This is a genomic window from Cohnella sp. GbtcB17, assembly GCF_019091135.1.
Lineage (GTDB): Bacteria > Bacillota > Bacilli > Paenibacillales > Paenibacillaceae > Cohnella.
On record NZ_JAGXJW010000003.1, the window covers coordinates 100564 to 158234 of the forward strand.

Annotated in this window: 43 protein-coding genes (1 of these 43 running past the window's edge); 12 read left to right on the plus strand and 31 right to left on the minus strand. The window is 57.7% G+C overall.

The window, feature by feature from the left end; translation table 11 throughout:
- From KVT38_RS34620 to KVT38_RS02155, 8 genes are all read left to right on the plus strand, one after another.
- A partial coding sequence (locus KVT38_RS34620; RefSeq protein WP_254638913.1) for an ATP-binding cassette domain-containing protein occupies positions 1–596 on the plus strand: 596 nt, incomplete at its 5' end.
- Positions 589–2370 (plus strand): ABC transporter ATP-binding protein, encoded by a 1782-nt coding sequence (locus KVT38_RS02125; protein WP_217592039.1) that lies wholly within the window; start codon positions 589–591, stop codon positions 2368–2370. The genes KVT38_RS34620 and KVT38_RS02125, both read left to right, overlap by 8 nt.
- Before the next feature lie 211 nt (positions 2371–2581).
- A complete protein-coding gene (locus KVT38_RS02130; protein WP_217592040.1) occupies positions 2582–2797 on the plus strand; it encodes a hypothetical protein in 216 nt (71 codons plus the stop codon).
- Positions 2798–2824: 27 nt separating this feature from the next.
- Entirely contained in the window at positions 2825–3613 is a 789-nt protein-coding gene (locus KVT38_RS02135; RefSeq protein WP_217592041.1) for a hypothetical protein, read from the plus strand.
- Positions 3610–4812, plus strand: coding sequence for a glutathionylspermidine synthase family protein (locus tag KVT38_RS02140; protein ID WP_217592042.1), 1203 nt, complete (start codon positions 3610–3612; stop codon positions 4810–4812). The genes KVT38_RS02135 and KVT38_RS02140 overlap by 4 nt, the downstream gene beginning before the upstream one ends.
- Entirely contained in the window at positions 4809–5483 is a 675-nt protein-coding gene (locus KVT38_RS02145; protein ID WP_217592043.1) for a hypothetical protein, read from the plus strand. Before KVT38_RS02140 ends, KVT38_RS02145 begins: the two co-directional genes overlap by 4 nt.
- Complete coding sequence (locus KVT38_RS02150) at positions 5483–5875, plus strand: DUF350 domain-containing protein (protein WP_217592044.1); 393 nt, start codon at positions 5483–5485, stop codon at positions 5873–5875. Before KVT38_RS02145 ends, KVT38_RS02150 begins: the two co-directional genes overlap by 1 nt.
- Positions 5876–5933: 58 nt before the next feature.
- Positions 5934–6959 (plus strand): potassium channel family protein, encoded by a 1026-nt coding sequence (locus KVT38_RS02155; protein ID WP_217592045.1) that lies wholly within the window; start codon positions 5934–5936, stop codon positions 6957–6959.
- A 74-nt stretch (positions 6960–7033) separates the two neighbouring features.
- Here KVT38_RS02155 and KVT38_RS02160 read toward each other — a convergent pair whose 3' ends face one another.
- The gene (locus KVT38_RS02160; protein WP_217592046.1) at positions 7034–9094 is read right to left on the minus strand and encodes a beta-galactosidase; all 2061 of its coding nucleotides are present in this window, start codon (positions 9092–9094) and stop codon (positions 7034–7036) included.
- Positions 9095–9271: 177 nt separating this feature from the next.
- Here KVT38_RS02160 and KVT38_RS02165 point away from each other — a divergent pair, with 177 nt between their 5' ends.
- Entirely contained in the window at positions 9272–10120 is an 849-nt protein-coding gene (locus KVT38_RS02165) for a helix-turn-helix transcriptional regulator (RefSeq protein ID WP_217592047.1), read from the plus strand.
- A gap of 124 nt (positions 10121–10244) precedes the next feature.
- On the opposite strand, the gene KVT38_RS02170 is transcribed toward KVT38_RS02165, so the two are convergent.
- The 3 genes from KVT38_RS02170 to KVT38_RS02180 form a co-directional block, all read right to left on the minus strand.
- The gene (locus KVT38_RS02170) at positions 10245–11276 is read right to left on the minus strand and encodes a methyl-accepting chemotaxis protein (protein WP_217592048.1); all 1032 of its coding nucleotides are present in this window, start codon (positions 11274–11276) and stop codon (positions 10245–10247) included.
- A 29-nt stretch (positions 11277–11305) separates the two neighbouring features.
- Positions 11306–11791, minus strand: a complete 486-nt coding sequence (locus tag KVT38_RS02175) for a hypothetical protein (RefSeq protein ID WP_217592049.1) — start codon at positions 11789–11791, stop codon at positions 11306–11308.
- A gap of 100 nt (positions 11792–11891) precedes the next feature.
- Positions 11892–12845: a nucleoside hydrolase gene (locus KVT38_RS02180; protein WP_217592050.1), complete on the minus strand. Its 954-nt coding sequence runs from the start codon at positions 12843–12845 to the stop codon at positions 11892–11894.
- Positions 12846–12931: 86 nt separating this feature from the next.
- Here KVT38_RS02180 and KVT38_RS02185 point away from each other — a divergent pair, with 86 nt between their 5' ends.
- The gene (locus KVT38_RS02185; RefSeq protein ID WP_368859042.1) at positions 12932–13579 is read left to right on the plus strand and encodes a Crp/Fnr family transcriptional regulator; all 648 of its coding nucleotides are present in this window, start codon (positions 12932–12934) and stop codon (positions 13577–13579) included.
- 178 nt (positions 13580–13757) lie between these two features.
- On the opposite strand, the gene KVT38_RS02190 is transcribed toward KVT38_RS02185, so the two are convergent.
- The 17 genes from KVT38_RS02190 to KVT38_RS02270 form a co-directional block, all read right to left on the minus strand.
- Complete coding sequence (locus KVT38_RS02190) at positions 13758–14618, minus strand: MBL fold metallo-hydrolase (RefSeq protein WP_217592052.1); 861 nt, start codon at positions 14616–14618, stop codon at positions 13758–13760.
- A 32-nt stretch (positions 14619–14650) separates the two neighbouring features.
- A complete protein-coding gene (locus KVT38_RS02195) occupies positions 14651–22411 on the minus strand; it encodes an S-layer homology domain-containing protein (protein WP_217592053.1) in 7761 nt (2586 codons plus the stop codon).
- A gap of 120 nt (positions 22412–22531) precedes the next feature.
- Entirely contained in the window at positions 22532–23914 is a 1383-nt protein-coding gene (locus KVT38_RS02200; RefSeq protein ID WP_254638914.1) for a copper amine oxidase N-terminal domain-containing protein, read from the minus strand.
- 105 nt (positions 23915–24019) lie between these two features.
- A complete protein-coding gene (locus tag KVT38_RS02205; protein WP_217592054.1) occupies positions 24020–25417 on the minus strand; it encodes an MATE family efflux transporter in 1398 nt (465 codons plus the stop codon).
- Positions 25418–25526: 109 nt separating this feature from the next.
- Positions 25527–26414 (minus strand): LysR family transcriptional regulator, encoded by an 888-nt coding sequence (locus KVT38_RS02210; protein WP_217592055.1) that lies wholly within the window; start codon positions 26412–26414, stop codon positions 25527–25529.
- 85 nt (positions 26415–26499) lie between these two features.
- Positions 26500–27849 carry a cytochrome P450 gene (locus KVT38_RS02215; protein ID WP_217592056.1) on the minus strand — a complete coding sequence of 450 codons (1350 nt, stop codon included), beginning with the start codon at positions 27847–27849 and terminating at the stop codon, positions 26500–26502.
- A gap of 41 nt (positions 27850–27890) precedes the next feature.
- Positions 27891–28562 carry a helix-turn-helix domain-containing protein gene (locus tag KVT38_RS02220; RefSeq protein WP_217592057.1) on the minus strand — a complete coding sequence of 224 codons (672 nt, stop codon included), beginning with the start codon at positions 28560–28562 and terminating at the stop codon, positions 27891–27893.
- Between the two features lie 172 nt (positions 28563–28734).
- Positions 28735–34644 (minus strand): InlB B-repeat-containing protein, encoded by a 5910-nt coding sequence (locus tag KVT38_RS02225; RefSeq protein WP_254638926.1) that lies wholly within the window; start codon positions 34642–34644, stop codon positions 28735–28737.
- Positions 34645–34722: 78 nt separating this feature from the next.
- Positions 34723–37293 carry a family 78 glycoside hydrolase catalytic domain gene (locus KVT38_RS02230; RefSeq protein WP_217592059.1) on the minus strand — a complete coding sequence of 857 codons (2571 nt, stop codon included), beginning with the start codon at positions 37291–37293 and terminating at the stop codon, positions 34723–34725.
- A gap of 41 nt (positions 37294–37334) precedes the next feature.
- On the minus strand, positions 37335–38564 hold the full coding sequence (locus KVT38_RS02235) for an amylo-alpha-1,6-glucosidase (protein ID WP_217592060.1): 1230 nt from the start codon (positions 38562–38564) through the stop codon (positions 37335–37337).
- Positions 38565–38611: 47 nt separating this feature from the next.
- Positions 38612–39271, minus strand: coding sequence for a histidine phosphatase family protein (locus tag KVT38_RS02240; RefSeq protein WP_217592061.1), 660 nt, complete (start codon positions 39269–39271; stop codon positions 38612–38614).
- A gap of 85 nt (positions 39272–39356) precedes the next feature.
- On the minus strand, positions 39357–41060 hold the full coding sequence (locus tag KVT38_RS02245; protein ID WP_217592062.1) for an extracellular solute-binding protein: 1704 nt from the start codon (positions 41058–41060) through the stop codon (positions 39357–39359).
- A gap of 66 nt (positions 41061–41126) precedes the next feature.
- Positions 41127–42014: a carbohydrate ABC transporter permease gene (locus tag KVT38_RS02250; protein ID WP_217592063.1), complete on the minus strand. Its 888-nt coding sequence runs from the start codon at positions 42012–42014 to the stop codon at positions 41127–41129.
- Between the two features lie 30 nt (positions 42015–42044).
- Complete coding sequence (locus tag KVT38_RS02255) at positions 42045–42935, minus strand: ABC transporter permease (protein WP_217592064.1); 891 nt, start codon at positions 42933–42935, stop codon at positions 42045–42047.
- 315 nt (positions 42936–43250) lie between these two features.
- Complete coding sequence (locus KVT38_RS02260; protein WP_217592065.1) at positions 43251–44987, minus strand: sensor histidine kinase; 1737 nt, start codon at positions 44985–44987, stop codon at positions 43251–43253.
- 35 nt (positions 44988–45022) lie between these two features.
- The gene (locus KVT38_RS02265) at positions 45023–46633 is read right to left on the minus strand and encodes a response regulator (protein WP_217592066.1); all 1611 of its coding nucleotides are present in this window, start codon (positions 46631–46633) and stop codon (positions 45023–45025) included.
- Between the two features lie 117 nt (positions 46634–46750).
- The gene (locus tag KVT38_RS02270) at positions 46751–48436 is read right to left on the minus strand and encodes a CehA/McbA family metallohydrolase (RefSeq protein ID WP_217592067.1); all 1686 of its coding nucleotides are present in this window, start codon (positions 48434–48436) and stop codon (positions 46751–46753) included.
- A 249-nt stretch (positions 48437–48685) separates the two neighbouring features.
- Here KVT38_RS02270 and KVT38_RS02275 point away from each other — a divergent pair, with 249 nt between their 5' ends.
- Both KVT38_RS02275 and nudK read left to right on the plus strand, forming a co-directional pair.
- A complete protein-coding gene (locus KVT38_RS02275) occupies positions 48686–49873 on the plus strand; it encodes a MerR family transcriptional regulator (RefSeq protein WP_217592068.1) in 1188 nt (395 codons plus the stop codon).
- Positions 49870–50835: a GDP-mannose pyrophosphatase NudK gene (gene nudK, locus KVT38_RS02280; protein WP_217592069.1), complete on the plus strand. Its 966-nt coding sequence runs from the start codon at positions 49870–49872 to the stop codon at positions 50833–50835. The genes KVT38_RS02275 and nudK overlap by 4 nt, the downstream gene beginning before the upstream one ends.
- On the opposite strand, the gene KVT38_RS02285 is transcribed toward nudK, so the two are convergent.
- The 10 genes from KVT38_RS02285 to nagA all read right to left on the minus strand — a co-directional run.
- Entirely contained in the window at positions 50830–51189 is a 360-nt protein-coding gene (locus KVT38_RS02285) for a hypothetical protein (protein WP_217592070.1), read from the minus strand. The two genes, nudK and KVT38_RS02285, sit on opposite strands and share 6 nt — an antisense overlap.
- A gap of 224 nt (positions 51190–51413) precedes the next feature.
- Positions 51414–51626: a hypothetical protein gene (locus KVT38_RS02290; protein WP_217592071.1), complete on the minus strand. Its 213-nt coding sequence runs from the start codon at positions 51624–51626 to the stop codon at positions 51414–51416.
- 3 nt (positions 51627–51629) lie between these two features.
- Positions 51630–52109, minus strand: coding sequence for an SRPBCC family protein (locus KVT38_RS35495; RefSeq protein ID WP_254638915.1), 480 nt, complete (start codon positions 52107–52109; stop codon positions 51630–51632).
- An 82-nt stretch (positions 52110–52191) separates the two neighbouring features.
- Entirely contained in the window at positions 52192–52950 is a 759-nt protein-coding gene (locus KVT38_RS02295) for a GNAT family N-acetyltransferase (protein WP_217592072.1), read from the minus strand.
- 64 nt (positions 52951–53014) lie between these two features.
- Entirely contained in the window at positions 53015–53686 is a 672-nt protein-coding gene (locus KVT38_RS02300) for a helix-turn-helix domain-containing protein (protein WP_217592073.1), read from the minus strand.
- A 13-nt stretch (positions 53687–53699) separates the two neighbouring features.
- Positions 53700–55466, minus strand: a complete 1767-nt coding sequence (ptsP, locus tag KVT38_RS02305; protein ID WP_217592074.1) for a phosphoenolpyruvate--protein phosphotransferase — start codon at positions 55464–55466, stop codon at positions 53700–53702.
- On the minus strand, positions 55463–55747 hold the full coding sequence (locus KVT38_RS02310) for an HPr family phosphocarrier protein (protein ID WP_217592075.1): 285 nt from the start codon (positions 55745–55747) through the stop codon (positions 55463–55465). Before KVT38_RS02310 ends, ptsP begins: the two co-directional genes overlap by 4 nt.
- Before the next feature lie 34 nt (positions 55748–55781).
- Entirely contained in the window at positions 55782–56282 is a 501-nt protein-coding gene (locus tag KVT38_RS02315; RefSeq protein WP_217592076.1) for a PTS sugar transporter subunit IIA, read from the minus strand.
- Positions 56283–56303: 21 nt separating this feature from the next.
- A complete protein-coding gene (locus KVT38_RS02320) occupies positions 56304–57167 on the minus strand; it encodes a PRD domain-containing protein (protein WP_217592077.1) in 864 nt (287 codons plus the stop codon).
- 20 nt (positions 57168–57187) lie between these two features.
- Positions 57188–57671, minus strand: partial view of an N-acetylglucosamine-6-phosphate deacetylase gene (nagA, locus tag KVT38_RS02325; protein ID WP_217592078.1) — the 3' portion only. It continues 674 nt past the right edge of the window; only the last 484 of its 1158 coding nucleotides appear in the window; its start codon lies beyond the right edge, outside the window; its stop codon occupies positions 57188–57190.

Below are 57671 nucleotides of genomic sequence, written 5' to 3' on the forward strand. Positions count from 1 at the left end.
CCGACGTCTCCGAAGCACGCGTGCTGAGCGACGGCGTGGGCGTGCGCGAGCTGGATCCCGGCGAGCTGCGCGCCAATGTCGGCATCGCGACGCAGGACGTGCTGCTCTTCTCCGACACGATCGACGGCAACGTCGCGTTCGGCGATCCCGAGCTGCCCGAGGACGACACGATGAAATACGCCAAGCTGGCTGCGGCGCACGATTTTATCCGCAAAATGCCGGAGGGCTACGACACGATCATCGGGGAACGGGGCGTCGGGCTGTCTGGCGGACAGAAGCAGCGTCTTGCGCTCGCGCGCGCCATGGCGGTCGCACGGCCAATCCTCATCCTCGACGACACGACGTCCGCCGTCGACCTCGAGACCGAGGCGCATATCCAGAGCAGCCTGAACCGGCTGGAAGCGCCTTGCACGAAGATCATCATCGCCCAGCGCATCTCCACGACCGCCAAGGCCGACCGCATCCTCATCCTGGATGCCGGCCGCGTGATCGAGGAAGGCACGCATGCCGAGCTGCTGGCCAGGCGCGGATATTACTACGAAGTGTTCATGCTGCAGAACGAGGGCATCGAGAGGCAGGTGGCGGCCAATGGCTAGAAATAAATTCGACATCGACGAAAATCTGGAGTCCCCGTTCGACATCCGCCATTTCAAACGCGCGCTCGTCTATATCAAGCGGCAGAAGCGGCCGATGATCGTCGCGCTCGCGCTCAGCGTTCTGTCCGCCGGCATCGGGCTCACGGCGCCGCTCATCATGCAGCACATCGTCGACGTGACGATCCCGGCCAAGACGGTCGGAGCGCTCGTCGGCTGGTCCGCGCTCATGCTGGCCACGATCGTGATCAGCGTCGCGCTGGCCGCCGTCCGGGGACGGATCATGACAAGCGTCGGGCAGGACATCATTTTCGAGATCCGATCTGACCTGTTCAAGCATTTGCAGGCTTTGTCCTTCAAGTACTACGACGACCGCCCGCAGGGGAAGATTCTGATCCGCGTCGTCAACTACGTCAACTCGATCTCCGACGTGCTCTCGAACGGCATCATCAACTTCATCCTGGAAATTTTGAATCTGGTCTTCATCGCCGTCTTCATGTTCGCCGTCGACGTCAAGCTGTCGCTCGTGACGCTGGCGGGACTGCCGGTGTTCGCCCTGTTCCTGCTGCTCATCAAGAACAAGCAGCGGCGCTCCTGGCAGGCGGTGTCCAACAAGAACTCCAACCTGAACGCCTACACGCAGGAGAGCATCAGCGGCGTCGGCGTAACGCAGATCTTCACGCGGGAGAACCGCAACGAAGCGATCTTCACCCGGCTCGCGTCGAACTATCGCCAGGAATGGATGCGCGCGATCCACTTCAACGCAATGATCCCGTTCACGGTCGACAATCTGGCGACGCTCGTCACGACGCTGATCTATATGGTCGGTCTGCTGGCGCTCAGCCCGCAGGACGTGACGTTCGGCGTCATCCTCGCGATGAGCAGCTACGCGGCGCGCTTCTGGCAGCCGATCCTGAACCTGTCGAACCTGTACAACGGATTCGTCAACGCTGTCGCGTACCTGGAGCGGATCTTCGAGACGCTCGACGAGCCGGTCACGGTCAAGGACGCCCCCGGCGCGAAGCCGCTGCCGCCGCTTCAGGGCCGCGTGACCTTCGACAACGTGACGTTCGGCTACGACACGGGCTCGAACGTATTGGAGAACCTGTCGTTCGACGTCCGGCCCGGCGAGAGCATCGCGCTGGTCGGCCCTACGGGCGCGGGCAAGACGACGGTCGTCAACCTGATCTCCCGCTTCTACGATGTGACTGGCGGCCGCATCCTCGTCGACGGGCACGATATTGCGCAGTCCACGCTCCAGTCGCTGCGCAGCCAGATGGGCATCATGCTGCAGGACAGCTTCATTTTCTCGGGCACGATTCTGGACAACATCCGCTACGGCCGCCTCGACGCGACCGAAGAAGAAGTCATTGCCGCGGCCAAGACCGTGCGCGCCGACGCGTTCATTCGCGAGTTCGAGAACGGCTATATGACGGAAGTGAACGAGCGCGGCTCGAAGCTCTCGCAAGGCCAGCGGCAGCTCATCTCGTTCGCGCGGACGCTGCTCGCCGATCCGCGCATCCTGATCCTCGACGAGGCGACCTCGTCGATCGACGCCAAGACGGAGCGACTGCTCCAGCAAGGCCTGAACGAGCTGCTCAAGGGGCGCACGTCCTTCATCATCGCCCACCGGCTGTCGACGGTTCGCAACTGCGACAGAATCATGTACATCGCAGACAAAGGCATCGCGGAGGTCGGCTCGCACGACGAGCTGATCGCGAAGCGCGGGCTGTATTACAAGCTGTATACCGCGCAGAAAATGGAAATGGTCGTGTAGCGAGCACGGCTCGGGAAAAGCGTCCGTTCACCGGCGCTTTTTTACGTTTTTCGCGCAGCGCGATCTGGCCCTTGCGGCGCGGCGGGCCGGATTGGTTTCTCGGCGGGCCATCGCTGCGTTTCTCCTATTTTTCAACAAGTATTGACAATTCTTCTAACCCTCGCTTACTGTAATTGTTGGAAGACAATTCAAACTGAGAGTGGTGCGACCTTTGGATAACGGGATAGCCGTCATATTATATAAGAAGGACTTGGACGACAATCTGGTCATCGTCGACGAACGCACATGGACGCTGAATATGATCGCTTCGCTCGAGCACGTCAACTACATCACCTTCTCCGGGCAGGAGTACGAGACCGTGGAAGGGCGACTGAATCTCGACAGCGGCAAGCTGGAGATCTTGGTGACGCCGACGGAGAATGCTTGATCGATATAGCGATAGGAGGAAAAGCGGTTGAACCCCGAGCATCGACCGGAGGAACCGGTCAAGCATAAGTTATTTTCCAAGGACAGCAAGCCGCTGCGCACTCTGTCCACTTCGCTAGGCATCGCGCTGCTGGCCAATGCGGCCATCGGGCCCGTCGCGTATTCGGCGGCAGCGTCGCCGAGCGCCTCTGCGGGCGAGCCGCCGAAGCTGGTGTCCTGGTCGTCCGAAGAAGTCAAAGCCTACTTCGATCCGGCGGTGGATTGGAACATCCCTCTCCCATCCGACGAAGACGATTGCGTCAAGGACAACGCCGACAACAAAAACGCACAGAGCACGGCCGTGCCTTGCGATGCCTCGCCGACAACCGGCACAGGCAACACCGCACAGAGCGGGAACGGCACCGTCGTCGTGAATAACCATTACGGTTCCGGCCTCGGCTGGGACGATCTGATTCTTTATCATCTTCTGTTCAATAACGGCTCGTCTTACTCCACGTCGTCCTGGTACAACTCGCATACGACCTATTACGCGGGGACCAGCAAGCCGTACAAAGCGAAGAAATATACGGCCGACAGCTTCCAGAGCAAAGCCGTGGTCGGCTCCTCCGTACGGCCGAAGTCCGTAGACAAGAGCGGATCGGTCACGCGCCGCTCCTCCTCTTCCCAACCCGGCGGGATCGGGAGCAAATCGAGCGGCTTCAGCAGCTCGTCGTCCGGCAGCTCGAAGAAATCCGTGTTCGGTTCTTCCAAATCGAGCAAGTCCGGCTCTTCGTCAGGTTCCAGGAGCTCCCGCTCCTCGGGCGGCTTCGGCGGATGAGTTCGGTATTCGAGGTTCGGGGGATTCCTCATCCCGACCGTGCCGCGCGCGTCGCGCAGCTGGAGGCGCTCGGATTCACGTGGGCGGATCTGGAGGAAGAGGAATATTGGCTCGACCAGATCGTCGTCATGCCGCCCGCGCTCTACGCCGAGCTGGTACAAGCTTCGGCGGCGCTGTGGCGCATCCTGGACAAGACGGTGCGCTTCGTTGCGGGCAAGCATGAATTTTACGAGCTGCTCGGCATCCCCGACATTTTGTGGGATACGCTCGACCTGCTGCCGCTGCCGCCCGAGGGGCGGATCAGCCGGTATGCCCGCTTCGACTTCGCGATCGGCGAAGACGGTGCGATCAAACTGCTGGAGCTGAACGCCGACACGCCTACCGGCTACGTCGAAGCCGCCGTAGCGACGCCTTGGCTCTGCCAGGAAGCGGGGATCGCCTCTCCTAACGGAGCGATGGCCGCCCGGGTCGCCGCCGCATGGGCGGTCGAACGCCCGGAAGCGGCAGCCTGCATGGCCTACGGCGAGCATCTGGAAGATTCGGGCACCATCGAGGCGCTGGTGCGCCACAGCGGTCTGGACGCCCGCTGCGTCGATTGTCTGGAGCTATGGGTGGAGGACGGCGTGCTCAAGGATGGCGAAGGCTTGCCGATCCGGCGCATGTTCGCCCTGTACCCCAAGGAGTGGCTGGCCTTCGACGACGGCGGAGAAGCGCTGCTCTATGCGATCGACAGCGGCAATCTGGCGCTGTTCAACGGGCCGCACAGCATCATTTTGCAATCCAAAGGACTTCAGGCCGCAGCTTGGGGACTGTTCGAGCTGGGGCTGCTGTTCGACGAAGAAGAACGGGAAGCCATCGAACGGTACATGCTTCCTACTTATAACTCTCCCGTGCTGGAGGACAGCTTCGTCTCCAAATCCATGTTCGGGCGCGAAGGCGGCTCCGTGCGCTTGTACGACGAGCGGGGCGAGCTGGAGCTTGCGGACGAAGACGGCTTCGATACGAGCGCGATGTTTCCGCTTGTTTACCAGAAAAGAGCCGAGCTGGCGCGCATTCGAACCGCTGCCGGCGAGTTCCGTCTGCTGACGGGTATGTTCATGCTCGACGGAGAGCCCAGCGGCTTGCTGGGGCGGGCAGGCGGACTGATTACAGGCAATACGAGTCATTTTATCCCCATAGGAGTGAAGGAGTCTTTATGACCGATCGACATTCAGACCGGCCTGCGCCGAGCCGCAAGCCGACTCGCGCCCGACGCAAATTCCCCGTCCTGGCGGGGCTCGCGCTGCTCGTGCCGCTACTTGTCGGCGGGTGCGCAAGCGACCAGCCATCCGTCTTCAAAAACTCGGCGACCGCCGCCGTATCTGGCGATGCAGCCCGGATTCCTTGGGACTACAAGCTTGTGGAGGGAACGGTAGGCGACTTGATCGGCAGCGACATGACGATCTTGCCGGACAACGCGCTGCTGCCCAACGACGGCAACTACGCGACGGGCGACAAGATCTGGACGCTGCAGTATATGAGCGCCGACATGACGACCAACGACAGCGGCCGCAGCGAGGTCAAGCTGTCCGCCTGGACGCCGATCAAATCCTACGCCAAAGAGAGTTCGGCGAAGGCCGACATCGCGGAGCTGAAAGTCTCTCTGAAGACGACGGTGCCGCTGGTCGGCGTATACAAGACCTCGTATCAAGGAAAAACGCGAAACTTCGCCGTGCTCACGCTGCCCTCCGGGAACCAGATTAAGCAGCCGATCGACGACGAGCGCTATAATCAGCTCAAAAGCTTGAAAAAGGTGCCCATCTTGGTCGAAGAGGTTCACGACTTTGCCGATTACGATTCGGCATACGCAAAATTCAGGGGGTGGGCGTAATGGTTGTCGTCACCAATATTATCGCAAGCGTTGTCGTCATTATCGTGCTGCAACTGCTCGGCATGCTGATCTTCAGCTGGATGACGCCGTTCAAGGATATGGAAGAGCTGCGCAGGGGCAACGCGGCCGTCGGATTGGCCTTCGGCGGCAAGTTCCTGGGCACTGCAATTATCCTCGGCGTGTCCGCATACACGAATTCGACCATCTGGGATTTGATGCTGTGGTTTGCGGTCGGCTACGTCTGCCTGGTCGCCTCTTATTGGATCTTCGAGCTGGCGACGCCGAAGTTGAAAATCTCGGAGCATCTGCAGCAGGGCAACCTGGCGATCGGCATTTTACTTTGCTGCGTCTTTTTGGGGACCAGCTTCGCGGTCAGTAGCCTTATCGTTTAGTCTCCTGCGCTTAACCTTGCGCATGAATCGATCCTGCCCTTAAGAATGAGGAATCCGCATGCATTTTTTTCTACGATTGCTGGTCAGGACGATGCGCTTCAAAAATACGTCCATCGCCTTAACGGCGACCGTGTTCATATTGTTCAGCGCTTCGGTCGCCTTTTTGCTGGAGCCGGGCACGTTTCGCAACTGGTTTAACGCGCTGTATTGGGTGCTCACGACGATGTCGACGGTGGGATACGGCGATTACTACGCGAAGACGGCGCTTGGCAAGCTACTGACGATTTTCCTGTATATTTTCGGCATCGGCTTGCTGAGCGTGCTGATCGGCAAGGTGCTCGATTCGATCGCGTTCATTCAACGGCAGAGGGAGGCCGGCCTGTTGAGCTTTCAAGGCAAAGATCACTTTATCGTCATTAATTGGGGCAAAAAGGCGCAGTATGCCGTCGAAGAGATATTGACCAGGCTGCCCGAAGCGCAAATCGTCATCATCGACGAGATCGAACGGCATCCGATGCAGCGGCACAGCAACGTGCACTTCATCTGCGGCGACGCCTCCGCCGAGGAGACGCTTGAAGAGGCCGGCCTTCAGTCCGCGCGCGCCGCGATCGTCTTCGCGGACGCCCGGATCGAGGAGCCGGCGCTGGCTGACGGCAAGACGCTCCTGATCGCCTCGAGCCTGGAGCGCATCGCGCCCGACATCCATACGACCGTGGAGATCATCCAGGAGAAAAACGTGCAGAACTTCCGCTACATCAATGTCAACGAGTTCGTCCTCTCCTACGACGCGATCTCGCGGCTGGCCGCGCGGGCGGCCATGAAGGAGGGCAACGCCGATATCTTCAACCAACTGCTCAGCCGCCGGCGCGGAGACGACATCTACGAAGTCCCGGTCCGACCCGAATGGCGAACGTACGGGGACGCCTTTGGCGACCTGCTCGAACGCGGCGCGACCTTGATCGCCGACAGGGCCGATCTCGGCATCAACCGTAAGCGCCACGAACCGATACCGGCCGACGCCAAGCTGTATATCGTCGCCGATGAAGCGACCTATCTCGCCATCGCGGGCAAGACGGGCGTTTGACAAATAAACCTGCGGCACCTCCGGACTGACAAACAAAGTCCCGACGTGCCGCGGGTTTATTATTTTCTATAAACTTAAGCTTCAAGCTCCAATATCATCACGCCATAAGCCGGCAGCTCCCGCTCGCCTGCCATTTGCTCTCCCGTCAACAGCTCGCGCGCCGCTTGCTTGAAGCGAATCGCCGCGGGCCGGTCGGCGTAGTTCAGCAGGAACAAGTAGCGCCTGTCCCCGGCGGACCGGATGCCAAGCTCAACCTCGGCCGGCGCTTCCAGCAGCTCGGAAACCGGAGACGCAAGCTCAAGCGAGTCGATCAGCGCATCGACGACCGGCTCGCTGTAAGCCGCTCCGTAGTACCAGACCCGCCCCTTCCCCGCGGCGCGCTTCGTGAGGGCCGGCGCTCCCGCGTAGTATTCGCTCGCGTATTCGGCCACGACCTCGACGCTCGGATCTTCGACGCGCAGCACTTCGTTGAAGCCCTCCGCCTTCGTGCCTGCAGGCAGGCGGCCGTCCTTCCATTGCAGTTGCGCAGCCGGTACCGTGCCCTTGATTAACGAGAAGTCTTCGACGTTGATTCCGCACAGCTCGGCCACCGGACCGGGGAAAGGACGCATATAGCAGTGGCCGTCCACATTTTTGTACCCGGTGCGCGCACCGAAAAAGAGCTGCCCGCCCTGTTCGACGTACTGCGCGAGCAGCGCCGCCGTATCGTCGCTCATGATCGCCGGATGCGGGTACACGATGATCTTGTACTTGGCCAGATCCGCAAGCGCGGTCGCACGGCGCAGCGTGATCACGTCCGCCGGGATGTGACGGTACTGCAGCTGCTTGTACCACGCGCCCATGCTCCGCCAGCGCAGCGGACCGTGCCACTCGTCCAGCTCGCCATCCCATGTATTGTCGTAATCCTGCAAAACCGCGACTTCCGCTTGGTACACGGTTCCCGCGATCGCTGCACCGATTTTCCGGAATTCTTCGCCGACCTGCGCAACCTCGCGCACTCTGCGGTTCGGCTGGTTATGGTAGTCGTTAATGCCATGCCAGTAGATCTCGGTGCCGAACGTGGCCGTCCGCCAGCGGAAGTAGACGAGCAGGTCGGTGCCGTGCAGGACGGATTGATACGACCACAGCCGGATCTGCCCCGGCCGGGGCGTCCCCATGCCGATCCGGTCCACCCAGCCGCCCGGCCCGGATTGCTGCTCCATGACGCAGAAGTTGGGCGAGATCGATCGGACGTTGGACAGGCTCATGCTCCAGCCGCGGTCCCGCAGCGGCTGCTCGTCATTTCCCGGGAAAATCGTCGAGAACTGCGGATACGAGTCGTAAGAGAAAAAATCGAGCAGCCGATCCGTGAGCTCATGGCTGTCCAGATGGCCGAACGTGCCGTTCGTCGTCACCCAGTGCTGCGGCGCGAGCTCGCGGATGATATCGGCTTGCAGCTTCGCGAACGAGATCGTATTATCCGAGATGAATCGCTTTTCGTCCAGCGCCAGATGCGGATTCGGCGAGGCATTGACCATCGGCCGCGTCAGATGAACCTGCTCCCAATCGGTGTACGTTTGGCTCCAGAAGACGGTTCCCCACGCTTTGTTCAAGGCGTCCAGCGAGCCATAGCGGCCCTTCAGCCACTCGCGGAAGGCGGCGTGATCGGCTTCCGCGTAAAATACGTTCGTCTCGCAATTCAGCTCGTTGTCGATCTGCCAGCCAATGACCGCCGGATGATCCTTGTACGCCTCTACCATATTGCGAACGATGCGCGCGCACAATTGCCGGTACAGGCGGCTGCTGTAGTTGTAGTGCCGCCGCATGCCGTGCCGGTACAGCACGCCCTCGACGTTCGCGTTCAGCACCTCGGGATATTTGTGCGTCAGCCAGGCGGGCGGCGTCGCGGTGGGTGTGCCCAGAATAACCTGGATGCCGTTCGCGTGCGCCAAGTCCAACACCCGGTCGAAGAAGGAGAAGTCGAAGCGTCCTTCCTCCGGCTCCAGCATCGCCCATGCGAACTCTGCCAGCCGCACCACCGTAATGTTCATCTCCCGCATGCGGCGGAAGTCGTCCTCCCACAATTCCTCCGGCCAATGCTCCGGGTAATAGCAGACGCCCAGCCGCAGCTCGTCCATTCGAATCGATTTTGCCATCGTATCCTCGGCTCCCCTCGCGTGTCGATACCTTCATTTTAGAGGAGTCCCGGCTGCGCTTAAATGACAAATACATGCGGTTTCTATTAAAATATTGCGATTCGGATAACGACAATCGACCGTTGCTGTGGTAATGTTATCGTCAAACTATAAAATTCCGTGGATAGAGGTCGTCCCATGCGCGAGCATATTTTCCTGCCGAAGCCGTTGTTCCCCAGACATGTTTGCTTTCCGGATTTTATCGGAGGCTACAGCGATTTTCCCGAGCATGCCGTGAGCCGCGAATACCGGACGAAGGAAAGCCGCATGGATCGGCTCTATAATTTGCATATCGTGCTCCACGGCAAAGGGTATCTGGAAGCGGATGGCCAGCGCTACGAGCTGACGCGGGGACAAGGCTTCCTGTACGGCCCCGGCCTCAGGCAAGTATACCGCTCCGATGCCGGCGAGCCGTGGCATATCCGGTGGGTGCACTTCTTCGGCGAGCGCCTCGAGGAGCTGCTTGACGGCAAGGGGCTCGACGGCCCGTGGCTGTTCGCCCTGACGGACCTGCCTCCTGTCGAAGCGCTGCTCGATCGCTTGCTTGGGCTGGGGCGATCGTATCAGATCGACGACGAGTACAGCGTGGCGGGGACGCTGTACGAGCTGCTGGCCAGACTGCAGGAGACGTCGTCGCGCTTGAACGTGCCCGCCAGCTCCGCCGCCGATCGGATTCGTACGGCGGCCAATTACGTGCGTGCCCGCAGCCGCGAGCCGTTTACGATCGAGCAGGCCGCGGCGCTGGCCGGCTACAGCGCCCACCATTTCAGCCGCAGGTTCAGCGCCACGTTCGGACAATCGTTCCCCGACTTCCTGCTCGAATCCAGGCTGATCCACGCGAAGCGCCTGCTCGCTTCCACGCAGCTGTCCGTCAAGCAGATTGCGCTCGAGACCGGGTTCTCGCAGGCTAGTTATTTCAGCTCCTGCTTCCGGCGCGAGGAAGGGATGACGCCGCTCCAATTTCGCAACCGGCATCTGTACTTATAATGTAGTGCTCCCTGTTTTTGCACGCAAAAAAGCCACGTAAAATGAAAAACACACTTGTCGTATGTCTATCATTGCTGCGTGGGCGTTACGAATCTTATTCAATTCAGGAGGACGGGTTCTATTTTTACGCCAGCACCTTGGACATCCGCTCTCCCAAGTCCTGATTAAGCAGGTTCAATTGCTCGCCCAGTGCGGCGATCTCTTCAATCGAGCCCAGCTGCTCCTCAGTCGCGTTAAGTACAGCTTTGACATTAGAAGCGGTCGCTTGCGAAATATGGTTCATTTCCGCCACGGAGGCGGCAATCTCCTCGGAACTGGCGGACAGCTGCTCGGCGACGGCGGAGACGTCGTGGATTTGCTCAGCGACCTGTCTGGCTCCCGATACGATTCGATGGAACGTATGGCTCGTCTCCTCGACCTTCTGCACGCCCGATCTCACTTCCACTCGAACGGCCGACATCGCTTGAACGGACTGCTCGTTCTTGATTCGAATGTCTTCGAGAATTTGCGTGATTTGTATCGCCGCCTTCGACGACTGTTCGGCAAGCTTCTTGACTTCTGCGGCCACGACCGCAAAGCCTCTGCCATGTTCGCCCGCGCGCGCGGCTCCGATCGCGGCGTTCAAGGAGAGCAGGTTCGTTTGCGCTGCGATCTCGGAGATGAATCCGATAATTTTTCGTACGCTGTCGGAGCTTTCGCCGAGCGATTGAATAAGCGCATCGGACTGGTCGATGGATTCGTTAATGGCGTTCATCTGCCTCATGACGCCGTCCAGGGAAAGGCTGCCGCTTTCGGCTTCTGCAGCGGATTGGACGGATGCTTCGTGAACGATAGCGGATGCCTCGGCGATTCTCGTGATTCCCCCGGCCATTTCCTCCATCGAGCGGGCGCATTCGTCGCTAAACGTAGCGATTTGCTCGCTCCCTAAGGCGATTTGCTCGGTGCTCCGTTGAATCGCGGTCATCCCTCGCGTACTCTCGGAAGCCGTTGCCGCGAGCTCGTCGGAATAGGAGGCGATCTGTTCGGTCGAATCGAACAGCTCCATGATGGCTAAACGGCGCGCGCGATCGGAATGTTCGTCCCCTTCGGCCGCTCCCGTTTGCTCAGAACGAATCGCATTTTTTGACTGCCATACTGCCTTTATTTTTTCGATCATCGCGATCCGTCCCTTGTACTCATGATAGACTACAGCTTCAAGACAAACTCGCCGCCGCCGTCCATGCTCGCTTCCCTGATCGTCACCAAAGATTGGAACCGGCGCGCGAATCCGCGCAGGATGCCCAAGTTCACCATGGCGGGATATGGAACGTTGCAGATGACGCGTATCGTGTGAGGATCTTCTTGGATGCATTTGTATTCGCCATAGTTTCCGTTGCGGTGATTCATTTTGTAGGCGACATCGAGCAGCACGACCGCCTTCTCGAAGCTGTCCACCTCGGGAGGGAAAACCGAGTTCTTCGGTATATACTTGCCGATCTCCAGCAGCAGGTTGTTGCCGACGGAAGCGGCAAGCTTCGTAATGACCGCGATGACGTCGTCCAGCGAGTACCAGGCGTTCACGTCCAGCTCTTCGATCCCTTTTTCGGCAAGAAGCGTCTTTACTCTTTTCTGAAATACGCCGCAGCCCTCAATGACGCTTTTAACCGCCGATCCATGCACTTCAACGGACACGGTGATCCTCCTCTTCATGTAGCAAAAACAGATATTTGTCGAATGGTGTCATTGCTTCATGATATAAAAAAAGCGAGTTCGGGTCGACGGACTATAAGTATCATTGCAGAAGCACATTCATCAATTTTTGTTTGAATAACGGATTGTCGATCGCTTTGCAGACTTTGGCATTCGGGGTATGGCCCGCGAAGCCGTCCGAGATGGCGAGTTTGCTCCCGTCGTTCACGATCACTTGCCCATAGGTGGCTTCTTCCGACGTACAGACGTAGCAGTAACACCATATGGCCTCCACCAAGATATCGCGCCACAGGACCACGCCCATGGCCACCGCATCCGGCAGGTCGACGATATGCTCCTGACTTCTCTGCAGATTATAGTCCAGCAAGGCGCGGTTGCAGTTCACCGCGAATTCGGCTTCCGGTTTGCCGCTTGCAAGCAGCAGCTCCATGTCCGACTTGTTCCAGGCGGCCTCCCCCAGACAAAGATCGAATCCGATAATCGTCAGCGGAATTCCCGAATCTACCATAACCCGATAGGCTTCCGCATCCACGTACACGTTGAATTCGGCGACAGGCGTCGTGTTGCCGGGTCCGAAGCCCGACGTGCCCATGGAGTAGATATGTTTGACCTTTTGCATCGTTTCGGGCGCCTTCATCAGCGCGAGCGCAATGTTGGTCACGGGACCGATCGTGACGATTTCGATTTCGCCCGGGTTGTTCTCGACGATTCGCAGGATCGCATCCACGGCATGCTCGGATTCCGGCTCAAGCGAGGGATGAATCAAATTGCAATCGCCCATCCCGTCCTCGCCATGAACATTCACGGCGGTGACCAAATCCCGCATCAGCGGTTTGGAAGCCCCGACGAACAGCGGCGGCTTTTGGCCATTTGCGATTTCAATGGTCATGAGCGCGTTTCTCGTCGCCAAATCCAGCGGGACATTGCCGCAAACGGTGGTGATCGCTTCCACGCTAACCTCCGTCGACTTTAACGCCATGATGAGGGCGACTGCATCGTCGCTTCCGGTATCCGTATCGATAATGAGTTTTCGCATGTAAGAGTCCTCCAGAATTGAATTGTTGCGATGCCAGGCATTCACGTATAATCAAAACAGGTCATTTGACCACAAAAAGCCGGAAGGTGACGCGATTGAATCTGAAGGAGCTTGTCGAGCAGGCGCCCGAACCCATTAAGAGGCAGTTCCTCCATCGGAAGCATCGAAACGGCAGCCTGATTCTGCATCCGAACGAATCCAACGATTATCTCCATATTCTTACCAAGGGCACGGCGGAGGTGTACAGCCAGAGTTACTCGGGCGCGATGCTCTCGCTTTATATCAACAAAGCGTACAGCTGTTTCGGGGAAATCGAGATCTTCGACGAGAGCTTGAAATCGTTCGGCGTCGTTGCGAAGCAAAATTGCGAAACGATCGCGGTTCATAAAACCAGCGTGTATGAATGGATGAAAGCCGATTTCAACTTTACCTTCTTCCTGATCAAGCAGCTTGCCTCCAAGGTCACGTTCAGCTCGGAAACGACGTCGCAGTTGTCGCTGCTTAAACTAAAGGAACGGATCTTGATCAGCATCCACAATCACTATAAAATCGGCGATCTGCATGCCCTCACGAAGCAAGTCCTGGCTAGCGAGGTTTGCGCGCCTCTTCGAAGCTTGAACCGCTCCCTCGCGGAATGCAAGACAGAAGGACTCATCCAATACGAGAGCAAGAAATTTTCCATCCCTTCCGTCCCCGAGCTGGAGACCTACCTGGAGCATTATTTGCTACGATAATGCGGCGCTCAGGCTTGATCGCTTCCCTGGCGTCCTGAAACGCTAGTGGGCGTCCTCTGTAGTCTTATTATATAAGCCCGCTTTTGAAGGAAATAGGTCATATGACCAAAATCAAATAAAAGCAGGTATGCTGAAAAAAAACGAGGCGCTCTCCGTAAGGAGGCGCCTCGCGCTATCATTAAAATAAGTAACCCATCGCGAACTCGTCGATCACTTGCATCTCGTCTTCCGTTAGCTCCCGCTCAACCGATTGGATGTAGGCCTCCGTCACATCGTGTACGTTGCCCTGCAACCTGGCCGTCAAGACAGCGATCGTTCTAAGCATGCTCGCTTCTTGATCGAATTGTTCCTTCGAGATCGGCAGGCCATGAGACAGCACGTACGTTTCTGCGTCAAAAGCTTCTAACCGATCGAGCAGCTGAAGCGTTTCGTCGATTTTGTAATTTCTGTTTTTGGCATATATATCTGCGTAAATGCAGTCGCCCAAAAACAGAATCTTCTCTTCTTTCACGTACACGACGACGGAATCGGAGGCGTGGCTGCCCCCGACCCGTTCCAGCATGCAAGAGACGCCGCCAAGATCGATTTCCAGTCGATTTTCAAACCCCATATTCGGCAATGTGATCCTGATGTCCCGATCGATTTGGCCTGCGAATTCCTTTTGAATGGCCTCCACGCAAAAGCGGATTTCCGTTCCGTCCTTTACGCGTTCTTCCAAAGCCTCATCCGACCAAGAAAGAGGCAGCAGCTTCTCTATTTTCTTTCTCGTCGCCTGGGAAGCGACAGACACGGCGTACGTCAAAGTCGACAGGCCGAAAATGTGATCCCAGTGCGAATGCGTAAGCGCCACGAAGTCGGGACTGGGCACCTCTCTTTTGCGCAGCTCGCTCAGGAAGCGTCGGACATGCTTCTCCGAGTTGCCCGCATCGATCATTAAGGTCTTATTCCGGCCAACGACCATTCCCAGCACGGGACGGTCGGTCTCGGATACGGGCGTCATATACCAAAAATGCTTGCCGATTTGCTCGATCGTATGCATGAAGGCTCTGTCCTTTCGTGCCGCTTGTGATTCTACCTGGAAGTCACGAGACGCTTGACCAGCGTCGCTGCTTGCGCGCGCGTAGCGATGCCGGACGGGTCGAATCGGTTAGCGCTCGCGCCTTGCATCAGACCGGATTGAACTGCTGAAGCAACCTCGGCTCTCGCCCACGGGCTAATCTTGTCTTGGTCCCCGAACGGCTGCAACAGCGCGTCGATCTCCGCGTCCTTCGCCGTCGCCGCTTCAGGTACGAGCTTGACGTAAGCTCTCCATGCCATCAGGGACATTTGATCGCGGGTTATCCGTTCGTTGGGCCGGAACTTGCCGGAGCCGTCGCCGTTAATCAACCCCAGAGCGGCTGCTTGCCGCACCGGTTCGTAGTACCAGTCGTCCGGCTTCACGTCGCTAAACGATAGGCTATCGGCATCCGATGCCCCATCGCCGGCGACGCGCGCGAGCAGCGCCGCGAATTCGGCGCGGGTCACGCTCCGGTTCGGCTGATAGGCATCTGCGGACACGCCCTTCACGTACAATCGGGCGGCGAGCCAGTCGATGTCCGCCTTCGCCCAGTGTTTGCCGATATCCGCAAACGGACTCGCGTATAACGCAACGCCATAGTAAGGCGAGACGTCCTTATCGCCGACAGGGGCTAGCGCCGCGGCTCCCTGCGCTTCGGCGACGAAGCGCCAGCTTGGGTGAGCCGAATCGTAGCGGTATAGCCCGGCCGCGCCGCCGTTCGCGATGCCGGACCATTGAACGGAGAGGGCATCCGGCTGCAGGGCGGCCAGCGGGACCGGAGTCGAATCAGACTCCGCGGTCAGAGCGAACCTGTACAGTCCGGTCTTCGATTCGATCCCGTTCGAGCTCGCTTGCAGCTGCTCCAGCCATGCCCGTTCATCGCTCGTCGCTGCCCGTTCGACGATCAGATGGACAAGCTTCGTCTTCTCGCCGACGGCTTGCCAGCCGTCCGTGCGAACGGCGACGGAGAGCGCATCGGATTTGAACAGCATTTTCGCTTTTGCCAAGGCGAGCGCGCGGTACGCTTCCGCCGGAATGACGATGTCGTAAGATTCGTATCCGACAGGCGCCTTCAGGTACAGCTCCGATCCGTCCTTCCCTGCCTTCAGCGCAGCCAGCACAGTGGCGGACTTCAGCGAGACGACCGCCTGCTTGCGACCTCCGGTCTCCTTGCCCGTCACCTCGGCATCGCGGCCGATGTCGGCAGGATCGCCGGCGTTCGTCCCGCCGTTGCCGCTGCCCGAACCGGGTTCAGGTCCAGGGCCGGGTCCGGGGCCTGGTCCAGGACTTGGATCAGGTCCAGGGTCAGGACCAGGGTCTGGTCCCGGGTCCGAGACGCGCACGACCTTCAGCGTGTAAACCTGATGAACGTCAGGATAGCTCGCGGCCTCGACCGTGATCGGGATCCGTCCGTCGCTTGGAATGCCGATCGTGCGGAAGGTGCCGTCCGCGAGCGGAACGTCCCGCACGGTCAGCTTGCCGCCCGCTTGCGCGAGCGTCGCCTTGACCTCGATCGACGCGATGTCCTCGCCGACCTGAACCGTATAATCGGTTATGTCGGGGGAGAACGCTTCGGTCAGCTTGCCGCCCCCGATCTCCAGCCCGCTCAGCTTGGCGTTCGGGCCGGACAATCGAAGCGTCGCTTCGGCGCTCGGATTGCCCAGCGCATCGGCTGCCGCGCCGGCCTCGAGATGAACCTCGACCCCGTTCGTCTCGGCGATCGGTCCGCTGAGCGTCAGAATGGCCGCCTGCGGCTGTCCGTCCCCGGCAGGCAACTCTACGACGGCGGATTGAACCGTACGGTTCGTGCCGCTCAGTTTGAACGCCTCTGGCGCGAGGAGCGCGCCCTTCGCCAAACCTTCATCGAACACGACTCGGATCGCGGCATTGCCGCCCGCCGCAAGGGCCGATGTCGGGACCGGCCCCTTCGCGTCGCGAAGGACGGCCTTGACCGTCTGCGAAGTCCCGACCGGCATCTTCGCGCCTGCGTAGCTGACGAACGGCGCAGGCTGGATATCGACGGCGTATTCGACGCCCTCGGTCAAAGCGCCTTCGCCCGGCGCAAATCGAACTTTGCGCGACAGCTTTGCGCCGTCCGCTTCCTGCGTCTCCGCATAGTCAACGGTTCCCGCTATCGCTCCTTCCGGCCCCGTCACGACGACCGTGCCGTCCGCGATCGCCGCGTCCGCCTTCAGATACTTGCTGAATGTCACGTCGATATAGCCTTTCGCTTCGCCGCTGCCCGCGATTGCCTCGATCGCGACGACGGTCGGCGGCGCCTTCGAGACGAGCCCCGCATTGACGTCGAAGTGCGGAGGCGGCACCTTCAGCTCCTCGCTGTACGTCGTCTCATAACCCGGCTTTTCCCAGGCGACCTTCCAGACGCCCTCCGGGACGTCCCAGCCGTATCGGCCTTGGGCATCGGTGAATTGCGGATTGATCTGCCCGTATTCCGGCGCGTCGCTCCACACCTTCCACATGCCCGAGCCCGATTCCTTGAAGAGCACGGTCGCCTTCACCTGCTCCAGACGGTTTGCGGGCACCGCTTCGTACACGTAGCCGCTCGGATCGTAGATCCATTTGATGCGCGCCTTCTTCTTCAACTTCTTCTTGTAAATGTTTTCTTCTTCCAGATCTTCGAGCTCTTCGTCATCGTCGCGACAGCTCGATGGGTCCGTTGGTCCCGCCGATCCGACAAGCTTGATTTGCTCGTCGACATAGTTATTGATCTTCTTGGTCACATATTTGCTCGCGTAGCCGGCCAGGGCGCCGGCCGGCCCTTCGAGCATCATGGCGCCCGTCCAGGCGCCGAGCGCGGTCTTGGCGACCTCGCCGCCGACCGTGGCCAGCAGCGCCTTGCCCGCCTGTTCGCCGGCAGCTTCCATGTTTTCCGGACAGACCGTCGAGTTTTCGATGTTCTCCATTATTTTCATGATCTTGCCGGAATAGCCCTTGTAGGTCGAATATTGCCCCTTGACCTTCAGGAGCGGACTCGCGGCATCCTTGGAGATCATCGCATAATTGGTGGATACCGTGATCATGCCCTGTTGATAAGGCGTCGTTTCGATACCCATCTGACTCAGAATCTCGATCGGGTCCGCCTCCGCACCGAATGCGGCCTTCGTACGGACGCCCGATCGCTTGTCGTCCGCCGGGAACAAGTATCCTTTCGGCATATAAGCTTTCATCTTGACCACGATGCCGTTGTCCGTCTCCTCCGTGTCGAAGGTAACGTTGTATAGCGGGATGCCCTCCTCCTCCGCCTGAACGACTTCTTCCACGGTCGGAAAATAGGACGTCGGCGTCAGGTCGATGCTCTCGCTCGCTTCGAGCCGGATATCTTCCGCCTCGGGGAATTCAAAGACGGCTTTGCCGGCATAAACGTCGTCTTTGAGCGTGAACGGCGTCTTTTCGACGATCTTGAAATTCCGGAACACGGGAGGCAGCAGCGCGTTCGTCTCTGCCTCGGTCGGGATATCCCGTGTGATCACGGCCTTCGGCCTCACGGTGTCGTAGGAAACGTACAGTCCGCCGAGCGAATTCGGCGAAGACGGCACCGTCGCCCAGAATTCTCCGTCGGCATTTTTCTCCGCCGTTATCGGCCGCCCGATCTGGCCGGCCAGGTACACCTTCACGTTTTTCACGCGATCCGGCTTGTCGAACTTCAGCACGAAGGCGAACGGATTGCCCGGCACGACCGTGTACGGCAGCTGCACCATCCCTTTGGCGACTTCCAGACGCACCCACTTGCCGTCCGGATACTGAACCATGTCGATCGTTTGGAGCGTCGGCTCCGCCTCGTCGTAGCTCACCAGCGTTTGCTTCGTACGAAGCGTTCGATCGCCCGTCACCGCCTCGGCCCATAGCAGGTGCGTGTCCGAGCTTCCCGAAGGGCTGATCCGAACGTCGCTTTGCCAGGTGCCTGCCGAGGTCGCGTTCACGGTGGCGAGCAGCATTTGCTCGTCGTAAACGTTAACCCGGCTCGACGCCGGCGCAAGCCCGCCGACCTTCACGTCGGTGGAAGAGACCGTCTCCGGCGCCTCGATGGTGACCGACGGCACTTCCAGCACGGCGGTGCCGAGCGCTTCGTCCAGCGCTTTTCCTTCGGACGTGCCGGCGATTCGAGCCGTCAGCTTCGCGCGGTCTTGGCTATAATCCGAGGCCAGCTTCGCCTGGAAAAGGACCGTCCCTTTCGCGTAAGGGGCGATGTCGCCAAGCTGGACTTCCAGCGCGCCGCCTTTCACGGCGGCTTTCTCCGTCTCGCCGTTCACGCGAACGAAAACCTGCCCGCTTTCCGAAACGGGCGCGACGCCGCTCGGCAGCTCTACGCGAAGCACGGCGCCGCCGATCGCGGTTTTTGCGCCGTTCTGATAGTACGCCCGCAAGTTCGCGACGGCGCCCGGCGACACCTCGCTCGGCTCCGCCATGAAGCCGTTGTACCTGGAGCTGGTGAAGTAGTTCGCCGACACGAGCGTCAGCTTGCCGACGTTCACCGTCTCCCGCTCCCGAACGTTCACCTGAACGGTCGCCGAAGACAGTGCGTTCGTATCCGGGTCCCTGCGCGTAACCTCCAGCTTGTAGGTTCCCGGCGTCGGCGCGTGCACGAGGAAGCTGCCTCCGCGGTAGCTTTGGGAATCGACATAAGACTTGCTGCCCCCGCTGACATCGTACAGCGCGACATTCGTCCATACGTCAGCATTGGCATCGAAGCTGCCGCTGACGAACCCGCCTTTCTCTTCGACCCGCAATTCCGCCGTCGCATTGGCGTTGTCGTCGAGCACGACATGCGTGCATGCCGTGAACGGCCGCGTCATGGCGCCGTTGACGCATACCTCGACGTTGTCGCCGGGCAGGCCCTGAAGCATGACGATGTTGTGGAAAAAGCTGACGCGTTTGCTCGTTCGTCCCATCAGCGTGGCGCTGAACCGCAGCGCCTCCATATCGATCGGGCCTTGCCAGTCGCCGCCGATCGGCTTCAGGTGGACATTTAACGTCACCTGTCCCGTCGCGAAGGTCGTCAGCGGAATATCGAGCGACTTCGTCTGGCCTTTGACGATGTCGGCCTTGAGCCCTTCTTCGGAGAAGTAGTTAAACGAAGATTTGCTTGCCTGGATCGCGGCTTCTCCGGCGTACAGCGTCAATTCATAGGCGCCCGAAGGCCCTGTATACGCGTTGCGAACGACCGGCTTGCCCTTGTGCATCTGCGTGGCGGATACTTGCGCATTCGCGATCGGTTGGCCTTTGGGATCGAGCACCCGGCCCTTCAGCTTGCCTTCGGGCGTACGCTTGACGGCCAGCTTGACCGTCTGATCGCCGCCGGCGACTTCGAACGTCAGCGGTGCCAGCTCGTCGTACGCCGGATCGGCCAGGTTCGCCTTCACCGTATACTTGGGCGCGGCGTCCTCAAGCTCGATCAGGTCCGTGCGGCCGTCTTCGCCCGACACGGCCGACGTCAGATAGTTCTCCTGCGCCTCGTCCCACAGCTCCGCGTAAATGCCGGGCACCGGTTTGCCGTCCTGGTCGCGAATCTCGAACGTCAGCCGGACCGGCTGCTTGACGGCAAAGGTCAACGCGGAGGTCCATCCCGCGGACACTTCGACGTCCGCTTGCTGCCCGAGCGACTTGCCGTCCTCGGACACGAGCGAGACCGTATATTCCGGGGAAGCCGCCAGCCCCTCCAGCTTAACGGGCTCGCCGCCGCCAAGTCGGATCGACGCGCCGTCCCCGTTCGAATTCGTTGCCGTCAGATAAGCGCCGTCCAGGTTGACCTGGCCGGGATTGTCGAACGCGACCTGCAAATTGCCCGGAACGACGAGCGGCAAGCCTTGGGCCGTCTTCTCCACGGGCCCGCCCGCCGCTCCCTGCATGACGGCGGTCACCGACAGAATGCGGGAAATGCCTTCCTTCACCGGGAACGTCGCCGCGTATTCGCCCGAGCCCGCTTGCGTCTCGGCGAGCTCGACCGAAGACGACGTCGTACGCGGCGCCGGCAGACGGTCATCCGAGGCGTCCAGCCACGTCTCGTACGCGATCTCGGCCGAGATGGAGCGGCCGGTCATCGCCATAGCTTTGATCTTCATCGTACTGCCCAGCTTCGGCAGACGATCCGGCGTCAGCTTGTCGAACGACAGGCTCAGCTCGAGCGTCCGGTCGTCGGCCGGCGTGTCGACGCGAACGACGGGACCGCCGATCGACACGACGTCACGCGCACTGACGGCCTCTACGCGGAAAATATATTTGGTTGCCGGCTTCAGTCCCTCGGCCGTATACGTCAATTGGCCGCCGTCAACGTCGGCTAGCTGTTCGTCGTTCGCGAATACGCGATACGACTTGATGCCGTCCGCAGCCGTCGCAGGCGTCCAGGTCAGCGTCGCCCGGTCCGAGCGGACGTCGCTCGCCTCCAGCTTGCTGTCCTGCGGCCACTGCGGAGCGCCGTCGTCGGGCTTCGTCTTCGAGGCGACGAACAACGCCACCTTCGGCGGCTCGTCGTCCGAATCGGTCCCCCCATCGCCGTAGCCTGCGCTGAATACGGCGACCTCGGCGCCGTCGCTGATCGCCAGGTCCGTCACCGGCAGCTTCAGCTTGGGCTCGGCAACGTCGACGGTCACTTCCTTCGTGATGCCCAGTTCAAGCATGGCGATCAATGTTTGCGAGATATCGGACGAATCGATCGTCGTATCGAAAGTAACATATTTTCCGTCCGCAGTAATTCGAGGCTCTTCGCTCATGTAGTCCAGCTCCGAGCCGTCCGGCGCGACCGATATGCGCTCGACGGCATTGCCGGACGCACGATAGACGTAGATGTCCTTAAGCTCGTTCTCGTCGTCCGACGTCAAAGCGCTGTCCGACTCGAACGCGACGATGCTGCCGTCGGCGCTGATCTTCGGGTTCCCGCTCTCTTCTCCGTTCGGCTCGCCCGAGGCCGCCGCCCCGCCGCTGATCAGTCGGTTCGTCCCCGTCTCGCGGTCATGGATGAAGACGTCTTTGTTAGAGTCGTCGTCTCCTTCGGCCAGGGATTGGGAATCCGACTCGAAGGCGACGTAGCGCCCATCCGCGCTGATCGACGGCCGTTCGCTATAGTCCCCGTCGAGATCGGCAGCCGCACTGATCATGGTGTTTGTACCGGTATCCCGGTCGTATACGAATACGTCGCGGTTGTCCGTATCGCCAGGCACGAGATCCGGCGCGCTGGAGTCATAAGCCACATAACGGCCGTCGGCGCTGATCGACGGATTGCTGCTCAGCCCGTTCGCAGGCGCGGTGCCGCCCGTTTGCTTGGTGACCAAGGCCGCTTCCTTGGCCGTTCGGTCGAACAGATACAATTGCGCCCGGGAGAAGGTACTTTCCCGGCCTACCACGGCAAACCAACGGGCATCCGGCGTCATCTCGAACTGCGTGGCCTCGAAGGCCGATTCGTCCTGCAGGACCGATTCCTGCGTGCCGGTCTTGCGATCGAACAGTTGGAGCCGCGAATGCTGTCCAAAGTCCAGGTATTGGATATACGCCACATAACGGCCATCCGGCGTGACCTTCACGTTATCGAGTCCTACAAAATCCGAATACTCGAATATTTTAGTAAGCTGATTCCAAGCTGGCTCCGCAGCCGCGGCCTGCCATCCGGACTTGAAGACGTCTGACACCACGTCCGTTATGCCTTCTTCTTCTTGTGCCTGCGCCCGCGACAAACCCGCTAACACGCTGCCGCTCAGCATCGAGACGATCATTAAATACACGATCCACCTCATGCCGAAGCGTTTTGCTTTCAACGAACCCACGCCAATCTCTCCCCTTTCATGATTGTGGTGCCCTCGTGCCTCATCTCGATTCGCGCTCCCGTTAGAAAAGGCCACCCGAATCGGATGGCCTACGCGAACCGTCGATTAAGTTGTTCTCGCTTATTGCTGGATCGCGTCGGTCACGAACAGCTCGCCTTCTTCGAAGAATACCTTCATCTTCAGCGACTCGCTGACGAAGCGGACCGGCACCAGGGTCACGTCGTTTTTGACGATCGCGGGCGAATCGAGCAGGACGGCCTCGCCGTTCGCCACCGCTTCCTTTTTATCGATTACGAGCTCGATCTTGTTGGCGCCTTTCTCGATCGTGACCTTGCGCGCCTTCTGATTCCAGCCGACCTTCGCGCCGAACGCTTCGCTGATGAAGCGGAGCGGTACCATCGTGCGTCCGTTCAGCGTGAACGGCGCGACTTCAAGCTTGAAGCTCTTGTCGTCCACGAACGCGTCCTTGGCGTTCAGCTTGAACGAGATCGTCTTGAACGGGAACACCGTATTGTCCGTGAAGACGGAGTTTTTATTGCCGAACTCGATCGGCTTGGAAGTCACCGTACCGAACTGCGTCTCGACTTCGATGACGTAAAGCTGACCGTTCTTGATCGAACCGTTATTCGTCGCGTACAAGTCGAAGGAGACGTTGCCGCGGAACGATCCGACCGGCTTCGTCACGTCCTTGTTGAATTCCGGATTGACGACCTTGCCGCCCTGCATGATGCCGAGCAGCCAGCCGGTGCCCGCCCGGTTCGTACGCCAGATGCCGCCGGACGCAGGCTTGCCGTCCTCGTCGGTCGGACGAAGAATGACGGAGAGCAGCTTCGTCTTCTGCGCGAACGCCAGGTTGAGCTTGAAGTGTCCGTCCATGCTGCCGTCTTCGCCCGCTGCAGCGCTGCCGAACTTATCCTGCGTCAGATCCACGGATGCGAACTGGCGAATAATGACGGGCGCGTACGACGTATCGGCGTCCACAAAAGGCGTAATGTCGGATTTGACGACGCCTGCGCTCGTCGTGATCTCGAGATAGTAGTACTCGCCTTCCTTCATGCTGTTGTTGTCGGAGGCGTACAGCTCGAACTGGTTGACGCCCTTGAACTGGCCGAGCGTTTCCTTGAACGTGTTGTTGAGCGTCTTCCCGTCCTGTTCGACGGCGAGCAGGTACTTGCCGACGTCGTTCGGTTCCTTCCAGGTCACCCAGATGCCGTGTCCCGTGTCGGCGCCCGTGCTGTCCGCCGTCTTCATCGCGATCGACTTGATCTCCGTTCCTTCGCCCGCGTCGATGAGCAGGCTGAGGTGTCCGTCCCGCGTGCCGTCCGGGGTGCCGGTCTTATCCAGCGAGATGCGGTCCAATTCCTTATCCATGTAGCGGAACTCCTTGACCAGTTGGGTCGTCGGCGCCACGTCTGCGCCGAAGGCGGCGCCTCCTACGAACAAACTTTGAAAGGCCAATGTCCCGATTGCCGCGGTTTGCAGCGTTTTGCGCAAAGCTTTCATTTTGAAAATACGCTCCCTTATCCCATAGATTCGGCTTGAACGATGTCACCGATATGCTCATAGACGATAGTCTCCAGTAAGTGCATTCCTAAGCCGCTTTTCCATTTAATCGCAGATAATAGAAGGAGTCGACGGACTATGAGTATCATTTGCGATAGATAGCGCTTCCTTTCTAAACCATGATCGCGATCTCCATCTCTTCAGCAAAACAAGTCCTCTTAACCACTCGTCTACGGCGAATGCGATCCAGATCCCCGCCAAACCCATCTCCAGGGATACCGAAAGGACGTAGGAAAGGACCACGCTGATTCCCCACATCGAAGCCATCCCGAGATAGACGGCGAACTTGATATCGCCCAAGGCGCGCAAAGCGCCGAGAATGACCAGATTGATCGAGCGACCGGGCTCCAACGCGACCGTCAAAAGCAGAAGCATGCTTCCCGTGCTTATGACGTCTTGATCGCGCGTGAAGAGGCCGAGGAGCGGATGGGCGCAGGCATAGATCAAGATGCCCGTCGCGAGCGAAACGGCAAACGAAATGCGCGTGCTCTGCATGCAGCGTTCGTAAATCTCTTGGAACCGCCTGGCGCCTGCGAGACGGCCGATGACGATCTGGGTGCCTTGGCCGAGGGCCATACCGAACAAGTAGATAAACATCATCAGGTTTTCCGTATACACCTTGGTGGTCAGGGCCTGGGTTCCCAGGATAGCTGCGATAGAAGTTACGGCCAGCTGGGAGGAATGGTACGACAGAAGCTCCAGCGCGGAAGGAACCCCGATTTTAAGCAGTCCTCGAAAATGCGCCAAAGGCAAGCTGAAGATCCGCTTGAACGGCAAGCGGTATTTTACCCGCTTCGTCAGGATCGCGAAAAGAACGGCAAGTCCGATTCCTTTGCTGATCGTCGTGGTGACCGCAACGCCGAATACGCCTAGTACGGGAATGCCGAAGGGGCCGAAAATAAACAAATAGTTGCCGACGATATCGAAGAGGTACATGCCGAACGTGACGAACATGACTTCCTTCGTAAAGCCGTGGCTTCTGAGAATCGCGCTTACCGTCAGCATGACCGCCGGAATAAACGAGAATCCTCCGACAAAAACCATGTAGATCATCGCTTCGCTTATCAGCTCGCGGGGCAGTCCCGTCGCCCGGAGCAGGGGCTCTCCCGTCAAGTACGCGAGTCCGCTTAATCCAAGTCCGAGCAGCAAATTTCCATAGATGGACACGACCGCAACTTCTGATGCCTCCCGATCCTGCCGGGCGCCCAGATGACGGGATACCAACACGGACGTTCCCGTGGCGAGCACGCCATAAAGAAGGATGACGATATAAAGGATTCGATTGGCTACGCCCACCGCAGCCACGGAATGATCCGAATACTGGCTCAGCATCAGCGTGTCCGCATTGCCCATCAGCATCTGGAGCAGCAGCTCGATGAAAATCGGCCATGTTAAGCCCAGTATGCTTAAACTCTTCGCATTCGTTGCCTTCTTTTCGCTCATTCCGAATCCCCGCTTTGCCTAATCTATCTAACCTGCAGTTATGATAGGCCATAATCGGGTCGCAAAAAATAGGCCGTTATCGAACGGATCGTTCAGTTCAAATGAACGCTTAGGCATGCGGATTCAGTTCCTCGTAAAGAGCGCGATAGAGGGTTGATATCGCATTGCCCATTCGTTTTTCTCTTCTGATCAAGCCCATCGTTAAGCGTAGATCGATATCCTGAATTTTTCCGAGTACGGCAGACGCCGGCGGGGGTTGAACGGCCGAGGCGGGCAGCAGCGCAATCCCGACGCCTCCCTGCACGAATTGAATAATCGCGGCGCTGTCGCCGATCTCGATGACCGGTTTAATGGGCACGCCCAGCTCGGCGATACGCTGCTCTAATGCCGCGCGATATGCGTTTAACGGCTCGGAGAGGATGAGGTTCTCGTTTCCCAGGTTCGCCAGGGTAAGGGATTTTGTCGCGGCAAGGGGATGTCGCTCGGGCAGGAGAACGACGACCTCCTCCACGAATAGCGGCACCTTGTGCAATCCGCGCGTCTCGTTCGGCAGGACGGGTCCGATCCCGATATCCAGTTGTTCATGCAAAACGCGTTCGCATAACGTATTCGTGTTAATGTATTCGATGGATATCGTCAAATGGGGATGCTTTTTCAGCAAAGGAATGAGGATGGACGGCAGCTTTTTCCCCGCCGACTCGATCGTACCGATCCGGACGTGGCCTTGTACCGTTTTTGAAAGCTCGGATCGGGTATGATCCTTTAACTGGTCGAATTGTTCCAGCACATGCCTTGCGTTTTCCCAGAAAACTTGCCCCTCTGCCGTTAGCGCCATACGGCGGCCCCTTTTTTCGAACAAACGGATGCCCAGATACGCCTCCAGCTGCTGAATATGCAAGGATATCGTAGACGGCGCATAACCGAGCGATTCAGCCGCTTTTAAAAAGCTGCCTTTCGTCAATATCGTTTGGATGGTCGTCAATTGTTTGATCTCCATGACCGAATCCCTCCGCTCAAGCGAACCTATCGAAATAACGGCCATCCGACGTCGGATGGCCGCATTCTACTTTTTTTCACCGTCGTTAGCGGCTCCCTACCAGCACTTCAATGCCGTCTTTAGGCCGCAAGGTCATGAGCGGCTCCATCTCGATCGGCGGATGTCCGGCCTTTAACTGCAGCCGGTGGCGTTGGCCGATCATGCACAGGGCGATGACCATCTCCAGCATGGCGAAGTGGTTGCCGATGCAGCCTCTCGGTCCGCCGCCGAACGGGATATAGGAAAACTGCGGAATGCGCTTCACGTAGTCGTCCTCGAACCGCTCCGGGATAAACGACTCGGGATTCGGAAAATAGGCCGGGTTGTGGTGAATCGCATAGGGGCTGAACAGCACGGATTGTCCCTTTTTGATCTTGATCGGACCGAGCTCTACGTCGTTGATCGCGGAACGACCGGTGAAGAAGCTGGGGGAGCGAAGCCGCATAGCTTCCCATAGCACGTTTTGCGTATAGGTGAGCTTCATATAATCGGCATCCGTCGGCGCCTCGCCTTGCAGGACCCGATCCCATTCCTCGTACAGCTTCCGCTCGACCTCCGGCTGCTTCAAAATGTACGAGAATGCCCAAGACAGCGCATTGGCGGACGTCTCGTGCCCGGCGATGAACATGATCATCAGCTCGTCGCGCAGCTCCTGGTCGGTCATGCCGTTCCCTTGATCGTCCTTGGACGAGAGCAGCACGGAGAGCAGGTCGCCTTCGCCGATCGCGGGGTTCAGTCTACGCTGCTTGATGATATCGTAGACGGCGCGATCCAGCGCTTCGAGCGCGGACTTGTAAGCTTTATTTTTAGCGGTCCCGACGAACAGGGGCACCGAGACGAGCGAGCGCATCCGCTCGGCGCACATCCGGTTGATGAGCTCGTACGGCTCTCGTATCGACCGCGAATGTTCATGGCCGTCCAGGCTGAACAGCGTCTTGGCGATAATCGCGAAGGTGATATTCGATATATCTTCGGTGAGCATGCGGTGTTCGCCCGGTTTCCACGTACGCAGCTCCCGGTCCACGATGTCCGCCATTTGCTCGGCATAAAGCTGCACATGCGCCCGGGTGAAGTGCGGTTGGATCAGCTTCCTGACCCGCTTGTGCTTTTCTCCCGTGCTGGTCGCCACGCCGTCCCCGACGAACAGCCTCGCTTCTTGAAAGGCCTTGAGCTTGATAAATTGATCTTGCTTGGTAATCAACATTTCCTTCAGCAGCATCGGATCGTAGATGACGTACATTTTTTGCGGACCGAACCGTATTTTGACGACGCCGCCGTATTTGGTTTGCAACTCCGTCAAAAATCCGAGCGGATCCTTCCGGTATTCCATCAGATTGCCGGCGATCCAACTGCCTTTCGGCCCTTTAGGTTCGATTAAAGCTTGTGAAGCGCTCATGATTTCTCTCCTTTTTCTGTAGTACAGCTTGTGCGTGCCGGTTAACGATCTTTGAACAGCGAGCAGGGGTCGACGTCTTCGTTCAGCCAGTCTTCTCCTTCGGCGAACAGGCTTTTTTGAACTTGAATGATCCCGCTCCGCTTGGCCAGCCGGTTCATCTGGTTCTGCATCAGCTTGGAGTTGCACAGGACGACGACCTGCTCGCAATGGGGCAAAAACCACCGCTGCAGCTCCTCCCACTTCTCCTTGACCTCATGCTGGAACACGATGGGCTGCCCGTGAATCATCATTTGCCGGTTGTCGATCAGCAGTTTGACTTTGCCGGAGACGAGCCGCAGGCAGGCGCTTTTGAGATCGGCGACGATTTGCTTGATCTCGTCCTGGCCGATCCCGCCGGTGACTTGCCAGGCGATGACATTGTGATCGGGGTCGACGCGGTAGTTGAAGCGATCCCGGAGCGGGCGCTCCAGCTCCTTTTTCAAGGACGCCGAATGCAGGGAAAATCGCTCGTGAAGGAAAAAATAGCTGATGTCGACGTCCAGCGTATTGCACAGCAGCTCGATATTTTTAAGCGATATATTGCGAACGCCGCGTTCCACGCCGCCGATATAGGTGCGATCGAGTCCCGAACGGGCGGCGAGCATGTCCTGCGACATGTTCGACCGCAGCCGCAGCTCCCTTAGGCGCAAGCCGAAATCTTCTAATATACTCATTGGGCAACATCCTTCAGTGCGAAATCCCATGCTATACCTCCATGTTAATCCGTTCCTCGCGACCGAGTCGACGGACTATAAGTCTCATTAATGGTTTACAGGAAAATGAACGAACAAGCTGGCGCCGGCACGGGGCCGGAGCCAGCTTGTCGCAAACGGTTTTGCTTCAGGCTTACGGCCAAATTACCGTGTCGAAGGTGACTTCGGCCAGCTTGCCTTCCGTGCCCGAGGAGACGGCCAGGCCAGCCGTAAATTCCCCTGTGATCGTCATCGTGCGCGAGCTTTTCAGCGTCCACTCGACGCCGTCAACCGACGAGTAGGTCTTCACGATGTTGCCGGTTTTTTCGACCTTCAGCCAGATCGGCCACGTGTTAGCCGTTGTACTGTCGGTATTTTTGGCTGCCCAGGCGTTCGTCTGATCGCGGTAGATGCTGCTGACCTCGGTACCGCCGACGGTGAAGATGCCTTGGAAGGCGCTGTTCGCGTCCTTGCTCTGGCGGATCATCAGCCCCACCTTCGTATCCGAATTGACTTTCCCGCCGGGGACGCTCACGCTCGCAACCTTGGCGACGATCGTAGCGTCGCCGTTCTGAATGTTCACATACGCGTAGCGGAACCTGTCGGTCTGTCCCCAAATGCCGGTGCCGGCCGCCGTCATCGTCACGGACGCGCCCGATTGGGAGGTCGAACCGTCAATCTTGGTATCGTTGTCCTTGCTCTGCGGCGTTTTGATCTCGACGAACTTCGCGGTGACGATTTTGTTTTCGTCCATGATGACGGTGGCCGGATTCGCGTTGCCGCTCAGGCCGCCCCCGCTCCAGCCGATGAACGCATAGTCCGGGGCCGGCGTCGCCGTCAACGTGACCGAAGCGCCGGCCGCATAGCCTTCCTGGTCGGGTCCGCGCTGGATCGTGCCGTTCACCGCTTCGGTCGTCAGCGTGTAGACGTCGGATGCATTTCTAAAGTTCGCCGTAATGTTCTTGTTCCCGGTCATCGTCACGGTCGCCGGGTTGGCGTTGCCGCGCAGGTCGCCGCTCCAGCCGGTGAAGACGTAGCCGTCCGCGGCCGTTGCCTTCAAGGTCACCGCATAGCCGGCCGGATAGGCGGGAACCGAAGGTGTCGCCGATACGATTCCGTTCACGGCTTCGGTATGCAGCGTATACGAAGGGATGGCAGGCCATTTGACTTCCCCGAACCGCGCCGTGACGAATTTGCTGTCCTGGCCAGCCGTCACCGCCAGTCCTGCGGTGTACGCCCCGCTGAAGGAAGCGATCGTCCGCGAGCCGCGCTGCGTCCAGTTGGTGCCGTCGGTCGAGCTGTAGGTCTTCAAGCTCGTTCCCGTCTTTTCAACCTTCAGCCATACGGGGCCGCTGACGGCTTCGTCGGCGAGATATTCCCGGATGACGTACGATCCGTCCCGGTACTGGCTGTATACTTTGCGATCCTTGGATATGAAAATGCCTTGGTAGTTGCTGTTCGCGGCCGTGCTCTGCCGCATCATGACGCCCGCGCGGGCATCGCCGGCCGTAGCCGCGAAGTCGTTCACCTTGGCCACGATCGCACCGTCACCGCTCAGGTTGTCCTCGTAGGTATACCTGAAGCTGTCGCTGCTTCCCCAGACGGTCGAGCCGGATGCCTTGATCGTGACGCCGTCCGTATCGTCGGTCGTGCTGCCCGCGTACGTCGTCCCGATGTCCGCGTCCTTGTAAGCCGCGAACTTGGCCGATATCGTCTTGTGGCCGTCCATGATCAGCTCGACGGTATTGGACGTCGTCCCGACCAGGTCCCCTTCCCAATGCACGAAGCGGTAGCCGAGGGCCGGCGTCGCTTTAATGTTGACTTTGGCATACGGCTCGTAACCGCCGTCGGCCGAGGGGTTCTCGATCTCGATCGTGCCCCCAGTCGTCTGCACCACGGTCAGCTTGCAAACTTTCGGCATGTCATCGAAGGTGGCCGTGACCGTCTTGTCGCTATCCATCTTCAGATATGCAGGATTGACTTTGCCTTCAAGCGCGCCAGACCATCCGGTGAACGTGTAATTCAGCTCGGGCAGCGCGGTCAGCTTCACCTTGGAGTCGGCCACGTATAGGCCGGACGCGGCCGATACCGAACCATTTCCGTCCGCGTTCACGGTCAGCGTGCGCATATCCGGCCAGCTCACGTGGCTGAACTGCGCGGTCGCCGTGCCGCCTTCCGGGCCCGCGGAGGCGAACAAGCCGATCGTGAGCTCCATGTCGGCCTTGTCCCAATCCCAGATCGTCAATTTAACCGGGTCCTTCCATGTGACGCCGTCCGTTGACCAGGACATCGTGAGGTCGCGGTTGATGGTCCGCTCGATCCGCAGCCATACGGGCGCAGAAACTGCTTCGATCGTCTTGTCCGCGCTATACCAGTCGCCGCCCTTTCTCGACTGCACGATCAGCTTGCCGTCCTTCGCCAGGATGGCGGCATATTGGGCGCCGCTCGCGAGCGACGAGCGAATCTGGATGCCGGCGACGGCATCCGCAGCCTTGCCGCTCGCAGTCAACGAATCGAGCTTTGCCGTAAATACGGCGTTGCCCTTGAGTCCCGGCCGCAGCAAGTAGCGGAAGCTATCGGGCGCTTGTGCGAATTGCTTGCCGGTCGTCGTCAGCGTATAGACGTCCCCGCTGACCGAAGTCGTACCCGGCGTTCCCGGCGGCGAGATATCCACGCTCATCAAGGCGTTGGCCGGCTTGAAGTTGGCCGTGATCGCCTTGCTGCCGTCCATCGTGACCTCGAGCGGGTTGGCGCTGCTCGTGACGGCGCCGGTCCAGCCCGTGAACAGATAGCCGGGCTGGGCTGTCGCGGTCAGCGTCGCCTTCGTGCCTTCCTCGTAGAGCTTGCCGGACACGTTAGCGGCATTGTCGGCGGTTGCCTTGACCGTGCCGCCTTCCAGCGTCTCGACGTCAAGCGTGTATTCCGGCACCTTGATGAAGTTGGCCGTTACCAGCTTCGGCGCGTCGACGATCACGGTCGCAGGGTTGCCGTCATACGTCTTCTCAACCTCTGTATCGGTGTTCTCTTCGGTCCAGCCGTCGAAGCGATAACCGAACCTGTCGACGGCCGTCAGGATGACCTCATCGCCATGGACATAGTTCGGCTTGGAGGGGTTGACCTTGACCGAGCCTTTATTCGAGTCTGCCGCGGTGTTCAGCGCGTGGCGCGGCAGTACCTCGAACACGGCATGGACGCTGAGATCATCCGTCATCTCAATCTGCGCGGACGGATTGACGCCTGTCACATCCCCTTCCCAGCGGACGAACTTGTAGCCGTACGTCGGCACGGCGGTCAGGCTGGCGACGTCGCGGTCGCTGTATCTGCCGTCCGCATGGTCCAGCTTCACCGTGCCGCCCGCCGTGGCGGTGGCCGAGAGCGTGCGCACCGCGACCGGTTCGTAATTCGCGACGATCTCGCGGTTCGTATCCATCGTGACCGGGATCGAGCTGGCGGTGCTGTCGGCGCTGCCGATATCGCCGCTCCAATGCGTGAACTTGTAGCCGACGTGTCCTTTGGCCGTCAGGTTCAGCTGCATGCCCTTCGTGTACGTTCCGCCTGCCGGCAGGACGTCTCCATAGACCGATTCGACGCTAAGCGTACGCGTCTCCACAGGGATGAGCGGCAGCATGCTCGCGGCGTTGGCCGACAGGATGTTGACCGAGAATTCGTTTTGCGTGTTCCACGAATCCGTATACCGATACATGACCGCATGGTCTTCGTATTTCGGGAACGCCTTCGTTTTCGCCTCGGTATTCCACGTATCGCTGAACCAGGACGGATACTTGGCGCTCTGAATGTCCGAGTTCGGCAATCCCGGCGGCGGCTCGATCCAGCCGTTGCCCGGGCTCGTCTTCTCCTGAACCCACTGGTACTGGTTGATCTCGTGCACAAACCACCGCGGCTCGCGCTGCGGATCGCCCAGTCCCGTGATGAACGAGCGGCTGACGGCATTGCTGCCCAGCGTGTAGTCCCAGGTCTGTTGAATGCGATCCAGATACTTTTGGTCGCCGGTCAGACCGTAGCCGACGATGATCGGCATCAGCGTCGAAGACGTGAATCGCCAGCCGATCTTGTCGGGGAATCCTTCGTCCTGCGTCGACGCGCCGAACGGGGTTTGGTGCTTCATCTCCCTGTCGACGAAGTCGATAATGCAGTTATAAGCCCACTGTCTTTGTTCCGCCGTTACGCGCGGGTTTTCGTACATGGAGACGAATACGCCCAGCCAAGCGCGGTCGAGTACCCAGGTGTAGCGCTTGAACGTGTCGTACTGGGTCGGCCTTTTGGGCATAACCTCCTGGATCTGGTGCAGCAGCTCCTCTGCGGTGATCCGGCTGCCCGGAACGTCGGGATCCTCCACGTAATTGTTGTCTCCCATGGCAACGAGCAGCGCGCTCGCCGTCAGCAGCATCTCGTTGGCCCACGGATAAGGGACCCCATCCTGGCTGACATCGTAATAGGTATTCGTTTTGAGCGCGTCAATGTCCGTTTTATATTCCGGATCCTCCAGGTCATAGTAGTAGTGCTTTTTGAAGCCGTTGTATGCCCGGATCGCCGCCTTTAGATAGCCGTTCGATTTGCCGGAGAGGTACTCCTGCATCAGCGGCGTATTGTAGGCCTGGGCCAGCACGCCGGCCGCGAACAGCGTCTCCGCGACGTTCGGTCCCTGCGTCCGGTTGTAGAAGAACCTATTCGTGGCGCCCGTGAGCGGCGCTCCGGTTTCATACGTCCCTTCGTTCGGCTTGCCGGGCGTCTGCGGTCGCAGATAGTTCGCCAGGGTCCCGTCGGTGGTCGTATTGTTGATCGCTTTGGTCAACCAGTCGAGCTCGTACGCCAGTTCGTCCAGATAGTCGGGCACGCCGTTGCCCGATTCCGGGATCTGCAGCGATTCCCCCAATGCCTTGATCTGTTCGGGGAAATACTTGGCGCCGAGCAGCATGTCGATGCCGACATAGGCGGAGTTGTACGGATATTTCCCCCGGTCGCCGGCATCCATGTGACCGCCGGTAAGGTCGACGCGCGCTTTTTCCAGGTCTCCTCCGTTGTCAATGAATTCGGCCTGGTCGATCGCGTCATCCATATGCGATGGCGGACGATGCCAGTGCGTATACTCCGAGGCCGTGTGATTGTCATAGTCGATTCCGTAGTCCCCGTCGCGCTGCAAGTACAAGGCGCGGGTGATCGTATACGCGATCTCGTCCTTGTAGATCAGGCTGTCGATCTTGAACGGATAGGATACGCCGATCCCCGGGATGTAGAGGCGATAGGTGCCTTCCGCCTTCAGCGTGCTGAAGTCCATCTCGTAGATGACGCTTTTGGTCCACCTGTCCGTGACGATCTGGCCGGTTTTATCGTCTCGTTGCGGGAGGATATCGCCGCTGTAGACGCTTTTGCCGACGCTGGTCGCATCGCCCCCCGCCACGATATAGAACTTCGGGTAGCCGCTGAAATCGAGGCTTCCCTGCCCGGTCCATTGGTTCAGGTAAGCGACCTTTTTCCCTTCCGCCGGGTAACCGACCTGGTTCGTATGAATCATCAGGTTCGGCTCGCTCAGGCTGAACGTAAAATTCAACTCGTCGACAGTCGCGACCGCGGGATCGATCGTCAGCGTATAAGTCTTGCCTTCCTGGAACTTGACGGAAGAAGGCAGCTTGAGGTAAGCGCGGTAGAACACCTGAATCTTCCCGATATTGCCCGACATGGTCGGGTTGTAAGGAGCCTGCTCGGGGAAATACCGGTAGTTCACCAGCACCGGCTTGACGCCGTCGCCGGAAAAGTTCGGGTCGTTCGAGCTGGTAATCGTGTAGTAGTCCGTGTTGGTTACGTTGGCGTCGACGTAGGGGTTGTCGACCAGCACATATTCCATCCACTGCGAATTGAGCACGTTCGCATGGGAGACTTGGGGAATGTACGCGACCGGCGCGCGCTCCTTGAGCGCGGTCGCCTGGCCGCCGGATGCGGGCGGCGCTTCTGTGCCGAATGCGGATGAAAAGGGCAGTACCATGGATAATGCCGTTAACCAGACAATCATTGCGCGGCGTGCGCGGCGAAGCCTATTCTTTACCATCACTTGAGTGCCTCCTCATTAATGGTTCGATGACTGTTCCCTGACGACGAATAGGAACTTCTCAATGTAGGATGAAGGTCAATCACCTCCTTGCGCGACAATCATGGATGTAAACCGATGACGGCCCGAACCGACGGCGTAGATCGTGTAATCCTGACCCCGCTCGTCTGAAGGCACATGCACGTTCGCCGTCGCGTTCGGGGGAATCTCGACTTCCAGTTCGAGCGCCCCGTCCTTCTTTCGCCAGCCCGACTTCACGAGACCTCTGACCGTCCGGACCTGGCCGCTCGCATGTGCGAGGCCCCCAGGAACGAAGGGCTTGATCGCGATCTCCCCGTAGCCCGGCTTCACCGGCGATATGCCGGCCAGGTGCTTGTAGAACCAGGCATCGAGCCCCCCGACCAGGAAGGCGTGATTGTTGGACGATCGGTCGTCCGCAAAGCTCTCGAAGGCTGTTGTGGCCCCATACTTTTCGACCCAGTAGCCCCAGCCGCCTTGGCGGGTATTCGTCGCGAGCTCGTAGGCGACGTCGTTCCTGCCGTTGTCCGCCAGCGCCGCGAGAATCGCCTCCGCACCCAGGCATCCGACCGTCATCGTCCCTCTGGACCTGATATCCGCGACCAGGCTGCCCAGCACGTTCGCCTTGTGCGCCTCCGGCACGAACCCGAAGTGCAGCGCGAGCGCGTTCGCCGTCTGCGAACCGTTGTCGTAGGACTCCCCATTCTTCAAATAAGCGGCGTTGATGCCGTCTCTGACGCGGCTCGCCCGTTCCGCGTACGCGGCCGAATCGGCGCGATAGCCAAGCACGTTCGCGATTTTCGAGAATAACGTCAAGCAACGGTAGTAGTACGCCGACGCCAGGTAAGGCTTGGAAATGTCCTTGGATTGGCCGAACCAGTCGCCGAACAGGACGCTGCCCTGCAGCACGCCGTCGCGGTCCAGCCGGAGTTTGAAAACGTCGAGGCATCGTTTCATCATGGAATAGTGCTTGGATAAGAACGCTTTGTCTCCGTAAGCCATGTAATATTCCCAGGGAATAAAAACGACGGCGGAAACCCAGGGGATATCGAGGGCGTACTCATGGCCTTCGCTTGGGCAGATGAGGGGAATGATGCCGTTGTCCAACTGACAGTCGGCGATATCGTCGAACCACTTCTCGTAAAAAGCGGCCATATCGAAATTCAAAAGGTCCGCCTCGGAATGACAATGGGCGTCGCCGAGCCAGCCTTGCCGCTCCCTCGTCGGGCAGTCCATCGGGACGGAGACGAGATTGGAGCGGAACGACCATACTGCGCCATGGTGTAGCCGATTGAGCAGCTCGCTGCCGCATGCGAACGCCGAGTCGTTGAGCAGATCGTTGTGCACGACCTTGGCGACGATGCGGTCCGCGGTCAACGCTCCCGGATAACCGGCGACTTCGACGTACCTGAAGCCGTGACAGGAAAATCTCGGCTGATACGTCTCCTCCGCCTCGCCGCGCAAAAGATATTCGTCGTAATGCGGCTGCGCCTCCGCCAGCCAGCCGGCCTCGATGCTTCCCGAATCGATCCCGCCATCCGGCCCGAGACGCTCGGCATACCGGAGGGTGATGCGCGTACCCGCCGGTCCCTCGACCGCCAGGCTCAGGGTTCCGAACAGATTCTGGCCGAAGTCGACGACAAACTTGCCGGACGCGAAGCCGGCAACGGCGACCGGCCGGATCTCAGCCATGCAAAGGATCGGCTCCGGCTGCGCGGTCAGCAGCAGCGGGCCGCTGTCGGGGATCGTCCCGCCCCACGCGGCGTCGTCGTACCCGGGCAGATCCCAGCCGACGGGCTCCAGCCTTGCGTCGTACGTCTCGCCCTTCCCTTCCGAGATGCTGCCCCCGGCATAGCGCAAGGCCGTATAGGGGCCTTTTTTCAACCGCTTCCACGTATGATCGGCGACGATCGTATCGACCGAGCCGTCGTCGTAACGGACGTCGAGCCGGAAAATGACCTTTCTCGTATGCATGATGCCGACGGCATTCACGCCAGCGACGAGCAGGTCCGTCACGTCATGCGTGCGGTACAGCCCCCGCCTGAAGTGCGTCTGCCCGGGGCTCAGCAGATCTTCGCCGACCTTTGCGCCGTTGATGCGCAGCTCGTAGGCGTTCGCCTTGCTGCCCGTCGCGCCGATATACGCTCTGGCCGACGCGACGCGCGCATCCTGCTTCAATTCGAAGGTCGTCCGCTCGTAATACACGGCCGTCGGACTGTTCGGATATTCGGCGTTTAACCAGCCGCAGCCCCAGTCCTCGATCGTGAACAGGCCGGTCTCGAAGGAGGCCGCCTCGCTCCAGTCGAGCTCCCGGCCCCGTTCGTTCCACACTTTGACCTTCCACCAATAGCGGGTCGCCGGCTTTAATGCCGCGCCCCCGTAAAGAATGGCGTTTTGCTCGTTCAATTCGACTTTGCCGCTGTCCCACAGATCGCCGAAGTCCTCGTCGATGTAGGAGAGACTGGAGGCGACGACGATCCGGTAGGCTTGCTGCCTGAAGTCCGGTTCGTCCCCCGCCGTCTCCCAACCAAGCTTCGGCCTCGGCTTGTCGATGCCGAGCGGCGCCGTCCGGTATTCGCACCGGAGGTTCGTCGGAACGTCCGATGCGGTCGCTGAATTCGTCTGCTGCATGATGATAACCCCGCTTCTTGGAATGTTGCGCCGCGAGCGGCCTACAGGACTTCGAGGAACGCTTCTTCGTCAAGGACGGCACGATAGGCGAAAATATACATGCCTGCGGACCAGGCCTGGTACGCCATGCCGGACGGCATGTCGCTCCTCCCGTTCAGCCATTCGTTGAATTCCCATTCGAACCGTTTGCCGATGCTGTTCGCCTTCGCCAGATTTTCCAGCTCCGCCTTGGCGAAGTCCTTCCGCCCCGCCTTCATGAGCGCCGCGACGTAAAAGCCGCCGATAAACGGCCAAATGCCCCCGTTGTGGTACTGGTACTGCAAGTTCAGGTGCGCGTTCCTGTAGTACTCGCGCCAGTCCTTGTCGCCCGGCATGATCGGCGGATAGTTGGCCATGATCGGATAGGGCTTGTTCATGCCGGTCTGAACGAAGTGATTGACGATGGCGTCCGCCTTGGTCTCGTCCGCGATGCCGAACAGAATGGCCAGACTGTTGCCGAGCGCGTCGCAGTGGTGGCCGAAGTCCCGGAAGGCAGCGTAGGGCAAATAAAACTTGCCGAACCAGTACAGCTCGGTGCTCATCCGGATGATCCGCAGCCACTCCTGGCTGTAGCCCCTCTCGTTCACGATTCTCGTTTTTTCCTCGACGTCGCCCGGCCAGAGCAGCAGGTTCAGCTTGAATTTCACCTCTTCCGCGCGAAGGCGATATTCCACGCCGCTTTCCCCGCAAAGCTCCAGGATCTTGGCGTATTCGACCAACGATTTGTAATAGAGGACGTTGTCGTACAGAATGTTCCCTCTGTTCGCGTACAGGTCTCCCCAGTCGGCCGCCTCCTGAACCTCTAGCAGCCCGCAGTTGTTGCTGTCCTGGTATTCGAGCCAGAGCATCGCTTTTTTGATGCCTGCCAAGTGGCTTTTCAGAAACGGCAAGTCCTTGTAGCGCGAATAATAGACACTTTGGCCGATGATATACCACGGATTGCTGTCGACCGCGCCTTGGTTCGCCTCGATCGCCGGACGGTCGACGTCGACGGACAAGGGGATCATGCCCAGCTTCGATTGATACTTGGAGAGCGTTTCGAGCGTTATTTTAAAGGCATCTTGGAATGCCCTGTTTTCGACGAATGACGCGCCCAGAAACGTAATGATGCTGTCTCTGGCGTAAACCTGGTTGTATCCTTCGGATAAGGCGGACGCCTTGGCGCCGATCGCGTGCATGCACCGTTCTACGACCAGAACGGACTGTTGGTAAGCTTCGTCGAGCAGGTTCATAAGATCGATCCCTTTCTTCTCTATAGTGGTGTATAGCCGGTTCGGCCTTATTTGCCGATCCGATGCAGCGCAGGCAGGACCAGCTGCGGGTAATAGATGCCGCGCCGTTCCGCAAAATCGATGGTCGCGATTCCCGTGTGCTCGAACGCGAAGCTGCTGACCGGAAAGGCCCGGACGCCAAGCAGGAAGCCGAGCAGCACGCCGAGCGAGCCGCCGTGGGCGAACACGACCGCCGAGCGCGACTTGGCGTCCTCATCCGGCACGAAGCCGCCCATCCGGCTGTGCCAGCCGATCTCGCCTAACGCCTTCAGGAAAGGGGGGACGATCCTCGCGCACATGTCGTAATAGCCTTCGCCCATCTCGGTTTTCCACATTTCCTCCGCATAGCCGCCTCCCGCTTCGCGCTGCATCGCCTCGAAGGCGGTGCTCGGCAGCTTTTCCAGCTCGCGGTTGGGCATCCATTCGTGCATGAACGGCAGAATCCGGATATCCAGTTCTCTGCCGGCCAGGACGATCTCGGCGGTTTGCAGCGCCCGGCCATAGGGCGAAGAGAATGCATAATCGTAAATCTCGTCCTTTAAAGCCGCCGCCGTCTCCTCCGCCTGCAGCACGCCGCAGTCGTCCGACAGGCAGCCGGACACCGGGCGCTCGGGGCAGACGAACGGATCCCCCGCCATATGGCCGTGCCTGATCAATGTGAGTCGCATCGCTCTTCTCCTTCGCTCACGAATAAAGGCAATGAATGAAGGTTGTTGTCTCCACCCATTGCCTTCTCGCGCATAAGCCGGTTTGTTAGTTGCCTGCCAGCTGCTGCTCGTACTGCTTGTGCATCTTGGTCATGTATTCCTCGACCTGAACGGCGCCAGCGGCGTCAAGATCCTTCACGTACTTGTCGTACTCGGCCGCGGACTCGGCTTCGGTCTTGGCCAGGATGACGGAGTAGGCGTTCTCGTACAGCCGCTTGTCCACAGCTTGCTGCTTGGCGATCGTATCCGTATCCGCGCCGGCCATCAGATCTCCGAGCGTGGTGGCGTCGTACCAGTATGGCCCGAGCTCCTGGTCTCTTTGCTGCGCTCTCGTATTGTTCGTGGCGACCGGGTCGTCCTTCAGAATCCAATACGTGCCCCAGCTCGTCTTGCCCAGGTCGGAGCCGACCAATCTTGCGTAGTGGCCCATGCCCGTTTCCTTCTCGATGTTCACTTGCTTCTCGCCTGCCAGCCAGCGGTCCAGGTAGGACTTGACCAGCTGCGGCTTGCCGTCGACCATGTCCCACTGAATGCCTTGCGGACCGTTCATCGCCAGGAAGTTGCCTTCCTCCGTGGTGAGGTAGTTGAGCAGCTTCATCGCCGCTTCCGGATGTCTGGCTTTGTCGGTGATGACCAGCGCGCCGATGCCCTTCTTGCTGACCGAGAAGACGGCCGGCTTGTCGCCGCTCGGGAATTTGAACACGAAGTTTTGGAAGTACATTTTTTCGGCGTTCGGGAGCTTCGCGTCGGTGTACGTCTTCAATACGTCGTACGTTTGGTTCCAGCCGCCGATATGGGCCGCCACTCTTGCCGGGTAGAGCTTCGATTTTTGCCAGGTCGCATAGTCCTGCGTGAAGGCTTCCGGATCGATCAGGCCTTCGCGGTACAGCTTGTTGTAAAATTGGAGAACGTCCTTGCCCCAAGGCGCCTTCGGCCAGAACTTGATCGAATCGTCCTGTCCGACATACACTTTGGAATCTGCGGGAGAGCCGGCCATCGCGATCATGGCGTAGTAAGGCGATCCCCAGTTGCGGTTGAAGCCGCTAAGCGGGTACATCGTTTGGCCGTCGGCCGTTTTCGGATACTTCTCCTTGACCTGCTTCAGATAGTTGTATACGTCGTCCGACGTCTCCAGCTTGGGAGAACCGAGCGCTTCGTAAATATCCGTTCTGACCTGCAGGCTGTAGCCGTAGCCGGGAGGCGTGGCGCCTTCGGGCAGGTAGCTGTTGGTCAGGTGGTAGATGTTGCCGTCGCTTTGCTTCAGCATATTGAGGGCGGAGCCGTACTTCTTTTTGAGGTCGGGGCCGTATTGCTCAATCAGGTCGTTAAGCGGAATGGCGATCTTGTCCGCGATGACGCGGGTCGGATCCGACAGCATGATCATGTCCGGATAGTCGCCGCTGGCGAGCATCACGTTCAGCTTGTCTTGGCCGACGCCGGAGAATACGTCCCACTTCAGCTTGATGTTCAGCTTCTCTTCGATCTGCTTGGCGACGGGGTTGTTCTCCCAGAAGGGATCGCCGGTCGGGAAGCTCGGCGTGCCGCCGCCCGAGTTGACGATCGTCAGCGTGATCGGCGCTTCTTTCGTAGGCGCTGCCGAACTGCTGGCGGGCGGGCTTGCGCTGCTCGGACTGCTCGAGCCGCTCGGCTCGCTTGCGTTTTTTCCCCCGTTGTTGGCGCATGCCCCGAGCATCGCGACGCAGATCGCCGCGACGGCCATGGATTTGGCCGACTTCAAGTACCTTTTCATGTTTTTGCCTCTCCCTCTCAACTTGTTTTTATGAATAGTAGGCTATCGGTGGTTCCGATAAGCCTATCATCCTTTCACGGCACCTACGGTGAGTCCGCCTACGAAGTATTTCTGCAAGAAGGGATAGATCATGACGATCGGCACGGTCGTGATGGTGATCGTCGCCATCTTGATGACTTCCGGCGTGAGGATGGCGCCGGATTGCTCCAGCCTGGCCGCCTGGGTGGGGTCGGTCGACTGGATTTGCGTTTCCATCAATATTTTGACGAGCACGCCCTGCAGCGTCGAGAGCTCCTGGGAACCTGAAGTATACATGTACGTATCGAACCAGGTCGTCCACTGGGCGACGCCGATCATGAGCGCGATCGTGGCCAGTACGGGCGTCGACATCGGCAGGATGATGCTGCGCAGCGTCCTTAGTTCGGAAGCCCCGTCGATTCTCGCCGATTCGGCCAGAGACGGAGGCAGATCCTCGAAAAACTGGCGCATGACCATGACGTTCCAGACGCCGATCGCACCCGGGATGATGTAGACGAGAAAGTTATTGTACAGGTGCAGGTCCCGAATCAGCATGAACTCCGGGATCAACCCGCCCGAGAAGTACATCGTGATGATGAAGAAAAACAGGATCCATCGTCTGAAGATGAGCTCCCGATTGGAGAGCAGGTAAGCCAGGATCGCCGTGCAGACGACGCCGACGATCGTACCGAGCAGCGTACGGGCGATGCTGACGTAAGTCGAATGCACCAGGTTGCTTTCGTTAAAAATCGCGCGGTACGCTTCCAGCGAAAACTTCCGCGGCCAGAAGTAGATGCTGCCTCTCATGGCGTCCCTGCCTTCGTTGAAGGACACGACGAAGATATTCCAGAACGGATAGGCGGCGAGAAATCCGATCAACAGCAAGATGAAGCCGTTGACGATATAAAACAACCGTTCTCCTGATGTCACTCTCATCCAGGTTCCCCCATTGCTTTTAGACAGCGCCTAGAAGATGCCCGTCTTTAAAAATCTTCTGCAAAAGTAATTGCAGAGCACGATCAGCGCCAGGCCCACGACGCTCTTGAACAGGCCGACGGCCGCTCCGTAGGAGTATGCCGCTTGCTGCAGACCGTATTTCAGAACGTAGGTGTCGAGCACTTCGGAATGCTTCATGTTCATCGGATTTTGAAGGAAAAGCTGCTGGTCGAGGCCGGCGTTCAGGATATAGCCGAGCCCGAAGGTAAAGAGCAGAATGATCGTCGGCAGGATCGAGGGCAGCGTGATGTACAGAATCTGCCTGAACTTGCCCGCGCCGTCCATCATGGCGGATTCGTACAGCTGCTTGTCGATGGAAGCGATCGCCGCAATATAGATGATCGAATTCCAGCCGATGTTTTTCCATACGCTCAGGCTGGTGATTAGCGGCCAGAAGTGATCCGCTTCTCCCAGGAAGTTGATCGGCTTGTCGATCAGGTGCAGCCGGAGCAATAGAGAGTTCAGCGGCGCAAGCTCGTCGATGGAAAAGATCGTCATCGCCATGCCCGCCACGACGACCCACGAGATGAAGTGCGGCAGGTAAGAGACGGTTTGAATGACCTTCTTGTACGCCGCGTTCCTGACTTCGCAGATCATGATCGCGAACGCGATCGCCGCCACCGTGGAGAACACCAGGCCTAACGAACTGATGACGACCGTGTTGCGCAAGACGAAGGAGAAGTCGGGACTGTTAAAAAACGTCTTGAAGTACTTGAGACCGACCCAATCTCCGCCGAACGGCGTTCGATAGGAAAATTCACGGAAGGCGAGCAGTGAACCGTACATCGGTCCGTATTTAAAAATCACCATGAACAAGAGAAAGGGTACCAGCAAGAGCAGGTGGACTCTTTGTCTTTTCATCTTCCTTAGGACGCTCAACGAACTCCTCCCCTATCCCCGTTGTATCCCGGCCTCGCGTTCGCTTGCCGGCTTGCATACTTCAATTATGGTGGGCGGCCGCTTGGACTTCAATTTAAGGATTCATCGAACTCTATTGCGATTCGCATTCGTTTCTTCAATCCAAAATGCATAAATATAAACATAATCTATAGAAACAAAACTCTCTTTTTCGGCAAAATCCTACAAAGGACAAACGAGCAAAAAGCAGACTTCCCGAACATGGCCTATATCGCGCCACGATGGGAGTCTGCTGCGGAAGCTGCGCTATAAGATTGTTCAGTGCTGCGCATCGACGGAAAATTGAAGCTCGACGACCGTGCCGGGGTTGCCGGGATAGACGCGAATGCTGGCGCTCCTGTAGAAGAGGCGGAGGCGCATAAACGTGTTCGTGACGCCGTACCCGACCCTGTTGTCCGGCACTTCCCCGCGATTGAGCCGCTCGATATATTCGATAAAGCTATCCTTGACCCCCATGCCGTCGTCGCGGATCGTGATCGCGAAGCGCTCCTCCGTTTTGCGGATATCCACGACGATATGGATGATTTTCCCGTGGATGCGGCCGTGGACGATGCTGTTCTCGACGAACGGCTGGATCGTCATCTTGCTGATCGGCAGCTCTTCGAACGCGGGGTCCACGCGCACGTCCAGCCGGATCTGATCGCTGTGGCACAGGTTCTGCAGCGCGACGTAGTACTCGATCAGCTTGATCTCGGAGCCGATCGGGATAATGTCCCGGCCCTGGCTCAACACGATCTTGTAAAAGTCGCTCAGCAGGTCGATGATCGTGACGATTTTATTTTCGTTTTTGCCGAAGGCGATCCACCGGACAGCCGACAACAGGTTATACAGAAAATGCGGGTTCATCTGCATCTGCAAATATTTGATCTCGCTCTCTACCTTTTGCCGTTCCGTCTTCGTGATGTTTTCGGTCAGTCCTTCGATCCGAAGCGCCATGCTGCACAGCGTCTGATCGAGCGCGGCTACCTCGCGGATCCGGTTCGTGCCCGGCACGATATGCCGCTCGCCTTTTTCGACCGCCTTGATCTTATGCACCAGCTTCTCGATGCTTTGGGAGAATCGCTTGGAGAACAGGATCGCCAGCACGACGCCGATTAAAATGAAAAAGCACGTGCACAGCAACACATAATTGCCGATAGACCGCTTTTCCTTCTCCAGCTTATAGGCGTCGTAGAGAATGACCGACGTCAACGCATTGTTGACGGTACCGTGATACGTATAATAAAAGTCTTTTCCCTGCTTGATCTTCGCGAAGGTTTGCGCCGTTTGCGCGTTGCTTTCCACGTCGTCCAGCGTTTTTTTGTTGATCCATACGCTCGGGTTCGAGCTGAAGATGATGTCCCCTTCGCTCAGCAGGTAGATCAAGTACTTCGCGTCGCCGTCCGCTTTATACAGACTGCTGAGTCTGTCTTGATTCAATTCGATGGCCAGCACGCCGCCCGGCCGGTTGATATTGATGTATTTGAGCAATACGATCTTCGTGCCCGCGCCGTCCTCGTCGAACGTGACCCAGACGTCTTTGCCGCGGGCGTCGATCGCCTTTTTCATCAGGTCCTGCCGGCTGAAGCTCTCGATGCTCCTTACGTTTTTGCCGTCCGTGATGAGGTCCGGATCGATTTTATAGAGGGCGATGCTTTTAATATCGTTGTTCGTCGTCACGTAGTTTTCAAAAAGATTGTTGATGTCGATAAACTGCTGGAAAAGCGCATAATCGACGTTGCCTGATCTTTTGCCCAAAAAAAGTCTGGCGATCGTGCTGTCGGAGTAAAGGTTTCGGGCGGTGAGCTCGCAGTTTTTCATGATATTCTCGATGCCGTTCAGCGCCTGCGAAGTGGCGTAGCGCATGAATTCCTCGTTCTGGCTGTTCAGCGTCCGGTTCAATCTGCCGGAGATGATCGAGCTGATCGTGACGGAGCATACGAGGACGATCACGATATTGATGGCCAGCAGGATGTGAAAAAATTTAAAATCCATTTTTCTTAATGCGAGCTCCATTCTCCCTCATCACCCTCTATGCGCCGTGCCGTTCGTTACATATGCTTGTTCCGGTATTCCCCGGGCGTCATTTGAACGTAGTTTTTAAAGACGATGTTAAAGTAGGTGCTGTTCTCGTAGCCGACCTTCTCGCCTACCTCGTGGATTTTGTAACGCGTTTCCTTGAGCAGCTCCTTGGCCTTGCCGATCCGCAGGCGGGTCAGGTATTCCTGAATGCTGATCTCCATCTTCTCCTTGAACAGGATCCGAAGGTAGTTCGGACTCAAATAGACGCGGTCGGACAGATAGGTCAGCGTGATCGGCTCCCGGTACTCGCGATTCAGGATGTCTAATATTTCTTTGATGATGTAGTCGTCTTTATTAAGCCTTTTCCGGCCCATATAAGAGGATACGGAGACCAGGATTTTGCTCGTATACACGATCATATCGGGTATCGTCTTGGCATTAATGATGTTTTTGAAAATGTCGATCTCGTTTTCGGCGATTTTTTCGAAGCTCTCGTCCATGCCCGTCATCCGCTTGGACAGATTGGAGAACAGATAAATAAACAAGCTTTGCACGTAGTCGATATTTTTATTCGGTTCGACGAGCATGCACTGAATGAGACGGTTGGTCTCTTCCTCGTTGCTGTCTCCCTCGCATACCCGGTCGATCATTTGCGAGATGGCCGCCTTCGGATTCAGCGGCTCCGACCCGGACGAAGCGGCGGCCGCTTCCTTGTCGTCCGCATAATAGACGATTCGCCCGTAGCCCAGCTCGACCCTTTTTCTCGCTGCCGTCCGCGCTTGCTTGTAAGCCAGGTGCAGCTCGTCCAGATTGGCGAACAGATCGCTGACGCCGATGATGTACTTGTAGCTGTTTTCCTTGGACAAGCGTTCGATTTCCGCCTCGATCTCCCCGACTGCCTTGGCGCTCTCTTCGTCTCCGTTGACCAGCGTATGAAGGAGCGCGATGACGCCTTTGCCCGACTTCTTCAGAAAGATCGCGTTTTTAAAACGCTGGGCGCTCTCGAGTCCGTACAAAATGACGTTCAAAATGTTGGCATTTTCAAAAATGTCCGCATCCTCGCCGAAGTCGAACTCGATCAGGGCAAGCCTGTACATGCCGATCATTCTCAGCTTCAAGTCGTTCGCCTGCACGTAGATCGACCGGGAATCGTCGGCGCTTCGGCCCGACACGATCAGCTCTTCCAGAAACCTGGATTGCAGGTAGCGCAGGTTGTTGTTGAATTGCTCGATCATCTTGTTGTTCTCGACATGGGAGAGCTTCTCGTCGACGAGGATCGAGGTCGTCTTCTTGATGAGCGCGGTCAGCTCCTCCTGCTTGAGCGGCTTGATCAAGTAGCTGAACGCCCTGACCTCCATCGCTTCCTGCATGAGGCTGACGTCCTCATGCCCGCTGGAGAAGATGATCTTCACCTGCGGGCAAAATTGAATGATCTGCTTGGCCATCTCGATCCCGCTCATGCCGGGCATTTTAACGTCGCTAATAATAATATCGGGCATGAGCGCGCGCGCCTTTTCCAATCCGTCCAGCCCGTTGAACGCGGTCTCCACCTGCCGAATGCCAAGGATGTCCCAATTCATGTAGTTTTGCAAAGCATTCCGCTCAAAATCGTTGTCTTCGACGATCAGCAGTTTAATCATGGGCCCCGATTCCTTTTCGTTTGTCGTTCAATCGTTATGCCATTAAATATAACAAACAAATTTAAAAGGGATATAAAAATAATCGGAGGCCGGGACGTTCGAGCGTACCGGGCCGGGCTAGAAGCTAATCCGAAGGTCGACCTTGCTCAGCATCTCTTTGATTCGTCCCAATTCGAAGGCGGAGGCAGGCACCTCTCCAGGCGCATAACGGCGGTCCTCGTTAAAGTAGCCGAAGTACAAGTTTTTAAAGATGGCCTGCAGCTCCTCCAGCTCGAACAGCTTGACGATCCGCACCACGCCGTCGACCTCGATATGCACGTCGGCCGCGACGTCGATCCGGCAGTCGATTCGTTCCGAGAACGGCGTTTTTTCCGGCTGCCCGCCGATCCAGAACGCGCCTTCTGCCGGCTGTCCGTCCTTGGCTACGTGCACGGTCAGGTTCGACTTGAAGGCTTCGTTTTCGAACGGCTTGTTCCGGAAGTACACGGGATTCGTCATCGCGACGTTGCCTGCGCCGTCATAAACCTTCGCGAGCACGAAGCTGTCCCCGTCGACGCTCAGCGTTTCGATCGCTTCAAAACGGGCATCGTTCGCTTCGTATTCCTTCCAAACCTCGCCGCCCACGATGAGCTGAACCCGGCTTAGCGGCGCCTGATAGCAGGCGACGGCTTCGACGCGAAGGCGGAATGTCTCGCTTGCCGCGTACGGGAACACAGAGCCCGGGCCTTGGCCGTTCGCAAATAACTGGACGATCGGGCCGGTCGTGACAATGTTTCTGCCTGCCTTGACCGCGGTGCATAAAGCGTCGATATGGAACGAATCCGCATACGCATACGTCTTAAACCGGAGATGCTTCTGCGAGAGGGCATCGAACGTCAGATCCATCTCCGCGACGCCGGGCATGAAGTATCCCTGATTCAGCACCTCGTACCATAGCTTCTGGTAATGAACGTGATCCGCGTCGTAGCCCATAACGACCATCGCGTCGATCGATCGCGCCAGAATATCGAAGCCTAACGTCGTCGCGATATTCGTGATGAACTCGCCCTTGTGGTCCCACCAGCTCGTCGGATGCGCGGCTACCGCGACCGAGTTGTTCCCTCTTTCCTCGGCCAGCGCCTCGTACGGATACAAAATCTCGTAACTCGGCTCGTCGCCGATCTTGGTGAACAGCCAGGGATCCCAGGCACGGTCGTAATATTTGCTGAACGGGGGCTTCTGCTCGTAATTCATGAGGAACGTATGACCGTACCGGCATTTTACGATCTCGTTGCCGATGTCCATCGTAAAGTTTTCATTGTTCGAGGCTTCAAGGAGATCGCGGAATCTCTCCCGATACGGTACGTTTCCCCCTGAGAGCGGCGGCTCGCGATCTTCCAGCAGCGTCTCGGCGTCGTAAGGAGAGCCGGCAAAAAAGAAATGAAAGCCTTCGGCTTTCATGACGTCGGCGGCGCGCATAGGGTTGCAGCCGCTTCTCTCGTTCCTTGTAACGTGTGAATGCGCGTCAAACGCGTATAGGCCCAGACTTCTCGTATCGATGATCTCCTCCAGAACGAGATCCACCGCAACGTCCTCATTCAAGACGATCACCGATTCTCGCGCCGGCACGAACAGCTTGCCTTTTTGGCATTCGATCGCATAAGCGCCCGCTTCCACTTCGAATTCATGCCGTCCGCCGCTGTATACGGTCTCCGCTCGATCCCGGTCCGCGACCGAATCGTCCTCGCCGGTCAACGGATATAAGTCGATTTTACAAGGAATCGACTCTTTGTTTTTATCGCAGACTTGCACCTTTAATTTCATAAATTCAATCCTCCCATACCCTGGAGCTTACATCCATTATATAAGTTGGGAGAGGGGCCACCATTCAAATATCCATCGATGCGTATCGCTATCGTTCACTTTTTCTCGTGCCTGCATCGATAGAAATGAATATTTTCGATAAATAGCGAAAACGGCATGGACACGGTAAATAATAGCTTGCAGGTTACGTAACGTCACCCGATATACTTAGATTAAGCAGGATCAGCACGCCAGAAAGGAAGAAAGCCTTTGACCCATGAAGAGTATCTGACTACCGGCGAACTCGCCAGACGCACGGGGATCACGCTAAGAACGTTGAGATATTACGATCAGATCGGGCTCCTGTCGCCGCAAGAGCATCTGAAGGGCGACGCGCGCAAATACACGCTCCGCAACCTGGAACGCCTGCAGCGGATACAAACCTTGAAGTACGTAGGACTGCCGCTTGAAGAAATCAAAAACATTTTACATCAGGAATCCTTATCCGAGGCGGGAATGCGCCGTTCCCTGGAAGCACAGCTTGACGTCTTGCAGAAGAAGATCGCGCATGCGGAACATCTCGCGCACGCGATTCGCGAGACGCTGGGAACGTTGGGAAACGAAACCGATTGGGCGCATATCGAAGAACTGATTCGAGCCGCCCAAACGGAAGAAAACTGGGGCGAGCAATATCGGACGTCGACGCGTCTGCAATCCCGCATTCACCTCTACGACAAATTCAGCACGAATCCGCAAGGGTGGCATCGTTGGTTGTTCGATAAGCTGGAGCAGTCTCCGGATGCCCGCATACTCGAGGTCGGCTGCGGCGACGGGACCTTCTGGCAGCGCAACGCCGACCGGATTCCGGCGGGCTGGCGCGTGACGCTGACCGACCTGTCGAACGGCATGGTCGAGGCGGCACGCTCCCGGTTAGGCAACGAGCCCCGCTTCGTGTTTTTGCCGGCCGACGTCCAGCGACTTCCCTTTCACGAGGAACAATTCGACCTCGTGCTCGCCAACAACATGCTCTACCATGTCGCCGATCTCCCGCTTGCCGTGGAGGAAATCCATCGCGTCCTAAAGCCGGGGGGCTTGCTTTGCGCTTCTACCATGAGCACGCGGCATCTGCAAGAGCTGGAGGACATAGCCGTTTCCTTCGATCCTGATCTTCGTGTCCTGGACCAAGCCATATTCAGGTTCCATTTCGACAACGGGGCGGCCTATCTCGCCCCCTATTTTACCGAGCTTCGCTTGCTCCAATATCAGGACCAGCTGCTTGTCAACGAGGCGGAACCTCTCATTGAATATATGACCTCGACACCTATGAACGCGAGAGAAAAGCTGGTCGGCCCTTCCTTGGAGTACTTCCGCGACCATGTCGAGAAGTTGTTGGAACAAGCCGGAACCTTTCGTATGACCAAAGAAAACGGAATATTCACGGGGAGGAAACGTTCATGAACGCAACGAAGCCGCATCCGCAGGTGCGAATCGTCAAGGAAGAGCTGCTGTCGGACAACTGGTATGTGTTAAAGAAGGTCACGTTCGAATACGAGAAGGGCAACGGACAATGGGAGACCCAATCCCGCGAAGTATACGACCGCGGCAACGTCGCGACGATCCTGCTCTATAACCGAAAAAAACAAACGGTCGTGTTAACGCGGCAATTTCGCATGCCGACCTACAAGAACGGGAACCGGACGGGCCTGTTAATCGAAGCCTGTGCCGGGCTGCTCGACAAGGAGACGCCGGAAAGAAGCATTCTGCGGGAGACGGAGGAAGAAACGGGATATCGCATCAAGGGCGTGCAGAAGATCGGAGAGGCCTATATGTCGCCAGGCTCCGTGACGGAAATCCTGCACTTCTTCGTCGCGGAATACGATGACGATATGGCAATCGGTACGGGCGGCGGACTCGACGAGGAGCAGGAGAACATCGAGGTGATGGAGCTCCCTTACCGCCAAGCCTTGCAGATGGTCGAAAACGGAGAGATCCGCGACGCCAAGACGATCATGCTGCTTCAATACGCCCGGATTCATGGTCTTCTGCAGACGACGGCGGCTAAGTCGCTGCACGTTCTTATTGCCGGCCCCTACCGTTCGGGAACGAACGACGACCCTGCAAAAATACAAGAAAATATGAAGCGCATGAACGAGATCGCCTTGCAAGTGTATCAAGCCGGTCACCTGCCGGTGCTGGGAGAGTGGTACGCATTGCCTTTGATCGCTGCGGCGGGATCGCAAGCGCTCGGCGACGAGATTTTCACGCGCATCTTCCATCCCTCTTCGATTCGCTTGTTGGACCACTGCGATGCCGTGCTCCGAGTCGGGGGCGCATCTGCGGGGGCCGATGAAATGGTTCGCATCGCAAGAGAGAAAGGGCTGCTTGTTTATGAACGATTAGAGGAGCTTCCGCATTTATAATCCGGTGAAAGGAGCGTCCGGACCCATTCGCTGACGTCGGATTAGCCCGTCCAGCTTTTCCGACAGTCGCTGCAGGTCCGCGTTCACGATCCGGAAGGACCCGTTAAGCCGCTCTAACTCCATACGGATCTGTTCCATTTCTTCCATAATTCTTTCCAGTTGTTCGAGCGGCACCGGATGCTCCAAGAGGTCCCCCAATTCGATGATTTTCCATAGAAGATAAGCTACTTTCATCAGTTGTTCAGGCGCCTGGTACGCAAGCTCCGCATCCCTTTGTACAAGCGGCACCACATTGCTGGGTTTAGATTTCAATTCACGATGTGTCTCCTTGCCTGTTGCCGCGTTTTTTTCCATTCTGTCTATGCTCCCTTATTGAACGCTCGGAGACCCGCCAAGCATACAGACGCGCTATCCTCCTACAATAGAGGAATGTCGAAATCTCTACCAGATACGTACAGTCATCATGTATGACGTCGACACGAAAATGCGGGAGGCCGGACGAAAATAAATAGAAGACCCGTGGCGGATCACGCGTCTTCTCTGGTTATTCCAATGTTTATTGGACGATGGCGGGAGGTTTATCGCGGCTTATAGGCTTTTACGATCAAAAAATGAGGATTCGTTGCCAGACGATCAAACCACTTCGTATACCACTCCTGCGCCCCGGGTACATTTTTGAACGCCAGGCTTGGTTTTGGCTCGACGATTTGATCGATAATGAACGAAGCCGACGTTACGTTAAGAATCTCTTGAAGAGGTCTTCTGTAGAAAGTGACCTCGACAGGACCCATCGGTCAACCTCCTCGTACATTGGTATCAAGCAAATGTTGTTCAGCCTTATATTTAATGTGGTTATTCCTCTTTATAAGCAATCGCTGCATATACGACCGTAAAAAGATCACATCCGCCAATCTGCCAAGTCCCCCGCACGGTGAGGTGTAGTCAAAAATATCCGTCATCCATGTGCCGTCGGCAGTTGACTCAAAGATGTGCTCGTGCCTGAATCTCTTAAAAATGCCGCTTACCATCTCGTCTACAAACCGATAAGGAGGTTCAAACGCCGTGATCTTCGATGTAAGCTGTTGGCGAACGAGAAAGTGGGTCGCCTCCCATGTAACAGTCTCCCCAAGCTCCATAAGACCGCTTGTTCGCCCCCTAATGGCAACTTCCCCTGTATGTGAAGTTGATTCCATATGGACATCTATGCTCCGCGACAAGTCAAAGCATATCTGAATGGGGGCATGGATTAGCGTGGTTAAACGAATAATGGGCATGACTCATATCACCATACTTTTTAGAATTGACCAGTAAAAAGAAGACCCGTGACAGGATCAAGGATCTTCGGAAATATGAAAGTTATGGAGCGGGAGAATAATAAGGGTAAGAGTAACCCGTAAAAACAAATCCTTTCCGCTCCAATATGGGACGCGATGCCGCACTCGCATCCACCATTAAAGTTCGGAATCCGCGTTCCCATGCCAACCGGGCGCGCGCAGCTAAAAGAGCGGCGTAATAACCGCGGCCACGGAATTCCGCATGCGTCGCGCCTCCGAACAGACTGCAGAACGAAGTACCTTCATGCAGATACATCCAGCCGACCGATACCGTTTGCCCGTTCTCTTCTGCAACGAAGACGGCCATCTGATCGGCGTAAGCGGCCAGTTCTTCTTTCAGTCGCACACCCAATTCGGCATGGGATTCCTGCCATACGGCATTTTCTAAACGAACTACAGCATCTATTTCTTGCGGCTTGGCGATACGGCGTACAAACGAAGATGCGCCAATACGCAATAACTCATGGTCGTCCCGCAACGGCAAAATCATGAGGGCTTCCGCTTCTCCCTGCTCAAACCCTTTGGCGATCAGGCGCTCTCTTAGATCAGGAGGACTGTCGAAATCGTACATTTTCCACTCGAACGCTTTGCCGGTCTGCCGAAAATATCGCAGTTGTTCATCGATAACATCATCCGCATTGGCCGCATCGAGCTCGGAGTAGACAACGAGGTTATCTCCGCCATTAGACGATAAGCAACGAATCACGGGACCGGCCGCCTCGTTATAGAGTCCCGGATAAACCGCCTTTTTTCGCATCTCTTCGTTAAACAGAACAATCAAAGGGTCTCGATTCAGATTGATTCTCCTCCTTCCCGTTAATCCGTCAGAACAGAAACATGGATGCTTAACGCATCTCGAACAATGAGGCCGGTTCAAGCTTCTCGTTCAACCATGCTTCTCCCTCGACGAATAAGCTTTTTTGCACTTTGATAATCCCGCTCCGCTTGGCCAGCCGGTTCATTTGGTTTTGCATCAGCCTGGAGTTGCACAGGACGACGACTTGCTCGCAATGAGGCAGGAACCACCGCTGGAGCTCCTCCCATTTCTCTCTGACCTCCTGTTGGAACACAATCGGTTGCCCGTGAACGATCATCTTTCGATTGTCGACCAGCAATTTGACTTTGCCGGACGCAAGCCGCAGACAGGCGTTTTTCAGATCCGCGGAGATTTGTATAATCTCATCTGAGCTGATCGCGCCGGTTACTTGCCAAGCGATGAGATTGTCCGCTGTCTCGACACGATAATTGAAGCGATCCTGGAATGGCCGCTCCAGCTCTTTTTTGAGAGAAGCCGCATGCAGGGAGAAGCGCTCGTGATCAAAAAAATAGCCGATGTCGACATCCAGCGTATTGCAAATCAGTTCGATGTTTTTGAGCGAAATATTGCGAACGCCGCGCTCTACGCCGCCGATGTAGGTGCGGTCTAATCCCGAGCGGGCGGCGAGCGTGTCCTGCGACATGTTCGATCTAAGCCGCAGCTCTTTTAATCGCAAGCCAAAGTCATCTAACACACTCATCGGACAACATCCTTCATTGCGATTTCCCAAGCGCTACCTCCATCATAATCGACGCTTGCCGGTTCGCATACCACTTCTCTACACACGCTTTGATTTTGTCCGGATCGTCAAGCTCCAGCGCATCCTTCAACAGCTCTTGCGCTTCGCGCCGATCGATCCGCGAGATGAGTTCGCGCGTGGCCAATATGGACCCGCCGCTCACGCTGAATTTTTGCAATCCCATCCCTAGCAACAGCGGAATCGCCAGCGGCTGCCCCGCCATTTCCCCGCACATGCCCACCGGTATCCGCTCGGCGACGGCGGCTTGAATGACGTTATAGATCAGCCTCAATACGGCCGGCTCCAAGCCGTTATTCATATGCATAACCTTCGCGTTCATGCGGTCGGCCGCCATCGTATATTGAACGAGATCGTTCGTTCCGATACTGAAGAAATCGACAACCTTGGCAAAGCGGTCGGCCAGGATCGCCGCGGCCGGCACCTCGATCATGATGCCGATCGGAACGGCGCGGTCGAACGGTACTCCTTGTTCTGCGAGTTCCCTTTTTGCTGCCTCCACCGCCTCCATCGCGCGGCTTAACTCCTGCATCGTCGAGATCATAGGGAACATGATGCTGATGTTTCCCAGGGCGCTTGCGCGCAGGATCGCGCGAAGCTGCGTTTTAAAGAGGTCCATCTTCTCCAAGCTGATCCGAATGGCCCGGAATCCGAGAAACGGGTTTTGTTCTTTGGGCAAATTCAGCGCAGGCAGTTCCTTGTCTCCGCCAATATCCATCGTTCGGATGACAACGGGAGCTTCGGGGCCGATCGCCTGTACGATGTCCCGATAGACCTCAAACTGCTCGTCTTCGTCCGGCAGATCGTTGCGCTCCATGAACAGAAACTCGGTCCGGAACAAGCCAATGCCTTCGGCTCCGCAATCGGCGGCGGACGAAGCCTCCTTGACCGACCCGATATTCGCCGTCAATTCAACAAGGTGACCGTCGCTCGTTCGCGTCGGTCGATTCCCAAACGCGCGCAGCTCGTTCAACCGGCGAAGATACCGTTCCCTTAACTCGCCATACGACGCAAGATCCTCTTCGGACGGGTCCACTATCACTTTTCCTTCGACGCCGTCCACAATAATCGTCTGGCCTTCCTCGATCCGCTCCAGATTCGTGACGGCTCCGATGACGGCGGGCAGCCCCAGGGAACGGGCGATAATCGCAGTGTGCGAGGTCGCCCCTCCCAGCGATGTGGCGAATCCGACGACAACCTCGTTATCCAGCTGCGCGATGTAAGTAGGCAGCAAATCTTCGGCGATCAGAATCTCCCGCTCGCTGCCCGGCGCAGCCCGCTCCTCCTGTTTATTCGATAAACAGCGGCAGATGCGATCGCCGATATCCCGAATGTCCGCGCTGCGCAATTGAAGATAGGGATCGTCCAATCGGCTCAATCTGGAGGCAATGTCTTCCGCGGCCTCACGAACGGCAAATTCGGCCTGAAAATAATCGTCTGCGATTTTTGACCGGATTAATGATGTCAGTTCTTCATCGCGTATCAAATACAGATGGCCCTCGAAAATTTCCGCTTCTTGTTCCCGGCCGTCGCCGATCCACTTCGCATGCAATCGGGAAAGCTCATCCGCGGCGCGCGCTAACGCCGCTTCGAGCCGTTCAAGCTCCCCCGCTACAGTAGACGGATCGATCTTGGCGACGGGCTGATGCGAGACCTCCTCGCGAATGATGCGCGCTTTGCCTATTGCGTATCCCGCGGAAGCGGGGACGCCCTGCAGAATCATGGCTGCACCTTCTTGGCTGGATTCTCTTCGATCGGCGATGCAAGCAGGTCGCCGATCGTCTTCATCGCTTCCGCCTCCCCTTCTCCTTCGGCGATCAAAGTTACCGTATCGCCGAATTTGATGCCCGCCGAAAGGACGCCGACCAGACTCTTCGCATTAAATTGGACGCCCTCCTTCTCGATTTGAATCGTGCAATTAAACTGCGAAGCCGACGCGACCACGGCTTTGGCCGGGCGTACGTGAAGACCGAGCAAATTTTGAATGACGAATTGTTTTTGCATCTCTATCCATTCCATCCCTTCCTGTCTGGCGCGGTTATCTTTCTGTCTCAAAAGCAAGCAAACCCATCTCGCCGACATTGACCGCACCGTAATGGCATTCCGGGTCTGCGGCCAGCAAATGTTCGTTAACGATGACGACCGGCGTAACGGCCGAATATCCTTCGCTTCTCAGCAAGCCGAGATCGAATTCGATCAATACCTGACCGGCCACCACCCGGTCTCCGGTCTTGACCCGCGCGCTGAAGCCTCTGCCCCGCAGGCTAACCGTATTGATGCCGATATGGATCAAAATCTGCACGCCGGATGCGTGCTCCAGGATAACGGCATGAGCGGTATCGATGACATGCACCACCGTTCCGGACAAGGGCGAGATTAATCTCCCGGACGAAGGGAGAATAGCAAGCCCTTTCCCGATATGTCCCTGCGAGAATGCCGCATCGGGAACTTCGGAGAGGGGCACGGATTGCCCGCTTAGCGGAGCAAGCAGCGTTATTTTCTGGCGATTTGTTTTGGGCTTCAGCCATTTGGACAGCATGTTGGCCTTCCTCCTGCTCTTTTATGGGGTAGACGACAAGGCCTGAAACAAACGATACAAGTGCATGACCATATAGCCGATCTCGTCTTCCGGAATTTTCGTATGAAGCTGTTCCTGCATCAACTTGCTCAATTCCACAGCCAGCGCATACTCCTGACGCCTCGTCTTTTTGATCTCCCGCATAAAAGGATTGGGCGTCGTCTTCCGGTTCACGATTCTTTCGATCATGTAGCGGAAGTGAGCGATGAGCCGGGCATAATCCGTCCCTTCCCGGGGAATCCGGATCCGGCCACGCTGCTCGATGGCGGCTACGAGACTATTGATTAAATGGGTATATTTAATAATTTGTCCGACGGACACGTCGGCGATGCCGGAGTGAATATGATAGGACAAAAACCCGATCTCATCCTCCGGAATGTCGACGCGATAAGTTTCGCGGATCATGGCTGCAGCTTCGCAGGCAATTTCATACTCCCTCGTAAAAATCATTTTCGTTTCATACAAAAAGGGGTTTACGATGTCCATGCCGTTCTTCAGTCGATAGACAGCGAAATGGATATGGCTCGGCAGGGCCAGGTAGAGCTTGTAGTTCATCTGGCGCTCAAAACGCTCGGCCGCCAACTCGATGATCCGCTCGGAAATCCGGATCGCCTCTGCGGGTATGCCTTCAAGAAGCGTCTGATAGTCCTTCATCTGATCCCGATCGTCCAGACGAAACCGCTTCTCGATTCGGGGATCGTCTGCAAGCAGCGGAGAAGCGTCTTTGGAAGCGAAGCCGATTCCTTTGCCCAGCAGAACCAGCTCCTGGCCGGTCGCTTCATCCAAAACTAGTAACACGTTGTTTCCAATGACGCGTTCGATTTTCAGGCGGCCCCCGGAACCCATCGATCATCCCTCACTTTAGCTCATCGTTGATAGCGAAGCTCGCCCCCGACCATGCTCCATACCACGCCATACGATTCGTCCAGGAGCACCAGATCCGCGTCGCAGTCCGGCTCGATTCGACCTTTGCCTGATAATCCCAATACGTCGGCGGGCGTTCTCGTCGCCATGGCGACCGCCTCGCAAAGCGGTACGCCCAATTCAACGGTATTGCGCAAGGCCAAGTTCATGGTCACCGTACTGGAGGCCAGCGTTCCGTCCTGCAGCCTGGCCACGCCGTCCTCCACGCGGGTTTGATGGCCGCCGAACAGATAAGTGCCGTCTCCCATCCCCATCGCCTGCAGCGCATCCGTGATCAGGACGACGCCTTCAGGCCCTTTCAGCCGATACATGAGCCGCACGATCGCCGGATGCAGATGGACGCCGTCCACGATCGCTTGCAAACTTACCTTGTCCTCCTCAAAAGCGGCCACGATCACCCCCGGATCCCGGTGATGGATCGGACGC

What these genes read in the sequence shown, in the direction of transcription:
- KVT38_RS02125 (WP_217592039.1), top strand. Translation starts at nt 589, where the DNA reads ATGGCTAGAAATAAATTCGACATCGACGAAAATCTGGAGTCCCCGTTC.
- KVT38_RS02140 (WP_217592042.1), top strand. Translation starts at nt 3,610, where the DNA reads ATGAGTTCGGTATTCGAGGTTCGGGGGATTCCTCATCCCGACCGTGCC.
- KVT38_RS02145 (WP_217592043.1), top strand. Translation starts at nt 4,809, where the DNA reads ATGACCGATCGACATTCAGACCGGCCTGCGCCGAGCCGCAAGCCGACT.
- KVT38_RS02150 (WP_217592044.1), top strand. Translation starts at nt 5,483, where the DNA reads ATGGTTGTCGTCACCAATATTATCGCAAGCGTTGTCGTCATTATCGTG.
- KVT38_RS02155 (WP_217592045.1), top strand. Translation starts at nt 5,934, where the DNA reads ATGCATTTTTTTCTACGATTGCTGGTCAGGACGATGCGCTTCAAAAAT.
- KVT38_RS02160 (WP_217592046.1), bottom strand. Translation starts at nt 9,094, where the DNA reads ATGGCAAAATCGATTCGAATGGACGAGCTGCGGCTGGGCGTCTGCTAT.
- KVT38_RS02165 (WP_217592047.1), top strand. Translation starts at nt 9,272, where the DNA reads ATGCGCGAGCATATTTTCCTGCCGAAGCCGTTGTTCCCCAGACATGTT.
- KVT38_RS02170 (WP_217592048.1), bottom strand. Translation starts at nt 11,276, where the DNA reads ATGATCGAAAAAATAAAGGCAGTATGGCAGTCAAAAAATGCGATTCGT.
- KVT38_RS02180 (WP_217592050.1), bottom strand. Translation starts at nt 12,845, where the DNA reads ATGCGAAAACTCATTATCGATACGGATACCGGAAGCGACGATGCAGTC.
- KVT38_RS02190 (WP_217592052.1), bottom strand. Translation starts at nt 14,618, where the DNA reads ATGCATACGATCGAGCAAATCGGCAAGCATTTTTGGTATATGACGCCC.
- KVT38_RS02200 (WP_254638914.1), bottom strand. Translation starts at nt 23,914, where the DNA reads ATGAAAGCTTTGCGCAAAACGCTGCAAACCGCGGCAATCGGGACATTG.
- KVT38_RS02205 (WP_217592054.1), bottom strand. Translation starts at nt 25,417, where the DNA reads ATGAGCGAAAAGAAGGCAACGAATGCGAAGAGTTTAAGCATACTGGGC.
- KVT38_RS02210 (WP_217592055.1), bottom strand. Translation starts at nt 26,414, where the DNA reads ATGGAGATCAAACAATTGACGACCATCCAAACGATATTGACGAAAGGC.
- KVT38_RS02215 (WP_217592056.1), bottom strand. Translation starts at nt 27,849, where the DNA reads ATGAGCGCTTCACAAGCTTTAATCGAACCTAAAGGGCCGAAAGGCAGT.
- KVT38_RS02220 (WP_217592057.1), bottom strand. Translation starts at nt 28,562, where the DNA reads ATGAGTATATTAGAAGATTTCGGCTTGCGCCTAAGGGAGCTGCGGCTG.
- KVT38_RS02225 (WP_254638926.1), bottom strand. Translation starts at nt 34,644, where the DNA reads ATGGTAAAGAATAGGCTTCGCCGCGCACGCCGCGCAATGATTGTCTGG.
- KVT38_RS02230 (WP_217592059.1), bottom strand. Translation starts at nt 37,293, where the DNA reads ATGCAGCAGACGAATTCAGCGACCGCATCGGACGTTCCGACGAACCTC.
- KVT38_RS02235 (WP_217592060.1), bottom strand. Translation starts at nt 38,564, where the DNA reads ATGAACCTGCTCGACGAAGCTTACCAACAGTCCGTTCTGGTCGTAGAA.
- KVT38_RS02240 (WP_217592061.1), bottom strand. Translation starts at nt 39,271, where the DNA reads ATGCGACTCACATTGATCAGGCACGGCCATATGGCGGGGGATCCGTTC.
- KVT38_RS02245 (WP_217592062.1), bottom strand. Translation starts at nt 41,060, where the DNA reads ATGAAAAGGTACTTGAAGTCGGCCAAATCCATGGCCGTCGCGGCGATC.
- KVT38_RS02250 (WP_217592063.1), bottom strand. Translation starts at nt 42,014, where the DNA reads ATGAGAGTGACATCAGGAGAACGGTTGTTTTATATCGTCAACGGCTTC.
- KVT38_RS02255 (WP_217592064.1), bottom strand. Translation starts at nt 42,935, where the DNA reads ATGAAAAGACAAAGAGTCCACCTGCTCTTGCTGGTACCCTTTCTCTTG.
- KVT38_RS02260 (WP_217592065.1), bottom strand. Translation starts at nt 44,987, where the DNA reads ATGGAGCTCGCATTAAGAAAAATGGATTTTAAATTTTTTCACATCCTG.
- KVT38_RS02265 (WP_217592066.1), bottom strand. Translation starts at nt 46,633, where the DNA reads ATGATTAAACTGCTGATCGTCGAAGACAACGATTTTGAGCGGAATGCT.
- KVT38_RS02270 (WP_217592067.1), bottom strand. Translation starts at nt 48,436, where the DNA reads ATGAAATTAAAGGTGCAAGTCTGCGATAAAAACAAAGAGTCGATTCCT.
- nudK (WP_217592069.1), top strand. Translation starts at nt 49,870, where the DNA reads ATGAACGCAACGAAGCCGCATCCGCAGGTGCGAATCGTCAAGGAAGAG.
- KVT38_RS02285 (WP_217592070.1), bottom strand. Translation starts at nt 51,189, where the DNA reads ATGGAAAAAAACGCGGCAACAGGCAAGGAGACACATCGTGAATTGAAA.
- KVT38_RS02290 (WP_217592071.1), bottom strand. Translation starts at nt 51,626, where the DNA reads ATGGGTCCTGTCGAGGTCACTTTCTACAGAAGACCTCTTCAAGAGATT.
- KVT38_RS35495 (WP_254638915.1), bottom strand. Translation starts at nt 52,109, where the DNA reads ATGCCCATTATTCGTTTAACCACGCTAATCCATGCCCCCATTCAGATA.
- KVT38_RS02300 (WP_217592073.1), bottom strand. Translation starts at nt 53,686, where the DNA reads ATGAGTGTGTTAGATGACTTTGGCTTGCGATTAAAAGAGCTGCGGCTT.
- ptsP (WP_217592074.1), bottom strand. Translation starts at nt 55,466, where the DNA reads ATGATTCTGCAGGGCGTCCCCGCTTCCGCGGGATACGCAATAGGCAAA.
- KVT38_RS02310 (WP_217592075.1), bottom strand. Translation starts at nt 55,747, where the DNA reads ATGCAAAAACAATTCGTCATTCAAAATTTGCTCGGTCTTCACGTACGC.
- KVT38_RS02315 (WP_217592076.1), bottom strand. Translation starts at nt 56,282, where the DNA reads ATGCTGTCCAAATGGCTGAAGCCCAAAACAAATCGCCAGAAAATAACG.
- KVT38_RS02320 (WP_217592077.1), bottom strand. Translation starts at nt 57,167, where the DNA reads ATGGGTTCCGGGGGCCGCCTGAAAATCGAACGCGTCATTGGAAACAAC.